We start from the raw sequence: 57,671 nt of genomic DNA on the forward strand, positions 1-57,671 counted from the left end.
TTTCCATCGGGTACAGGCGCTCCGTGCAGGCGCCGGCGATGGTCGAGGTGACGGTGTTCGGGCTCTGCTCCGCGGTCGTCTTCGGTCTCGTGCACTGTGCCCTGGCCGCGATGGGCCGTACCGTGGCCGTTCCGACCCAGGTACGACTCAGGCTGGCGGCCGTGGCCCCCGGGGTCGAGCACAGACCGGTTCGTGAGATCCTCACGCGCTTCGGGGTCGGGCTGCTGGGCGGCTCTGTGCTGGGGGTCGCGCATGCCTGGTCGAAGGCACTGTTTCGCGCGCTGGCCGGAACATCCCCGCACGCGGATCTGATCGGAGCGGCGATACAGGACACGCTGGCCGCGGGACTGATCTTCGGTCTGACGGCCGGCTTGGCCTTCGGACTCATCGCAGCCTTCGAGGCGCCCGTGGACATCGCGGCCGCGGCCACGCCGATGCGACTGCTGTCCGTCAACCGGTCGACCGCCACCCGGCAGTTCCTCGTGCTGGCTGCCGCTGTCACAGTCGGAGTCGCCATCTGCGGATATGTCGTCGTCGGCCTGCTCCAGCAGGTGCTGCCCTGGACGCTGCTGTGGCCGCTGGACGCGGCTCTGCTGCTGGGGGCGGTCGGCGGGCTGGGCGGATCGGCGGCGTACGTGCTCGCACTCACGGCGTGGGGGCAGTGGCTGACTGTGGCCCGGTTCTGGCTTCCGTTGACGCGCAGACTGCCGTGGGACACCGCAGCCTTCCTGGACGACGCCTATCGCCGAGGGGTGCTCCGGCAGGCCGGGGCCGTCTACCAGTTCCGGCACATCCGGCTCCAGCAACACCTCGCTCGCGTCCACGTCAGCTCCGGCCGCGTCACCCGTTACGTGAAACCGGGCCGGATGCGCCGCGCATCCGGGGGGAGGGCATCGCCGGAAGGCCGTTGAGGGTCTGTTCGGTGGCCAGGGCGGCTTTCGCTGCAGCCGTGTTCCCGTCGGGTGCTGCCGATCCCAGCCTTGGGAGGGTGATGCCGTGCGCGTAGAGGCCGTCGGGCGCGCCGAGCGCTCACCATTTGGCAATCGTTCAGGAGGTCGTCAGAACTCTGACTCTTCCTGCCACTCCACACACGTAGGTCGCCGCCCTCCGGAGAGCAGAAATTGTCTTACCGCCTCACGTAAAAGGGGGGAGTGGAATTTCCGCAGTATCGCGAAACTCTTGCGGGTTGTTCGCTATGTAGTAAATCACCTCCCCGCCCTGCACTTTCGAAGGGCCGGCCGAGATGCAGTTCGTTTCCTCGATGGAGCTTACGACTCCTGCCTGCCGTTCCCTGTTGGCACCAACCAGGAACTCATGATCCGGAAACCCTGAAGGGAGGAGTTCGCGCTGCAGACTAAGTGGACGATAAGAGGCGCCCCCTCGTCTTCAGCATCGCCCTGGACCGGCGCACCGAACGCGCCCACTACGACGCGAGCTGGGCCCACAACACCGGCCTCCCCAACGAGCTGAACATGCGGCGCGACGGAGACCTCGGGTCTCCCGCCTACACACCGGATGACCGCTCCTGTTCTGCGCGGTACGGTCCCTTCGGACATCAGACATGAACAGAAACTTCCCACAGCTCAAGATCTGCCAGACAGCGCTTAGGTGTCATCTCATACGCCGACATCGGTAGACTGTCGTTTGTGGTTAGGAAGCCTGCCCCTAGCCAAAAAACCGCGTCACGCCACCGAATCGATCCGCCGGGCACACACATCAAGAATTGTCTGCAAGTCAGCGATTACCTGATCACGCGCTTCCTGATGGCCGGGGAGTCCCTTCCACGCAGTCTCCAACGCTTCGCCAAGTGCTGCGGTGACCTTCTCCGGGACGAACCGCGCACCGAAGTCATACCCTGAGTCAGCTCGGGTGCGCAGGTCCAGTTCCACCGCGTCCCAGGCGTCCTGGATCGCTGACTGGTTCTCGATCTCTCCGGTAGGCTTTTCCAGGACTCGAATGAGGATCTGGATGTTCTTGTGGGCCTGCGTGCACAGCTTCCGATAGCGAGTCCACATCTTATGCGTGGCTACCACAGTGGCGATCCCGATCGTGACCGCTAGGGCTGGCAGCACCTTGACGTTGTTGGGCGACGTCATGGAGCGACTTGCCGTACCCGAGTTCCTTCTGCAACGGCGAGTCGAAGCCGTACAGGAACCGCAGCTTGAACTGGTACGGACATTCGAACAGGTACTTCAGCTCGCTGAAGCTGAAGACGATATCGGGCGTGTCGGACAGGGGGGTGAAGGCACCCGATTCAGCGTGGACTCGTCGGGCCTGGCAGCCTCCCGGGTCAGGACGTAGGTGTTGCGGGTCGCCTCGGCGAAGAACTGGGACTCCCGCTGGTAAAGCTTGCCCGGCCCGGGGGAGTAAGAGAGAGCGAGGTACTTCTGGGCGCGGGTCGCCGCCACGTAGAAGAGCCGGCGCTCGTCGTCCTCGCTGCCGCGGTAGCGGTCGGCGTCGTTGACGGCCGCCTCCGGGACGATGTGGAACACACCGAGTCCGCCCTGCCGCTTGCTGGGGAAGCGGTTGCGACGCATACAGGGCACGAACACCGCCGGCCACTGCATGCCCTTGGCTTGGTGGACGGTGGCGATCGTGACGGCGTCGGGCCGCGCATATCCGGCGTCGGCGTCACTCTCCTCGTAGTAGTCGCCGGCCTGGTGCTCCAGCCACTTGGCGAAGGTGGCGAACCGGTCGGGCGGACTGCTGAGGAAGCGGATGCGCTCGTAGTCGCCGATGGCGGTGCTGAACCGTCCCAGGTTGTAGAAGGCGAGCTCGCTGCGCTCGCGGCCGACCTCAGCCGTGAGGTGTTCCTCGCGGATGCCGACCTCGCCTAGGAAACGCTGGTAGGTGCCCTGGATCGTGTAGGCGTCCCAGGGCATGCCCTCCGCCCAGCCGCGGGCCTCGTCGAGGATCTTCACCCCGCGCTTCAGGGCCTCCTCGCGGAGCCCGAGTCGGGCGTCCGTCCAGGCCGTCACGACGGCGTCACCGTCGACGGCTCCGGCGATGTAGTCGAAGCAGGTCTTGGCAGCCTGGACCTCGGGCGTCTGGAACAGGCGGCTCAGGCCCTTGATGATGTAGCGGATGCCCCGGGCGTGCATCGCCGTGACCAGCGGGTCGGCGTCCCCCGACACGCTGCGGAAGAGGACAGCGAAGTCCGAGTACGCCAGGCCCCGTGGCGGCGTGCCGGCACGGTCGGTGAAGGGCAGGCCGATCATCCACTCGATGCGGTCGCAGATCCACGTGGCCTCCTCCTGCGGCGTACCGAAGGAGAGGGCCAGCAGGTCGCCACGGTCATAGCTCTGGTGTCCACTGGCGATCATCGACTTGCTCAGCCGACGCAAGGGATCGATGCCCTCCGCCACCCGGCGTGCAAGGTCCACCACCGCCTTGGACGAGCGGAAGTTCTCGTTGAGCGTCACGGTCTTGGCGCTGCTGTGGCGGGTGGGGAACGTCAGGATGTTGTTCACCGCGCTTCCGCGCCACTGGTAGATCGTCTGGTCGTCGTCCCCCACGACGCATAGGTTTGCGCCGAACTGGATGAGGCCGGCGCCCGGGGTAGCGCCGCCATCGACGCGATCTTCGCGTAGCCGCGACCGGTCCGCTGGGCCCGTGGAGTGTGGCTCGTAGCCCGCCGCAGGCCCAAAGTCCCAGAGAAGTCCCGGACATGCCGCCGCACCCCTCCCTGACCCGCTAAATGGCAGGTCAGATGGGGTGCGGCGGCATCGTCGTGTCAAATGTCCCGGAAGATCTCGATCTGCGCGCCCACCGAGTTGAGGCGCTCGGCCAGCTCCTCGTAACCGCGGTTGATCACATAGACGTTGCGGAGTACGGAGGTGCCTTCCGCCGCCATCATCGCCAGCAGCACCACCACGGCGGGCCGCAGCGCGGGCGGGCACATCATCTCCGCGGCGCGCCAGCGGGTCGGGCCCTCGACCAGGACCCGGTGGGGGTCGAGGAGTTGGAGGCGGCCGCCGAGGCGGTTGAGGTCGGTGAGGTAGATCGCGCGGTTGTCGTAGACCCAGTCGTGGATCAGGGTCTGGCCGTGTGCGGCGGCGGCGATCGCCGCGAAGAACGGGACGTTGTCGATGTTGAGGCCGGGGAACGGCATCGGGTGGATCTTGTCGATCGGCGCCTCCAGCTTGGAGGGCCGCACCGTCAGGTCCACCAGGCGGGTGCGCGCGTTGTCGGCGGCGTACTCCGGGGTGCGGTCGCAGTCGACGCCCATCTCCTCCAGGACCGCGAGCTCGATCTCCAGGAACTCGATCGGCACCCGGCGGATGGTGAGTTCGGACTCGGTCACCACGGCGGCGGCCAGCAGGCTCATCGCCTCGACCGGGTCCTCCGAGGGGGAGTAGTCCACGTCCACGTCGATCTGCGGGACCCCGTGCACGGTGAGTGTCGTCGTGCCGATCCCGTCGACCCGTACGCCCAGAGCCTCCAGGAAGAAGCACAGGTCCTGGACCATGTAGTTGGACGAGGCGTTGCGGATGACGGTCGTACCGTCGTGGCGGGCGGCGGCCAGCAGGGCGTTCTCGGTCACCGTGTCGCCGCGCTCGGTCAGCACGATGGGCCGGCCGGGGGAGACGGAACGGTCCACCTGTGCGTGGTACAGGCCCTCCGTGGCGGCGATCTCCAGCCCGAACCGGCGCAGCGCGATCATGTGCGGCTCGATGGTGCGGGTGCCGAGGTCGCAGCCGCCCGCGTACGGCAGGGTGAACTGCTCCGTCCGGTGCAGCAGCGGACCCAGGAACATGATGATCGAGCGGGTGCGGCGCGCCGCGTCGGCGTCGATCGCCTCCAGGTCCAGCTGCGCGGGCGGCACGATCTCCAGGTCCACGCCGTCGTTGACCCAGCGGGTGCGCACCCCGATGGAGTTCAGCACCTCCAGGAGCCGGAACACCTCCTCGATCCTGGCCACCCGGCGCAGGACCGTGCGCCCCTTGTTGAGGAGCGAGGCGCACAGCAGCGCGACACAGGCGTTCTTGCTGGTCTTGACGTCGATGGCCCCGGAGAGCCGACGGCCGCCGACGACCCGCAGATGCATGGGCCCGGCGTAACCGAGCGACACGATCTCGCTGTCAAGGGCTTCGCCGATGCGGGCGATCATCTCAAGGCTGATGTTCTGGTTGCCGCGCTCGATGCGGTTGACGGCGCTCTGGCTCGTGGCGAGCGCCTCGGCCAACTGCGTCTGTGTCCAGCCCCGGTGCTGACGGGCGTCACGGATGAGTTTGCCGATGCGTGCGAGGTAGTCGTCTGACATGTCGGCAGGTTATCTCAGATATGAGATGAGAATGATGTGGGGGTGTGCCGTTCGAGTGACGGGTGTGCACCGGCTCCTCGTATGCCGCCTCTTTCCATCGTCGCCCGCGCGGCAGTGAAGGGCGCGGTCCGCGCGTCCGTACGGGTCGGGGGGCCGCGCCCGCCGCCCCCTCCCACCGGCCTCGGCGGGAGGGGGCGGAGGCGCAGACCGCCCTTACGCCGACGGGGGGCCTGCCGGGCCGTCCGGTGCCGGAGCGTCAAGGACGGCGGCCACGGCCTCGATCTCGACGAGCTGGTCCGTGTAGCCGAGCACGGTGACGCCCATCAGGGTGCTGGGCACGTCGTGGTCGCCGAAGGAGTCCCGGACCACTTCCCAGGCGGCCACGAGATCCTCCTGCCGGGCCGACGCCACGAGGACCCGGGTGCTGATGACGTCCTCGACCGAAGCGCCCGCGTCGGCGAGCGCCGTCCGCAGGTTCTCCACGGACTTCGCCGCCTGGCCCGCGTAATCCCCCACGGCCACGGTGTCGCCGTGCTCGTCGAGCGGACAGGATCCGGCGAGGAAGATCAGCCGGGACTCGGCGGGCGCCGTGGCCGCATAGGCGTACTCGGCCACGTCGGAGAGGGAGCGGGAACGGATCAGCGAAACGGCGCTGGTGCGCGTCATGGTGGTGCGTCTCCTGGTGCTGGGCGCGTGCTGGGTATTGGTCGTGCCGGTGGTGCGGGCCGGGGGCGTGCGGGCCGGGCCGGGCCGGGTGTTCCGCGCTCTGTCGTCCGCCCCCTGAGCAGGCATCCTTTCAGCGCGCGTCGCGTCCCGCTTCTCGTTTTCCGGCGGGCCGCCGTCGACCGTCCCGTCCCCTGTGCGGGGCGCCCCTGACGAGAAAGTCGGATGATCGGCGAACGGCGCGCCACTAGGGTGCCCTCATGGCTCCGATCAGGCAGGTGCAGATCACCTTCGACTGCGCGTCGCCCTCGCGCGTCGCGTATTTCTGGTGCGAGGTGCTGGGGTACGTCGTTCCTCCGCCGCCGAAGGGGTTCGCCACGTGGGGTGACCACGACCTCTCCCTGCCGCCCGGGAAGCGGGACGCGGGCTTCGTCTGCCAGGACCCCACGGGGGTCGGCCCGCGGATGTACTTCCAGCGCGTTCCCGAAGGCAAGGTCGTCAAGAACCGGGTGCATCTCTGCGTCCGGGTCGGCACCGGACTCGTGGGGGAGGAGCGCCTCGCCGCGCTGGAGGCCGAGTGCGCGCGACTCCTGCCGCTCGGCGCGAAGCGCGTACGCCTGCTCCTCGCCGACGAGGAGAACGAGTCCTGCCTCGTCATGCAGGACATCGAGGGCAACGAGTTCTGCCTCGACTGACACACCGCGCCCGGTCCGCGTGGGCAGGGCCCGGGTGTCGTATGGCCACGCGCACCCGACCCCCCCCGCACTCACTACCGTGACTTCGCATGACCGGCATCGAGATCGAGATCACGGCAGACCTGGTCCGCGGCCTGCTCCAGGAGCAGCATCCGGACCTCGCGGGGCTGGCCGTCCGTGAGGTCACCGGCGGATGGGACAACCAGCAGTGGCGCCTCGGGGGCGAGTTGGCCGTCCGTATGCCGCGTACGGAACGCGCCCCGGAACTGCAGCGCAAGGAGCGCCGATGGCTTCCGGTCCTGGCCCCCCGCCTGCCCCTGCCCGTCCCGAACCCCGTGCGGACCGGTGAACCGTCCGTGCGCTTCCCGAAGCCCTGGACGATCATGACGTGGGTCCCCGGCGAGCCGCTGGACCGCACCTCGATCAGCCGCGGCGACCACGCGGCCGGCGCTCTCGCGGACTTCCTCCGGGCACTCCACGTGGCGGCGCCCGCCGACGCGCCGGCCGGTTCGGACCGCGGCGGTCACCCGGGCCTGCACACGGAGGGCTTCGACCACTTCTTCCACGCCGTCGTCCCCGAGGGCGTCGCCGACGAGGTCCGGGCCGTCTGGGAGGACGCCGTCGCGGCGCCGGGGTGGGAGGGGCCGCCGGTGTGGGTCCACGGTGACCTCCACCCCGCGAACGTCGTCGTGTCGGACGGGACGCTCTCGGGCGTGATCGACTTCGGTGACCTGTTCGCCGGTGATCCGGCGTGGGACCTCGCGGCCGCGTGGGTCGTCCTCCCCGGGGGCGCCGCCTCACGGTTCTTCGACGCGTACGAGCGTGCGGACGGGGCGACGATCCGGCGCGCCCGCGGGCTGGCCGCTCTGAAGAGCCTCTTCCTCATGCTCATGGGCCGGAACGGGGACCGGGGGCTTCCCGGCGGCAAGCCGGCCTGGGGGCCCGCGGGCCGGACGGCGCTCGACCGCGTTCTGCGTACGGGTGTGGTCTGAGCGCCCGGTCCCGCGTACGGCGCCGGTGAAGGCCGCTGGTGGTCGGGGCGGACCGGCGCGCCAGGGGTGTGGTGGGACACCTGGGCATGACCGGGCGGCGGCTATGTACTAGAGTTATCTCGACATCGAGATATCTGCCGAGGCGCACCGCGGCCGCTGCCCGGTAAGGGTTACCTAACTAATCCTTACCTTAGCGGATGGGCGGGGCAGTAGGCGGCAAAACGCGGCGCCGACTGCCAATGAGGCGCGGCGCGGAGATACGCGCACATTGAAGAAGGAGACTGTCGTGTCGGCGAACAGCTTCGACGCCCGCAGCACGCTGCGCGTGGGCGACGAGTCGTACGAGATCTTCAAGCTGGACAAGGTAGAGGGCTCCGCGCGCCTCCCGTACAGCCTGAAGGTCCTGCTGGAGAACCTGCTCCGCACCGAGGACGGCGCGAACATCACCGCCGACCACATCCGGGCCATCGGTGGCTGGGACTCCCAGGCGCAGCCCAGCCAGGAGATCCAGTTCACGCCGGCCCGCGTGATCATGCAGGACTTCACCGGCGTGCCGTGCGTCGTGGACCTCGCCACCATGCGCGAGGCCGTCAAGGAGCTCGGCGGCGACCCGGCGAAGATCAACCCGCTGGCCCCGGCCGAGCTGGTCATCGACCACTCCGTCATCGCCGACAAGTTCGGCACCAAGGAAGCCTTCGGCCAGAACGTCGAGCTGGAGTACGGCCGCAACAAGGAGCGCTACCAGTTCCTGCGCTGGGGCCAGACCGCCTTCGACGAGTTCAAGGTCGTCCCCCCGGGCACCGGCATCGTCCACCAGGTGAACATCGAGCACCTGGCCCGTACGGTCATGGTCCGCAACGGCCAGGCGTACCCCGACACCCTCGTCGGCACCGACTCGCACACCACCATGGTCAACGGCCTCGGCGTGCTGGGCTGGGGCGTCGGCGGCATCGAGGCCGAGGCCGCGATGCTCGGCCAGCCGGTCTCCATGCTCATCCCGCGCGTCGTCGGCTTCAAGCTGACCGGCGAGCTCCCGGCCGGCACCACCGCCACCGACCTCGTGCTGACCATCACCGAGATGCTCCGCAAGCACGGCGTCGTCGGCAAGTTCGTCGAGTTCTACGGTGAGGGCGTCGCCGCCACCTCGCTCGCCAACCGCGCCACCATCGGCAACATGTCGCCGGAGTTCGGCTCCACCGCCGCGATCTTCCCCGTGGACGACGAGACGCTGAAGTACCTGCGCCTGACCGGCCGCGACGAGCAGCAGGTCGCGCTCGTCGAGGCCTACGCCAAGGAGCAGGGCCTCTGGCTGGACCCGGCCGCCGAGCCGGACTTCTCCGAGAAGCTGGAGCTCGACCTCTCCACGGTCGTCCCCTCCATCGCCGGCCCGAAGCGCCCGCAGGACCGCATCGTCCTGGCCAACGCCTCTCAGCAGTTCGTCCAGGACGTGCGCAACTACGTCTCGGACGACATGGAGGCGAGCAAGGAGTCCTTCCCGGCCTCCGACGCCCCGGCCAACACGCCGAACGGCGCCCCGTCCAGGCCGGTCACCGTCACGGCCCCCGACGGCTCGACGTACGAGATCGACCACGGCGCCGTCACCGTCGCCGCGATCACCTCCTGCACCAACACCTCGAACCCCTACGTCATGGTCGCCGCCGCGCTCGTGGCGAAGAAGGCCGTCGAGAAGGGCCTGACCCGCAAGCCGTGGGTCAAGACCACCCTGGCCCCGGGCTCGAAGGTCGTCACCGACTACTTCGACAAGGCGGGCCTGACCCCGTACCTCGACAAGGTCGGCTTCAACCTCGTCGGCTACGGCTGCACCACCTGCATCGGCAACTCCGGCCCGCTGCCGGAGGAGGTCTCCAAGGCGGTCAACGACAACGACCTCGCCGTCACCTCGGTGCTCTCCGGCAACCGTAACTTCGAGGGCCGGATCAACCCCGACGTCAAGATGAACTACCTGGCGTCCCCGCCGCTGGTCGTCGCGTACGCCATCGCCGGTTCGATGAAGGTCGACATCACCAAGGACGCCCTCGGCGTCGACCAGGAGGGCAAGCCGGTCTACCTGACCGACATCTGGCCCTCCGAGGCAGAGGTCAACGACGTCGTGGCGAACGCCATCGGCGAGGACATGTTCAACAAGTCCTACCAGGACGTCTTCGCGGGCGACGCCCAGTGGCAGGCGCTGCCGGTCCCGACCGGCGACACCTTCGAGTGGGACTCCGAGTCCACCTACGTGCGCAAGCCCCCGTACTTCGAGGGCATGACGATGGAGACGACCCCGGTCGAGGACATCACCGGCGCCCGGGTGCTCGCCAAGCTCGGTGACTCGGTCACCACCGACCACATCTCCCCGGCCGGCGCCATCAAGGCCGACACCCCGGCCGGCAAGTACCTCAGCGAGCACGGCATCGAGCGCCGTGACTTCAACTCCTACGGCTCGCGCCGTGGTAACCACGAGGTCATGATCCGCGGCACGTTCGCCAACATCCGCCTGCGCAACCAGATCGCGCCGGGCACCGAGGGCGGCTACACCCGCGACTTCACCCAGGACGGCGGTCCGGTGTCGTTCATCTACGACGCCTCGCAGAACTACCAGGCCGCCGGCGTCCCCCTCGCGATCCTCGCGGGCAAGGAGTACGGCTCCGGTTCGTCCCGCGACTGGGCCGCCAAGGGCACCGCGCTCCTCGGCGTCAGGGCCGTCATCGCCGAGTCCTACGAGCGCATCCACCGCTCGAACCTCATCGGCATGGGCGTCCTCCCGCTCCAGTTCCCCGAGGGCCAGACCGCCGAGACCCTCGGCCTCACCGGCGAGGAGGCCTTCTCCTTCACCGGCGTCACCGAGCTGAACAACGGCACGATCCCGCGCACGGTCAAGGTCACCACCGACACCGGTGTGGAGTTCGACGGCGTCGTCCGTATCGACACCCCCGGCGAGGCGGACTACTACCGCAACGGCGGCATCCTGCAGTACGTGCTCCGCAGCCTGATCCGCAAGTAGGCGGCGGACAGCGGAACAGAAGGGCCGCGTCCCGGGTCTCCCCGGGGCGCGGCCCTTCCGCGTTCCCGGAGCCCGGCGTGCGATCGTGGGCCTGCGGCGCACCCGCACCACCCGTACGGAAAGTGAACGACCTCATGGGCGAGCTGATCCTGATCCGGCACGGCGAGACCGAGTGGTCCCGTTCCGGACAGCACACGAGCTACACCGACCTCCCTCTCACCGACGTCGGGGAGCGCCAGGCCCGCGCGCTCGTCCCGCTGCTGGCCGACCGGAACATCGGGCTCACCCTCGTCAGCCCGATGATCCGGGCCCGCCGCACCGCCGAACTGGCCGGGCTCCCCGACCTCCGGGTCACCCCCGAGCTGCGGGAGTGGGACTACGGCGGCTACGAGGGCATCACCACCCTGGCGATCCGCCGTACCCGGCCCTTCTGGAACCTGTGGACCGACGGCGTCGACCCCGGCTCCGAGGAGCACCCCGGCGAGAGCCCCGCCCAGATCGGGGAGCGGGCCGACCAGGTCCTCGCGGGCGTCCGGTCCGCCGCCGAGGGAATCGGGAGCGCGGACATCGCCCTCGTCGCGCACTCGCACTTCCTGCGCGTCCTCACCGCCCGCTATCTCGGCCTGACGCCGGCCGAGGGGCGCCTCTTCCAGCTCGCCACCGGAGCCGTCTCCCGGCTCGGCACCGAACACGGCCGGCCGGTCGTCGTGGCACTCAACGTGGCCCTGCCGGAGAGCCTCCAGCCGCGCTGAACCCGGCTCCGGCGGAGAGCCTCCAGCCGCGCTGGACCTCTCGCCCTGCCGGAGAACCTCCTGCCCGCGCTGGACCTCGCCCTGCCCGAGCGCCTCCAGCAGGCGTGAACGCCGACGGCCGGCACCCCGCCAGGGGATGCCGGCCGCCCGCACTCGTCGCGCAGGGGTCAGGAGAGCAGCTCCACCTCCGCGAGCGTCGCCGAACCCGTCAGCACCAGCCGGTACGCGGTGTACGAGCCGGGCCTGTCCACCGAGAACACCCGGGTCTGCTTGTCCCAGGCGAACGACTGGCCGGAGCGGCGGTCGAGGTCCGTCCACTTCTCGCCGTCCGTCGAACCCTGGAGCGTCCAGCCCTTCGGGGCCTTGTCCGCCGCCGCCGAGGTCAGCGTGTACTGCACGCCCTTCGTCGCCGAGGACACCGGCAGCTCCACCGACTCGACCGTCGCCGAGGTGGCCGAGGTGTCGTCGAAGAGCGCGCCGTCGCCCTTGAGCGCGTCGCCCTTGGGCGTCGGGACCTTGTCGTCCTTCTGCACGGAGACCGGGGCCGCGTCCTTGCCCGTGCCCCAGGCCGACGGCTTCGGACCCATGGCGAACTCCAGCGTGCCTCCCCTGGCCAGCACGTCGTGGGGGAGCGCCGTGGAGGTCCACTTCTTGCCGTTGACCTTCACGCCCTGCACGTAGATGTTCTTGTCGCTGTTCTTCGGGGCCTTCACGACCAGCTTGCGGCCGTTGTCCATGCGGACGGTCGCCTTCTTGAAGAGCGGCGAGCCGATCGCGTACTCTCCGCTGCCCATGACCAGCGGGTAGAAGCCGAGCGCCGAGAAGAGGAACCAGGCCGACTGCTCGCCGTTGTCCTCGTCGCCGTGGATGCCCTGCCCGATCTCGCTGCCGACGTACAGCCGGCCCAGGACCTCGCGGACCTTCTCCTGCGTCCTGTACGGCTGCGAGGCCGCGTTGTACATGTACGTGGCGTGGTGGGCGACCTGGTTGCTGTGCCCGTACTGGCCCATCCGCACGTCACGCGCCTCGGTCATCTCGTGGATGACGCCGCCGTAGCTGCCGACGAACTCCGGGCCCGCCGTCTCCGGCGTCGAGAAGTACGTGTCCAGCTTCTTGCCCAGGCCCGCGCGGCCGCCGTACAGGTTGGCCAGGCCCCGGCTGTCCTGCGGGGCGGTGAAGGCGTAGCCCCAGCCGTTGGTCTCGGTGTAGTCGTAGCCCCAGACGCGGGGGTCGTACTCACCCGAGGGCAGACGCCAGTCGCCGTTCGGCTTCTTGCCCTGGAAGAACCCGGCCTTGTCGTCGAAGAGCTTGACGTACTTCTGCGCCCGGTTCATGAAGTACGCGGACTCTTCCTTGTACCGCGCCTTCTTCGTCTTCCTGTACAGCTCCTCGCCCATCCGGGCGATGCCGTAGTCGTTGACGTAGCCCTCCAGCGACCAGGACAGGCCCTCGTGGGTGGCGGTGTCCGCGTAACCGGTGAAGACCGAGGTCTGAAGGCCCTTGCGGCCGACGCCCGAGGACGGCGGCGCCACGGTGGCGTTCTTGAGCGCCGCCTCGTACGCCGCCTCGGCGTCGAACTCCACGCCCTTGACGTACGCGTCGGCGAACGCCACGTCCGAGCTGGTGCCGGTCATCAGGTCCGCGTAGCCGGGGGAGGACCAGCGCGAGGTCCAGCCGCCGTCCTTGTAGTGCTGGACGAAACCGTCCACCAGCTCGCCGGCCTTCTTCGGGGAGAAGAAGGAGTAGGCGGGCCACGTCGTGCGGTAGGTGTCCCAGAAGCCGTTGTTGACGTACACCTCGCCGTCGACGATCTTCGCGCCCGTTCGCGTCGGGGTGTTCTCACCGGTCGCCTTGGAGAAGGGGCTGGCGTACCTGTTCTTGCCCTTCACCTTCTCGTGGCCGGAGTTCGGGTAGAGGTAGAGCCGGTAGAGGCTGGAGTAGAGGGTGGTCAGCTGGTCGGCGCTGGCGCCCTCGACCTCGACCGTCCGCAGGATGTCGTCCCAGGCGCCCTGCGCCGTGCGCTGCACGCGCTCGAAGGAGGTGGACTCCGGGATCTCCATCGCCAGGTTCCGCTTCGCCTGGTCGACGCCGATCAGCGAGGTGGCCAGCCGCAGGTTGACCGTGCGGTCCTTGCCCGCGTCGAAGCGGAAGAACCCGGTGACGTCGTCGCCCCCGCCGCCCTTCAGCCTGCCGCTGTCGGTGACCGGCGCGTCGAAGACGCCGTACACGAACATCCGGGTCGCCCCGGTGGACAGGCCGCTCCTGACGTCCGAGTAGCCGGAGAAGGAGCCGGTCTTCGGGTCGAGGGTGATGCCGCCGTCGTTCGTGACGTTGTCGAAGACCAGGCTCGCGTCCTTGCCCGGGTAGGTGAACCGCATCCGGGCCGCGTGGTCGGTCGGCGTCATCTCGGCCTTGAGGCCGTTCTCGAACGTGACGCCGTAGTAGTGCGGCTTCGCCGTCTCGTTCTCGTGCCGGAACGGCAGCGCGCGGGCGCTCCGGGACGCGTCCGGGGTGCCGCTCGCGGCCGACGGCATCAGCTGGAAGGTCTGCCGGTCACCCATCCAGGGGCTCGGCTCGTGGCTGGCGGCGAAGGCCTGGAGCGTCGGGAGGTTGTCCGCGTTGTTGCCCCGGTGGTAGTCGTACAGCCAGCTGGTGGTGCCCGCGTTGGTGACCGGCGTCCAGAAGTTGAAGCCGTGCGGCACAGCCGTGGCCGGAATGTTGTTGCCGCGCGAGAAGCCGCCGCTGGAGTTGGTGCCGCGGGTCGTCAGCGCGTAGTCCGACAGATGCGCCTTGCGCTTCTCGGGCTTCTTCGGGGCGATCGTGATGTCGTCGATCCAGCCCTGGAACTTCGCCGGGCCCTTGGGGGAGTCGTACGCCACCAGGATCCGGTCGACCGTCTTGCCCGCGGCGACCGTGCCGAGGCGGGCGGCGACCTTGTTCCACTGGTTGACGTAGAGGCGCTTGGCGTCCGCCTGGCCCTGCGGGGTGAGCAGCCCGCCGTGGCTGTCGGTGGCCTTCAGCTCGCTCAGGTACGTGCCGTCGGTGAAGGCCAGGTCCACCGCGACGTGCGTGGCGGGGTAGTTCAGGTCAGTCTCGCCCATCTGCGGGTAGACCAGGTACGACAGTTCGGTGTCCTTGGTGACGGCCGTGTTCACGTCGAAGATCTTGTTGTACGAGTAGGCGCGTCCGTCGGCCGTGTGCGTGCCCGCGTAGCGCAGTGCCTTCTTTCCGGTGAATCCCGCGCCGGACTTCGCGGTGGGGGATCCGGAGGGACCGCGGTCGGGCTGGCTGCGCATCTCGTCGGGCACCGGTGCGGAGGTGTCACCGTTCGAGAACTGAACGTCGGCGAGCTGGAGCGCGTCCGCGCCGTTGTTCGCGGTGATCTCCAGGCGGAGGTGCCGGTAGGCGGTGTCGCTCGCGAAGTCGTACGTCTTCGTCTCGTGCCGCTTGGCGAAGGTCTCGCCGGTGCGGGTGTCGAGGTCGGTCCACTCCTTGCCGTCCGCCGAGCCCTTGAGCGTCCAGGCCTTCGGGTCGCGTTCGGCGTGGTCGTTGGCCGAGGTGAGGGCGTACGTCACGACCTTGACGGGTTCGTCCAGATCGAACTCGACCCAGCCGGCCTTCGCGAACGTCAGCCACTTGGAGCCCGGTTCGACGTCGACGAGGTTCTCCTTGACCTCGCCGCCCGCGGTGTTCTCGGCGCTCGCGCGCAGCTCCGTCACCCGGTCGGTGACGTTGCCCGGTATGCCGGAGGAGAAGCCCCCGTCGACGCCGGAGGAGCGCTTCTCGCCGTCGGGGCCCTCCTCGACGGTGCCGCGCCAGTCAGGCTGCTTCTCGTCCGCCTCGAACGAGGTGCTGAACGTCCGGTCGCCGGACGGTTTCCGGTCCGGTGAGGAGGGCTGAGCGGTGGCGACCGCGGGGGCGATCACCACCAGGGCGAGGGACGCCGCCAGGGCGGCTGCTGTGGGGGTCCGTCTCCGGCGGGAAGCCGGGCGGGGGACCGCGTGAGGGGCCTTGTCGTATCCGTGATCGAGGCCGCGTGGTGGCTGCATGCCGAGCCGTTCCTCCCCGGGAAAATGCGTGGACAACGTTGTCAAAGCGGAATGCAAGGTCCAGTAGGGATCCAAGTGGCTGGACGTGTCAAGGGTGTTGCCGCGGGGCTCGTCGGCGAATCGGCCGGAATGGGGAAATAGCCGCCGCGGGGGGAGGGCGCGAGGTGCCGAGGTGTCCGTGAGGTCTCAACTCGGGAAAGACTGCCGCCCAAACCTGCTTTCGATCTTGCTCAGTTGGCAACAAGTGGACTATACCTGTCGGCACCCGCACAGCCGCTTCGCGCGGACGTGCGCACGGGGGAAACGGGGACGGTCGCGAGGACGCCAGGGGTGTCCTCGCTGTACGGTCTTCCGGCATCCCCACTGCACCGGCCCGTCCGGTACATCTGTTTTTCCGCATGACCCAAGCGCAACTGACCGCGGTGGCGGGGCCCTTCGCCTGAGGCGAATTCACGACGGGCGACCGGTACACCGCCTGAGTCCTGGAGAAGGCGAGGACTTGAGCATGGGATCCACCTCCGCCCACAACAATGAGGGCCTTGGCCGTCGCGATCTGATCAAGCGTTCTGCCGCACTCGGCCTGATCGCTGTTCCGACGATGAGCTTCCTGTCCGCCTGCGCGAGCGGCGACAGCGGCAGCGACGACAAGGTCGAAAAGGGCGAAAAGACCGAGAAGAACCCGCTGGCCGTCAATGGCAGCGCACCACTGGAGATCGTCATCTTCGACGGTGGCTTCGGCACCAAGTACGCCAAGGACGCCCAGGCCGTCTACGAGAAGACCTACCCCGACGCGAAGGTCAAGTTCTCCGCGACGCAGAAGATCCAGTCGGTTCTCCAGCCGCGGTTCAACGGTGGAACCCCGCCGGACCTGATCGACAACTCCGGTGCCCAGCAGATGGACATGGGCGTCCTGGTCGGCAAGAAGCAGCTCACCGACCTGACCCCGCTGCTCGACGCCCCCTCCATCGACGACCCGGCCAAGAAGGTCCGCGACACCCTGCGGCCGGGCATCATCGAGATGGGCCAGTTCGACGGCGACCCGGTCTGGATCATGTACTACGCGTACACGGTCTACGGCGTCTGGTACTCGCAGACCGCGCTGGAGAAGCTCGACGCCACGTACCCGGAGACCTGGGACGACATGCTCGCGCTCTGCGCGAAGGCGAAGAAGGAGGGCATCGCCGGCTGGACCTACCCCGGCAAGCACCCGTACTACATCCCGTTCTCGCTGTACCCCTTCATCGGCAAGATCGGCGGTGTCGAGGTCCTCGACGCGATCGACAACCTGGAGCCGAAGGCCTGGGAGCACCCGGCGGTCAAGGCGGCCTTCGAGGCGTACTACGAGCTCGTCGCCAAGGGCTACATCCTCGACGGCACCGCCGGCATGGACCACCGCGGTTCGCAGGGCGCGTGGGCCCGCGGCAAGGCGCTGTTCATCCCGAACGGCTCCTGGGTCGAGAACGAGGAAGCGGCGATCATCCCCAAGGACTTCAAGCTGTCCGTGGGCGCTCCCTCCAGCCTCGACTCCTCGGACAAGCTGCCCTTCGGCACCATCTGGGCGTCCGGTGGCGAGCCGTTCATCGTCCCGAGCAAGGCGAAGAACCCCGCGGGCGGCATGGAGCAGCTGCGCATCATGCTCAGCGAGGCCTCCTCCAAGTCCTTCACCACCAGCACCAAGTCGCTCTCCGCCTTCAACGGCGGCACGGACGGCATCGAGCTGTCCGACGGCCTGAAGTCGGGTGTCGCCGCGCTGGAGAAGGCCGGCACCAACGTGGTCAACCCGCGCCTGCAGGACTGGTACGTGAAGCTCCAGAAGGAGCAGATCGGCGTCGCCGCGCTCGGCGAGATGATGGCCGGCCGCGCCAAGCCCGCCGAGACCATCAAGAAGATCCAGGCATTCGCCGACGCGACCGCCAAGGACCAGTCCATCAAGCACTTCAAGCACCAGTGACCACGCGTCACCAGCGGCGGGCAGCAGGGGAAGGTCGGAGTCGGTAACGATGCAACACGGTAAATACCGGTTCATAGTCGGGTTCTTGGTGGTCCCGATGACGTTGTACGTCATCTTCGTCATCTGGCCCTTCATCCAGTCCATCTACTACTCGTTCACGGACTGGACGGGGCTGAGTCCCGACTTCAAGATGGTCGGGTTCGACAACTACACCAAGATGCTCGATGACGACATCTTCTGGAAATCCTTGCAGCACAGCGTGCTGCTGGCCGTGCTGCTGCCGCTGGTGACGCTGGGGCTCGCACTCTTCTTCGCCTTCATGCTCAACGTGGGCGGGCGGCGCCGCAAGGGCGCCGCCGTCACCGGCGTGCGGGGCTCCGGCTTCTACAAGATCGCGTACTTCTTCCCGCAGGTGCTCTCGATCGCGATCGTGGCCATCCTGTTCCAGTTCGCCTTCGACCCGGGCCAGGGCATGATCAACGGCGCGCTGAAGGCCGTCGGCGTCAAGGACCTGCCGGTCTGGCTGGGCGATCCGCAGCTGGCCCTGTGGGTCATCATGGCGGTCCTCGTCTGGTGCACCACCGGCTTCTTCGTGGTGCTGTTCTCCGCGGGCATGGCCTCCATCCCCAAGGACTTCTACGAAGCCGCCCTGCTGGACGGGGCGAGCCGGTTCACGACCTTCTTCCGGATCACGCTGCCCCTCCTGTGGGACACGGTCCAGTCCGGGTGGGTCTACATGGGCATCCTGGCGCTCGGCGCCGAGGGCTTCGCGATCGTCCACATCATGAGCGTCGGTCCCGGCGGGCCCGACTACTCGACCACCGTCCTGCCGCTGTACGTCTACCAGTCGGCGTTCCGTGACGGACAGGCGGGCTACGCGACCACGATCGGTGTCGCCCTGCTCCTCGTGACGCTGGCGTTCGCCGCCATCGTCATGCGGGTGGGCCGGCGCGAGCGGCTGGAGTTCTGATGAAGACCACTGACACCCCTCCCACCGGGCCCTCCGGGTCCCCCGCCGACGCCGAAGCGGCGAAGGTCCCGGCCCAGCGCACCGGGCCGGCGGGCAAGGGCGCGCCCGCCCCCGCGAAGAAGAGCGAGGGCCAGGTCCTCAACGTCTTCTCGCACGGGGTGCTGATCCTGTGGGCGATCATGGTCGTCCTGCCGTTGCTCTGGGCGGTGATGTCCTCGTTCAAGACCGACGCGGACATCTTCAACACCCCGTGGTCGCTGCCCGATTCGCTGAACTTCGACAGCTGGGGCCGGGCCTGGAGCCAGGCCCACATGAGCGAGTACTTCCTGAACACCATCCTGGTGGTGGGCGGGTCGCTCACGGGCACCCTGGTCCTCGGGTCCATGGCCGCCTATGTGCTCGCCCGCTTCGAGTTCCCGGGCAACCGGTTCATTTACTTCTTGTTCGTCGGCGGCATGAGCTTCCCGATCATGCTGGCGCTGGTCCCCCTGTTCTACGTCATGGACAACATGGGGATGCTGAACACGATCCACGGCCTGATCCTCGTGTACATCGCGTACTCGCTGCCGTTCACCGTGTTCTTCCTGACCTCGTTCTTCCGGACGCTGCCGACCTCGGTGGCGGAGGCGTCGATCATCGACGGGGCCTCGCACACCCGCACGTTCTTCCAGGTCATGCTGCCGATGGCCAAGCCCGGCCTGATCAGCGTGGGCATCTTCAACTTCCTGGGGCAGTGGAACCAGTACATGCTGCCGACGGTGCTGAACACCGACCCGGAGAAGCGGGTGCTGGCCCAGGGCCTGGTGGAGCTGGCCTCCAGCCAGGGCTACAAGGGCGACTACTCCGGCCTCTTCGCCGGCCTGGTCATCGCGATGCTGCCCGTGCTGGCGGCGTACATCATCTTCCAGCGCCAGGTCGTCTCCGGCCTGACGGCGGGCGCCCTGAAGTAGCCCACGACGCGCGTACGGCCCGGTGCCCCGGCGGAAACCCTCCGCCGGGGCACCGGGCCGTCGCGGTGCGCGCGGGTGCTCAGGTCTTGACGGGAGGCACCCCCGAACGGTCAGCTTAGAGTTCACATGTTGGAGGAAGCCGGGGTCTCATCGCTGCGGCCCCGGCCGGGGCGGTCTCCAGGACCGCCCGCCAAGGGCAGGAGTGGATGAGTCGATGGAGACTCCCGGGTCGCAGACATCGCTGCACAGGGCCAATCTGGAGCGGGTCGTACGCGCCGTACGGATGGCGGGATCGCTCACCCAGGCGGAGATCGCCCGGAGCACCGGGCTCTCCGCGGCCACCGTCTCCAATATCGTCCGGGAGCTGAAGGACGGCGGAACGGTCGAGGTCACTCCCACCTCGGCGGGTGGCCGGCGGGCCCGCAGCGTCTCGCTCAGCGGCGACGCCGGCATCGTCATCGGCGTCGACTTCGGCCATACGCATCTGCGCGTCGCCGTCGGCAACCTCGCCCACCAGGTGCTCGCCGAGGAGTCCGAGCCGCTGGACGTCGACGCCTCGTCCGCCGAGGGCTTCGACCGGGCGGAGGTGCTGGTCAAGCGGCTGATCGCGGCCACCGGGATCGGCCCGGACAAGGTGATCGGCATCGGCCTCGGCGTGCCGGGCCCCATCGACGTCGAGTCCGGAACCCTGGGCTCCACCTCGATCCTGCCGGGCTGGACGGGCATCAACCCCAGCGAGGAGCTCTCCGGCCGCCTCGGCGTGCCCGTGTACGTCGACAACGACGCCAATCTCGGAGCGCTGGGCGAGCTGGTCTGGGGAAGCGGCCGGGGCGTCAAGGACCTCGCGTACATCAAGGTGGCCAGCGGAGTCGGCGCCGGGCTGGTGATCGACGGGACCATCTACCGGGGCCCCGGCGGCACGGCCGGCGAGATCGGGCACATCACGCTCGACGAGTCGGGCCCGGTGTGCCGCTGCGGCAACCGCGGCTGCCTGGAGACCTTCACCGCCGCCCGCTACGTCCTGCCGCTGCTCCAGCCCAGCCACGGCCCCGGGCTCACCATGGAGCGGGTGGTCCAGCTGGCCCGGGAGGGCGATCCGGGCTGCCGCCGGGTGATCGGTGACGTGGGCCGGCACATAGGCAGCGGCGTGGCCAACCTGTGCAATCTGCTCAACCCCAGCCGCGTCGTGCTCGGCGGTTCGCTGGCGGAGGCCGGGGAGCTGGTCCTGGGGCCCATACGGGACTCCGTGTCGCGTTACGCGATCCCCAGCGCCGCCCGGCAGCTCTCCGTGCTTCCCGGGGCCCTGGGCGGGCGCGCCGAAGTCCTGGGCGCACTCGCCCTGGTGCTGAGCGAGATGGGGGATTCAACCCTTTTGGAGAGCACCCTCCCCGCGGCGACTCCTGCCTTCACTTAGATAACGAATGGCACCGTTGTCATCTCGTTAAGGATTTACTCCTTGACGCTGACGCTGGGGCCGAGTTGACTTCCAGCCACCTCGGCCGCAACGTCGCGGCCTCGTCAGGGAGGTTCGAGAATGAACACGCGTATGCGTCGTGCCGCCGTTGCCGTTGCCGCCACCACGATGGCGATCTCGCTGGCCGCGTGCGGGAGCGCCAAGGAGTCCGGCGACAAGGCCGAACAGAGCTCGGAGAAGAAGGGCGACGACCTGAAGATAGGTCTGCTCCTTCCCGAGAACCAGACGGCCCGTTACGAGAAGTTCGACCGGCCGATCATCGAGAAGAAGATCAGCGAGTTGACCGGCGGCAAGGCCGAGGTCACCTACAACAACGCCAAGCAGGACGCGACCACCCAGTCGCAGCAGATCGACACGATGATCACCAACAAGGTCGACGCGCTCATCATCGGCGCGGTGGACGCCAAGGCGATCGAGAACAGCGTCAAGAAGGCCAAGGACGCGGGCATCCCGGTCGTCGCCTTCGACCGCCTCGCCGAGGGCCCCATCGACGCCTACACCTCCTTCGACAACGAGGAGGTCGGCCGCGCGCAGGGCACCGCCCTGCTGGAGGCCCTGGGCGACAAGGCCGACGGCGGCACGATCGTGATGATGAACGGCGCGATCACCGACCCGAACGCCGCCCTCTTCAAGAGCGGCGCCAAGTCGGTCCTCGACGGCAAGGTGAAGTACGGCAAGGAGTACGACACCAAGGAATGGAAGCCGGAGAACGCCAACGCCAACATGGAAGCGGCGATCACCGCACTCGGCAAGGACAAGATCGACGGCGTCTACTCCGCCAACGACGGCATGGCGGGCGGCATCATCACCGCCCTCAAGGCCGCCGGCATCTCGCCGCTCCCGCCGGTCACCGGCCAGGACGCCGAGCTGGCGGGCGTGCAGCGCATCGTCTCCGGCGAGCAGTTCATGAGCGTCTACAAGTCCTACCCCGCCGAGGGCATCGTCGCCGCGGAGATGGCCGTCGCCCTCGCCAAGGGCGAGAAGCTCGACTCCATCGCCACCTCCAAGGTCGACAACGCCAGCCAGAAGGGCATCCCGACGGTCCTCGTCCCGGTCGTCTCACTGACCAAGGACAACATCAAGGACACCGTCATCAAGGACGGCATCTGGACGCTGGACGAGATCTGCTCGGCCAAGTACAAGGCCGCCTGCGACAAGATCGGTCTGAAGTAGGCGCCCGGGCCCGGCCCGCCCCCCGGCCGCCGGGCCCCGCCCACCGCCCCGCCCGCGCCGCGCTTCCCGCGAGGGCGCCGGGGCGGCCCCACCGCCCGCGCACCCGCCCGCCGCACCCCGGCCGGCACGCGCGGCCTCGAAGCCTGTCCGGCGCCCCGCACACCAACCGTCCCGCTACCGGGCGGGGCGTCGGACGGAACGCTTCACCGCTCTTCCCGTATCTCTTCTGCTCGACACCGCCGCGCCTTCCCCCGGGCGCGGCATCCCCGCCGGTCAGGCGGCGAAGGAGATGGTTCATGTGTCCGCTACGCCCGTGTTGGCGTTGCGAGGGGTCTCCAAGCGCTTCGGTGCCGTCCAGGTACTCACCGATGTAGAGCTTGAGGTCCACGCCGGCGAGGTGGTCGCCCTGGTCGGCGACAACGGCGCCGGTAAATCAACGCTGGTCAAGACGATCGCCGGAGTGCACCCCATCGATGACGGCGTCATCGAGTGGGAGGGCAGGGCGGTGCAGATCACCAAGCCGCACGACGCCCAGAACCTCGGCGTCGCGACCGTCTACCAAGACCTCGCGCTGTGCGACAACATCGATGTCGTCGGCAACCTCTACCTCGGCCGGGAGCTGCGCAGGTTCGGCATCCTGGACGAGGTCGAGATGGAGCGCCGCTCCCGCGAGCTGCTGTCCACGCTCTCCATCCGCATCCCGAGCGTCCGCATCCCGATCGCGTCGCTCTCCGGCGGCCAGCGCCAGACCGTGGCCATCGCCCGGTCGATGCTCGGCGAGCCCCGGCTCGTCATCCTCGACGAGCCGACCGCGGCCCTCGGCGTCGAGCAGACAGCCCAGGTCCTCGACCTCGTCGAGCGGCTGCGCGAGCGCGGCCACGCGGTCATCCTCATCAGCCACAACATGGCCGATGTGAAGGCCGTCGCCGACAAGGTCGCCGTGCTCCGGCTGGGCCGGAACAACGGTGTCTTCGATGTGAAGACCACCTCCCAGGAAGAGATCATCTCCGCCATCACCGGTGCCACGGAAAACGCCGTGACCCGACGTGCGGCGCGCAACGCGGAGGTTTCCCAGTGACCACCGACAACTCCGCCACCTCGCTGGACAAGGCGGGCACCCCGGCCGACACGCCGCCCGGCAACCCGGACGCCGCCGAGGGCGCCGCGACGGTGATCGACCCCCGCCTGCTCGTCCGCGAGCAGGGCCTCGGCGGCTACCTCACCGAGTTCAAGCGCAAGATCAGCGGCGGTGACCTGGGCTCGATCCCGGTGGTCATCGGCCTCGCGATCATCGCGATCGTCTTCCAGAGCCTGAACTCCGAATTCCTCTCCGCGAAGAACATCAGCGACATCGCGGTCACCATGGTCGCCACCGGCATGATGGCCGTGGGCATCATCTTCGTCCTGCTGCTCGGCGAGATCGACCTCTCGGTCGGCTCCGTCTCCGGTGTCTCCGGCGCCCTCGTCGCGGTGCTCAGCGTCACCCAGGGCATGAACGAATGGCTGGCGATCCTGGTCGCCATCGTCAGCGGCGCGGTGATGGGCGCGATCCACGGCTTCTTCTTCGCCCGGGTCGGGGCGCCCGCCTTCGCCGTCACCCTGGCCGGCCTGCTGTTCTGGCTCGGCTTCATGCTCCAGCTGCTCGGCGACTCCGGCACCATCAACCTGGACGGCGAAGGCGTGGTCGGCCAGCTGACCACGTACTACTTCACCGATGTCGCCGCCGCCTACGGGCTCGCCGCCATCGCGGTCGTCGGCTACTTCGCCGCCGCCTTCCTGGACACCCGCCGCCGCGAGGCCGCGGGCATCCCGTCCCGGCCGGTCGCCGACATCGCCGTGCGCACCGCGGTCCTCGCGGTGTTCGCCTTCGCCGCCGCGTACATGTTCAACCAGTACCGAGGCCTGCCGCTCGCGCTGGTCCTCTTCCTGATCGTCCTGGTCGGCACGGACTTCCTGCTGCGCCGCACGGCCTACGGGCGGAAGATCTTCGCGCTCGGCGGCAGCGTCGAGGCCTCCCGGCGGGCCGGTATCAACGTCACCGCGATCCGGATCTCCGTCTTCTCCATCGCGGGGACCTTCGCGGCGATCGGCGGCCTGTTCTGGGCCTCCAAGATCGCGGCGGCCAACCAGGGCTCCGGCACCGGCGACCTCCTGATGAACGTCATCGCGGCGGCCGTCATCGGCGGCACCAGCCTCTTCGGTGGCCGCGGCCGCACCTGGAACGCGCTGCTCGGCGTCATGGTGATCGTCTCCATCCAGTACGGACTGTCGCTGGAGGGCATCGCCACGCCGATCCAGTACATGGTCACCGGCGCCGTGCTTCTCGCCACGGTCGTCATCGACTCCGTCACCCGTAAGACCCAGAAGACCGCGGGCCGCGCCTGACCGCACAGCCGCGCAGGTGCCCGGTGCCCCCAGGGGCGCCGGGCACCTGCGCGTATCCGGCATTCCGTACGCGAACAGGGCCGCCCGATGCCCGCCGCCGCGAACGGAACATTAGACTCATCGGATCGGCACGCTCGATCAGCTCAAACGCAAGGAGGCACGGGTGGATCTGCTGACCCGCATCAAGGGACCGCGCGACCTGGACCGGCTCAGCCTCGGCGAGCTGGACCAGCTCGCCGACGAGATCCGCACCTTCCTCGTGGACGCGGTGTCCAAGACCGGCGGACACCTCGGACCCAACCTCGGCGTCGTCGAGCTCACCATCGCCCTGCACCGGGTCTTCGAGTCGCCCCGGGACAAGGTGCTCTGGGACACCGGACACCAGAGCTACGTGCACAAGCTGCTCACCGGCCGCCAGGACTTCTCCCGGCTCAAGAGCAAGGGCGGCCTCTCCGGCTACCCCTCCCGCGCCGAGTCCGACCACGACGTCATCGAGAACAGCCACGCCTCCGGGGTCCTCGGCTGGGCCGACGGGCTGGCCAAGGCCAACGAGGTCCTGAAGAAGGACGACCACGTCGTCGCGGTCATCGGCGACGGCGCGCTCACCGGCGGCATGGCCTGGGAGGCGCTCAACAACATCGCCGCCGCCAAGGACCGCCCCCTCGTCATCGTCGTCAACGACAACGAGCGCTCCTACGCCCCGACCATCGGCGGCCTGGCCAACCACCTCGCCACCCTCCGTACGACCGACGGTTACGAACGGTTCCTGGCCCGCGGCAAGGACATCCTGGAGCGCACGCCCGTCGTCGGCCGTCCACTGTACGAGACCCTGCACGGCGCCAAGAAGGGCCTCAAGGACTTCATCGCCCCGCAGGGCATGTTCGAGGACCTCGGCCTGAAGTACGTCGGCCCGATCGACGGCCACGACATCGAGGCCCTGGAATCCGCGCTCCAGCGCGCCAAGCGCTTCGGCGGCCCGGTCATCGTGCACTGCCTCACCGAGAAGGGCCGCGGCTACACCCCCGCCCTCCAGGACGAGGCCGACCGCTTCCACGCGGTGGGCAAGATCCACCCGGACACCGGCCTGCCGATCTCCACCTCCGGTCTCGACTGGACCTCCGTCTTCGGCGAGGAGATGGTCAAGCTCGGCCACGAGCGAGAGGACATCGTCGCGATCACCGCGGCCATGCTGCAGCCCGTCGGCCTCGGCAAGTTCGAGGCCGCCTTCCCGGACCGGATCTACGACGTCGGCATCGCCGAGCAGCACGGCGCCGCCTCCGCGGCCGGCCTCGCCACCGGCGGACTCCACCCGGTCTTCGCGGTCTACGCCACCTTCCTCAACCGCGCCTTCGACCAGGTCCTCATGGACGTGGCCCTCCACAAGTGCGGCGTGACCTTCGTCCTGGACCGGGCCGGCATCACCGGCACGGACGGCGCCTCGCACAACGGCATGTGGGACATGTCGATCCTCCAGTGCGTGCCCACGCTCCGGATCGCCGCCCCGCGCGACGCCGACCAGGTCCGCGCCCAGCTGCGCGAGGCCGTCGCCGTCGACGACGCGCCCACCGTGGTCCGCTTCTCCAAGGGCGCGGTCGGCCCCGCCGTCAAGGCGGTCGGCAGGGCCGGCGGCATGGACATCCTGCGGGAGCCGAAGGCCGCCCGCCCGGACGTCCTGATCGTCTCCGTCGGCGCGCTCGCCCCGATGTGCCTGGAGATCGCCGACCTGCTGGACGCCCAGGGCATCTCCAGCACCGTCGTCGACCCCCGCTGGGTCAAGCCCGTCGACGAGGCGCTCGCCCCGCTCGCCGAGCGCCACCGTGTCGTCGTCACGGTCGAGGACAACAGCCGCGCCGGTGGCGTCGGCTCCGCCGTCGCCCAGGCCCTGCGCGACGCCGGCGTCGACGTACCGCTGCGCGACTTCGGCATCCCGCCGGTCTTCCTCGACCACGCCTCGCGCGGCGAGGTCATGGCCGAGATCGGACTGACCGCTCCGGACATCGCCCGGCAGGTCACCGGCCTGGTCGCCAAGCTCGACGGCCGCTTCGAGAGCCGCGCGGTCGAGCCCGCCCGCGACTGACCCGCGATCACCTCTCCGTACGGCCGACGGGCCGGGAGAACCGCCCCTGTACGGGTGGTTCTCCCGGCCCGTTCTCGTGAAACGGACCGGATGGCGCGGTCATGCGCGGCCTGGTCCCCATCATGGCGCTCACATCGAACGCGTGGAGGCAACGCAGGTGAGCGCGCAGGTCACACCACCCCGCGGGAAGGGCATCTTCCGCACCAAGTCCGTCGAGCAGTCGATCCGTGACACCGAGGAGCCCGAGCACGCGCTGAAGAAGTCCCTCTCCGCCCTGGACCTCACGGTCTTCGGTGTGGGCGTCATCATCGGCACCGGCATCTTCGTCCTCACCGGCAAGGTCGCCAAGGAGACGGCGGGACCCGCGACCGCCCTCGCGTTCGTCGCGGCGGGCGTCGTGTGCGCGCTGGCCGCGCTCTGCTACGCCGAGTTCGCCTCCACCGTCCCGGTGGCGGGCTCCGCGTACACCTTCGCGTACACGGCCCTGGGTGAACCGGTGGCCTGGATCATCGGCTGGGACCTGGTGCTGGAGTTCGCGCTGGGCACCGCGGTGGTCGCCGTGGGGTGGTCCGGCTATGTCCGCTCCCTGATGGACAACGTCGGCTGGACGATGCCCGAAGCGCTCTCGGGGCCGGACGCGGCGGAAGGGGTCGGCTTCGACGTTCTGGCCTTCGCCCTGGTGCTGGTGCTGACCGTCATCCTGGTCGTCGGGATGAAGCTGTCCGCCCGGGTCACCTCGGTCGTCGTGGCGATCAAGGTCGCGGTCGTCCTCATGGTGATCATCGCCGGCCTGTTCTTCGTCAAGGCCGAGAACTACAGGCCCTTCATCCCGCCGGCCGAACAGCAGCCCGCGGGCTCGGGCTGGGACGCCCCGCTCGTACAGCTGATGTTCGGTTACGAACCCACAAACTTCGGCGTGATGGGCATCTTCACCGCCGCGTCCATCGTCTTCTTCGCGTTCCTCGGCTTCGATGTGGTCGCCACCGCCGCCGAGGAGACCAAGGTGCCCCAGCGCGACATGCCGCGCGGCATCCTCGGCTCGCTCCTGATCTGCACGGTGCTCTACGTGGCGGTCTCCCTCGTGGTCACCGGCATGCAGCACTACAGCGAACTGTCCGTCAGCGCCCCGCTCGCCGACGCCTTCAAGGCGACCGGGCACCCGTTCTACGCCGGTCTGATCAGCTTCGGCGCGGCGGTAGGACTCACCACGGTCTGCATGATCCTGCTGCTCGGCCAGACCCGTGTCTTCTTCGCGATGAGCCGGGACGGTCTGCTCCCGCGCTTCTTCTCCAAGACCCACCCGCGCTTCCGCACCCCGTACCGGCCGACGATCCTGCTCGGCGTGGTGATCGCGGTCATCGCCGGATTCACCAGCATCGAGGAGCTCGCCACCCTGGTGAACATCGGCACGCTGTTCGCGTTCGTCGTCGTGGCCCTCGGCGTCCTGGTCCTGCGCCGCACCCAGCCGGACCTGCCCCGCGCGTTCCGTACGCCGTGGGTCCCGCTGCTCCCGATCCTCTCGGTGGCCGCCTCGGTCTGGCTGATGCTCAACCTGCCGGTGGAGACCTGGGTGCGCTTCGGCGCCTGGATGGCGCTCGGCGTCATCGTCTACTTCGTGTACGGACGTTCCCACAGCCGGATGGCGAGAGAAGGACGCTAGGTCCTGACGCGAACAGCGAAGCATCAGGGGCGGCACCCGTGCCGAGTACGCGACAGCCGACGTCGGCGGGTCGTCGACCTCGTCATCGACGAGAACGGGAAGAGGGTCCGCTTCCTGATCCTGGAACACGGCGGCTTCCTGGGCACCGGGGAGAAGGAGACCTGCATCCGCCACGTTCACCCACGGCGGTGGCGCAGCAGAAGCATGGCCGCATCGTCCTGCGGCCCTCTGGCGTACCGGACGATATCCGTGCGCAGTGCTTCCAGCGCCGCGTCGGCGTCGGCGATGTCGAGAAGTCCGGCTCGCTCCCCCAGGGGGTAGAAGGCACCTTCCGCGTCCCGTGCTTCGGTCACTCCGTCGGTGTAGAGGAGAAGTTGCTCGCCCGGGCCGAAGTCGGCGCGGTAGGGGCGGGGCGGGTCGCCTCCGAGTGTTCCCATCCCGATGGGCAGTGCGTAGGCGGGCGGCAGGGGGAAATCGACGGAGCGGTCGGCGCGGATGATCATCGGGGCCGGGTGGCCGCAGTTCAGGAACGCGACGCGATTCTCCTCGGTGTGTATCTCGGCGAGGACCGCGGTCACGAACTTTTCTCCACCGGCGTCGCGGGCGACCGTGCGCTCCAGCCGAGCGGCGATCGCGGTCAGGCCGGGCTCATCGTGCGCGGCTTCCCGGAAGACACCCAGCACCAGGGCCGCTGTCTCCACGGCGGCGAGCCCCTTGCCCTGGACGTCCCCGACGATGACGCGAACTCCGTACGGCGACACCACGACCTCGTACAGGTCACCGCCGATACGTGACTCGGCAACCGCCGACGCGTAGGAAGCCGCCACCTGGAGACGCCCGACCCGGCGCGGCACGGGACGCTGCAACACGCGCTGGGCCACCTCGGCGATGGAGCGCGCACTGGCCAGCTCCGCCTCCCGCCGCATACGTGTGCTCGCGGCCAGAGCCCCGGCCAGCGTCACTCCGGCTACGGAAGCCATGGCCGTATAGCCACGTCGGGTGTCGAAAAGTCCGTCGTACACCCCCAGGCCGGCGCACAGCAGCAGCGCCGCGCAGCCGATGAGCACGGTGCGCCGCCACGTGCCGATCAACCCGGCGAAGGCAGGACCGAGCGAGACGAGGGGGAGGAACCCCGCCTGCGGGCCGGCCGTGAGGTCCACGGCGGCAACCACCGCCATCACCACGATGGGGAGCCAGGAAAGCACTGCCGGATCGCCTCGGCGCTTCGCAGTGATCATGACGCTCCCAGCAGTGTGACGGCCTCGGCCCGACTCGGCCGGGAACCTCTGAATTTTAGATTATGCAAAGATTCCCTGGGCTAAGGATGGGGCCACACCTGTTTATGTGATCGGTTCCCTTCCGGGCTCTCCGGACGCACGGCGGCCTGGTTCGGCCCCAAGGGCTTCGCGTCCGTGGTCCACGGGTTGCTGGTGCTCCAGGGCGGCATCCCCTCGGGGGAGGAGGCGTTCACGCTGATCGCCGTCACCATCGTCTTCTCCCTCATCGCCCACAGCAGCACGGACGTCCCGATCGCCCGCGTGTTCGACGCCGAGGAGCTCGTCGGTATCCCCGACGACGGCAAAGTGACACCGCGAAGGACGACTTCCCGCGGTACCGACTGACCGGATGAGGGTGCCGGCGAGAGCGGCTGCGGCGGGACAGCGGCCGGACGCCCGTCGCGGTGGGCGGCGACCGCCCGGCTCCGTACCGGCCGGAGTCCACCCGGCCCCCAGTTCCCTCGCCGTCCGGCGGAGGGCCGCGCCGCGATCTCTGCCGGGCGCCCTTCAGCGCTCCCGGTCCGAGGGAGGCCGTACCGTACGGGGGCCCACGCACCGGGCCCCGTACGCCTCGACCCGCCGGCGCAGCCCGCGGTCGGCGGTGACGACGACGCACTCCCGGTCCGGGCCGGTGGCTGCCGCCAGTTCGGCGATCAGATCGTCACCGCTGCCGGGGGCCGATGCGACCCGGACCCCGGCCACGGAGTCGACGCCCCGGGCGGCCCCCTCGACCACGAGCACGATCTCGGCCGGGCCGGGCAGCCCCGGCAGCCCGTTCGTCGCGTACGGGACCAACGAGTCCCGCAGCCGTACCGCGGCCCCGTGGCGGTCGCGCCACCACCCGTCGGGTACGGAACCGACCACGTTGGCGGCGTCCACGATCACCAGCACCGCTTCGTCCTCGCTCATCCCGGCAGGGTGTCACGAGCGGCGCGGCGGGACGGTGCGTCAGCCCCCGGTCGCGGGGGACTTCTTCGCGTCCTCGGGGATCGTGGTGTCCTCGCGGATCGCCTTCCACAGCTGACCCGCCTGCGGCTCGGCCGCGATCACCCGGTTCTTGTCGATCTTGTCGTACGCCACCGGCAGCATGATCGTCTCCATCGAGGCCGGGTCGACACCGTTCATCGAGCGGGCGAACTCCGCCAGCGAGGTGAGCGAGGCGAGCCCCGAGTCGGTGGTGAGCGACTTGGTGGCCGACTTGGCGATCTTGTACGAGCTCGCCGGACTGCCCAGCAGGTCCTGCGACTTGACCTCGCTCAGCAGGGCCATCAGGAACTGCTGCTGGAGCCCGATGCGGCCGAGGTCGCTGCCGTCGCCGATGCCGTGCCGGGTCCGGACGTACGCCAGGGACTCGGTGCCGTTCAGCTTCTGCGGGCCCGCGGTGAGACTCAGCCCGGAGGCCTTGTCGTCGATGTCCTGCGGTACGTCGACGGTGACGCCGCCGATGGCGTCGACCAGGTCCTTGAACCCGGCGAAGTTGATCTCCAGGTAGTGGTCGATGCGGACGCCGGACATCTTCTCCACCGTCTTCACCACACAGGCCGGACCGACCTGCGCGTAGACGGAGTTGAACATGACGCGTTCCTTGGCGGAGACCGTGGATCCGTTCTCCCCTACGCACTCGGGCCGGGTCACCAGGGTGTCGCGCGGGATGGAGACGGCGACGGCCTTCGACCGGCCCTCGGGTATGTGCACCACCATCGCGGTGTCGGAGCGGGCGCCGCTGACGGCCCCGCCGCCGCCCAGCTCCTCGTTCTCCGCCCCGGCGCGCGAGTCCGAGCCGAGGACCAGGAGGTTCTGCCCGCTGGTGGGCAGCTTCTCCGGGCGGTCCTCGCCGAGCGCCTTGTCGATGTCGACGGCCTTGATGTTCCCGTCGAGCTGGCTGTAGAGCCAGTAGACGGTGCCGCCCCCGGCGAGCAGCAGGACGAGCAGGACACCGAGCGTGATCTTGAGTCCGCGGCGGCGCTTGCGCTGGCTCCTGCGGCCGCGTGCGGGCCGGCTCCGGTGTGCGGCGCCGGAGCCGTCGTGGGTGTCCGGTGCCGTGGCGTCGTGGCTCATCCTGCGCGAGTCCTCAAATCTCATGGCCCCGGGCGGGGCGGAGTGCGGGGGACTCGGGTGGGGGGTGTGACCGGTCCGTGAATGCATGACTGACCGAGCACTATAGAACACCTGATCCCCCAACCGGAGGGGAGGGAGCGCCCGGCTCCCTCTCCCGTCTCGCCGGGGGACGCCCGGTGTCGGTTCCGCTGCGAAGTGGCGTCGGCCCTGCCGGAAAGTGAAGCCCCTGTGAAGCGTGTGACAAAATTCTGATCCGAAGGTCTGTTCGGCGTGACCTGCGGGCCGAGAAACGGGGAGAAGGGCACGGGTATGGGAGTGAGGTCCGGGCGCACCGAGCGGAGGGGTCGCCCCGTGGGCGACGGGGGTACCCGGGTGGCGGACGCGCCCGCCACCGGTCTTCGTGCGCCGGTCGTGGAGGGTCCCTGGATCGTCCTGGGCAAGGACCGGCGGCTCACCGTGTTCGCGCGCTCCGAGAAGGGGCTGCTGCGCTGGACGCAGAGGGTCGCCGCGGGGGACGAGTGGGCCGGTCCCGAGGTCATCGGCACCCCGCGGCTGTCGCACCTCTCGGTGGTGCAGGGAGCCGACGGCTTCGTGCGCTTCATCGGCCGGCGGGTCTCGGCGGAGGGCCGGGCCACGGGAGTGGTGCACGCCGTCCAGTACCAGACGGGCCGCCCGGTGACCGAGTGGAAGCCGGTGGGCAACCCGCACAAGGACGCGGGCGCCGCGGGGCGCATCGGCGTTCCGGCGGCGGCCGTGAGCGGCTCCGGGCGCGTCCACGTCTTCGTCGCCAACGCCGGGGGCGGGGTGTCGATGCGGCGCGAGGACGCGAAGGGCGCGTGGGAGCCCTGGCGCGACCTCCAGGGGAGCGACGCGTACGACGGTGCGGTCGCCGTCGCCACCGCGTCCGGCCGGGTCGAATACCTCGCGCCGGGCGACGGCGCGGCCATGCGCTGGCAGCAGGGGCAGCCGGACGGCGGCCTCGACCGCTGCCTGGACCTGCAGATCTCGGTGACCCCCGGCAGCGCGTCGGCGGTGGAGACCGCGCCCGACCGGTTCACGTACTACTGGGCCGATGCCGCGACGGGCGCCCTGTTCGCCCACCGTCCGGGTACCTGGGTCATCCCGTTGGGCGGCGGGCCGGCCGAGGGCCGGATAGCCGCGCTGCGCGTCTGGCTCGACGGCTACGACTGCACGGTGCTGGCCCACCGGACCCCGCAGGGCGAGGTCCTGCTCGCCGCCTGCGGCACGGAGAACGAGGGAGGCGGCGTCTGGTGGTCGGCCACGGCCGAGCGGAGCGCCCGGCCGCCCGCCCTGGCCTGTGACGCCGAAGGGCGCGTGGTGCTCGCGCTGTTCGGCGAGGACGGGGCGTTGCGCATCGCGCGCCAGGCCGCGGAGCCGGGGCTGGCGATGGCGCCGTCCTCTCCCGTCTGAGCCCGCTGCCTCCTCTCGATCCAGCTCTTGTCAGCTTCATCACAAACGTGAAGAACAAGTGATCGCGAGTGGACAAAGAATGGCGCTGATGTGAACATCGGACGGCGGCCTGTCTTCTGTCACCGACAGCGTCCCGCGTGACGGAACTTTCGGTGGGGCGAAAGAGTGAGACGGGGCTTCGGCTCCTGTTCAACGGGGCGGGCTAATTTTGTGAGCGTCAACAATCCTGAGACCAGTGCGCTGGTATCGACATATAGATCTTTGGTGCCGGTGCGGGCGCGTCGGCGACTCGTTCGCCGTGTCCCCGCCCCCTGGCGCAACATGGTCATGCATCTGCTCGCGAGCTTCGACTCGGCCCGCTCCGCCGTGGTGGTCCGGGCGCTGGGCGGGCGGAGCAATCCCGCGCGGCACAGCCCCGACGCCTCACTGCGCGTCGTGCGGATCCAGGGCAAGCACGCGCGGGCCGTGGTGGTCCGCGGCGCCACCGAATGGGCCGCGCGCGCCAGGAACCTCCACATGCTCGTCGCCGTGCTGGAGGAGGCGGAGATCGATCACTTCGCCGTCCGCGGGACCTCCCAGAACCTTCCGTGCGTCGCGGTGCCGGCCCGGCTGCGTGCCGACGTCGAAGAGGTGCTGCAGCTCGCCTTCGGCCGCAACCCCGGCTACGTCGCCCAGGAGAACGGCGGCCAGGCCCGGTCGGGCGCGTCCGCCAAGACCTGGCGGCGGCTGCGCTCGCACCCCGTGCTCCGGCTGTCCTGGAACGTCTGCGACCCCACCGGCCATCTCGTCTTCGGCCCCGCGTCCGGCTGCGACCTGGAGTTCTGGGACGAGAACGAGGGCGACCTCTGCGCGCCGCGGCCCAACACCGTCGTCACCCAGATCCCGGTCGACACGGAGTTCCGCACGGCCGAGCAGAAACTGTTCAGCCCGGTGCCCGGCCCGTACCACACGGGGCACACCCGGACCGTCGCGGACTTCACGGCCCGGCTGCCGACCGACCACGCCTTCCCGATCGACGTCGTCTACACCTGGGTCGACGACTCCGACACCGTATGGCGCGCCGAGAAGGACGCCGTACGGCGGTCCCTGACCGCGGACAGCGACCAGCTGCACGAGCAGGCCGACAACGGCGCCCGCTACACGAGCCGCGACGAACTCCGCTACTCCCTGCGCTCCATCCACCAGTACGCGCCCTGGGTGCGCAACATCTTCCTGGTCACCGCCGGGCAGACCCCGGGCTGGCTCGACACGGACGTCCCCGGCCTCACCGTGGTCGACCACCGGGAGATCTTCTCCGACCCGGCGGCCCTGCCGACCTACAACTCGCACGCCATCGAGAGCCAGCTCCACCACATACCCGGCCTCTCCGACCACTTCCTCTACCTCAACGACGACGTGTTCTTCGGGCGGCCCGTGCAGCCCGGACACTTCTTCCATCCCAATGGCCTGACCAAGTTCTTCCTGTCCAAGGCGCTGATCCCGTCCGGGAACGTGGCCCCCGAGGACCTCCCGGTCAACGCGGCGGGCAAGAACAGCCGCGGTCTGATCGCCCAGCAGTTCGGCACGGTCATCTCCCAGAAGATGAAGCACACGCCGCACGCGCTCCGGCGCACCGTCCTCACGGAGATCGAGCACATCTACGCGCGGGCACACTGGGTCACCCAGCACTCGCGCTTCCGATCGCCGCACGACATCCCCATCGCCTCCTCGCTGCACCACTACTACGCCTACCACCTGGCCCGGGCCACGCTCGCGGACCTCCGGTACGTCTACATCGACATCGGCGAGGAGAAGGCCCAGGGGCGGCTCAACCGCCTCGTCGTCCAGCGGAACTTCGACACGTTCTGCATCAACGACACCGTGGTTCCCGAGGATCCAGACGCCCAGGAGCGCATGGTGCGGCGGTTCCTCGACACCTACTTCCCCGTGCCGAGCCCCTTCGAGCTGCACGGGTCGCACGGCGCGCCCACGCGCCGCACCCACGAACTCGGACGGAGCTCCGGATGACGCGGCGACGCGCACAACTGGGCGCCGCCCGGCGCCGGCTGGAGGTCCGCGCCGCGGCGCTGCGCTCCCGTCTGATTCTGCGGGTCTTCCTGCCGCTGCGCTCCGGCCGTACGGCGCGCCTGCGGTACGCCGCCGTGCTCGACGGCCACACCGTCAACCTGCACGCCGAACTGCCGGGCTCGGCCCGGCTCCCCGACAGTGCGCACCTCGTGCTGGGCAACGGGCGGCAGCGTCACGAGAGCCCCGCCCGGGTCTACGAGGGCCCCGACGGCGGGCTGTTGATGGACGCGGTCGTGCTCCTGGGGGCCGAGGTGGGCGGCGCCCCGGTCGGCGCCGGGCGCAGACCGCTGCGCCTGCGGCTGTCCCACGGCCGACGGACCCGGCAACTGCCGTTGCTGCTGGTGGAGTTGCCCGTCCCTTACGAGGGCCCCACGAAGCCGATGACGGCGTCCGGTGTGACCGGGCAGCGCCACCGGATCGGCCGTTCGGTCACCGGCAACGCGCGCGTCGTCACCTCGGACGCCCGGCCCGGCGCGGAAGTGGTCAAGGTGCACATCACCCACGCGGGCGTCGCCGTCGACTTCCGGGTCCTCGGCGCCCGGATCGGCGAACCCCGGGCGGAGTTCCTCGCCTCGGGCCGCCGGCTCCAGCAGCCGGTGACGGTGGGGGAGGACGGGATCACCCGGGTCGAGGTCCCGCTGGAGAGCATGGCGCCCCGACGCAACAGGCCCGAGCACTGGGACGTGGTGGTGAGCGACGCGTCCGGCTCCGGGCTCCGGCTCGGCCGCCGCCTGCACGACGTACGCAACCCCCTGCGGGTCTTCGCCATGCGCACCACCGTGATCGCTCCTCCCGGCCACCCGCCGCTCCTCGTCCAGCCCCGCTACACCCCCGCGGGCAACCTCCGCATCACCTGCACACCGATGCCAGAAATCGGCTGAAAGACCCTATGAAGATCACCTTCCTGCTCACCACCGCCGACGCCGTGGGAGGGACCGAACGGGCTGTTTTCAACCAGGCCTCGGAACTCGCCGTCCGGCACGACGTCCGGGTCCTGAGCGTCTTCAAGTCCAAACCGGCGCAGTTCTTCTCGCCGGACGAGCGGGTCCGCGTCGACTACCTCGTCGACCTCACCGGTCCGGTGCAGCGCCCCCTGCGCCCCACCGGTGTGGACGACGCCGTGTGGGCGCAGCTGTCCGCACAGCCCAGCCGGGTGGTGGACCGCGCCTGGGAGGCCGCGTTCAACCGGCTCTCCGACCTGGAGCTCGGGCTGGCGCTCCAGGACAGCGACACCGACGTGCTGATCACCACCACCCCGGCCCTCATGGCGCTCGCCGTGCACCTCGCGCCGTCCCGCGTGGTCACCGTGCACCAGGAGCACCGGGTCTCCGAACTGCGCGGTACGAGCGGTGAACCGCTCCTGCGGCACTCGGCGAGACTCGACGCGCTCGGCGTCCTGAGCGAGCGGACCCGTGAGTGGTTCGCCGAGACGCTGGGGGCCGGTGCGCCCCGGCTGGAGGTCGTGCCGAACGCCCTTCCCAGCGGCTATCGTCCGAAGTCCACCCTGGAGACGCGGACCGTCGTCATCGCCGGACGCCTCGTCGGCGAGAAGCAGATCGACCACGCCGTAACGGCCTGGGCGACGATCGCCCCGCGCCACCCCTCGTGGACCCTGCGGATCTTCGGGGACGGGCCGCTCAGTGGCGCCCTGCGCCGCCAGATCGACTCCCTCGGCCTGCACGACAGCGTCCAGCTCAACGGCAACTCGCCGCACCTCGCCGAGGAGTGGGCCAAGGCCAGCATCGCCCTGCTGACCTCGCGCAACGAGGCCTTCGGCCTCGTGCTGGCCGAGGCGCAGGCAGCGGGCGTCCCCGTCGTCTCCTACGACTCGCCCAACGGGCCCCGCGAAGTGGTCATGGACGGCCACTCCGGGCTGCTCGTGCCGACCGGTGACATCGACGCGCTCACCGCCTGCCTGCTGCGGCTCATCGAGGACGCGTCGCTGCGCCACCGGATGGGCGCCGCCGCCCTGGGCTCCGTCGAACGCTTCGCCCCGGCCGTCGTGACCGCCCGGTGGGAACACATCTTCTCGGAACTCCTCGCCGAGCGGGACAGTGGCCGCCGTGACATCGCCAAGGCCGAACGGCAGGCCATGCACGAGCTGGTCAGCGGCGCGGACGGCGGGGTGCCCGCCGCCTCCCCGGCCCCGGCCGGCACCGTGCGCAGCGGCGCGGCACAGGCGCTGGAGCGCCGACTCCTCAAGAGCGTGCGCGGACTGGTCCGCGACGGCGGGCAGCTGTGCAGACCCCTGGAGTGGGAGTCCCCCTGGGACATCGTCCAGGCCAACCTCGCCCTCGCGGCCAACGCCCTGGAGAGCGCCGGCGTCCCCTACTTCGTGGTGCGCGACTCCCTGGTCCGCCACACCGTCGCCGTGCACGCCACCTACCGCCAGGCCGTACTGAAGGCCCTGGCCGGCGCCTACGGCGACCAGGCGGTCTACGTGTCGGTGCTCAACGAGAACCAGAACTCGGTCGCCACCGTCCTCGCCGGGATGGTGGACCAGTACCTCGACACGCCCGGTTCCGGCGTCCGCGTCTACCAGAGCGCGGTGTCCCGTTCCCGTACCCTGCGTCTCGGCGCGGTGTACGGCTGCACGATCTCGTTCTGGGACGAGGATCCGGAGGATCCGGCGTTCTTCGTCTCCCCGGCCCGTACCTCCGTCGGGACGCGCCTGCCCAAGCAGTCGATGGTCCGCAGCCCGCTGCCCCTGGCCGGCCGTGACTACCCGTCGATCACCCCCTTCACCCAGCCCCTCCACGGCGACGTCAACTTCCCCGTGGACGCCGTGTACACCTGGGTCGACGGATCCGACGTGCACTGGCTGGACCGGAAGAACGCCGTCCTCGCCGGGATGGGCATGCAGACCGAGGACGCGGCCACCAGCGCGGCCCGGTTCCGCGACCGCGACGAACTGCGCTACTCGCTGCGCTCCATCGACATGTACGCGCCCTGGATCCGGAACATCTACCTGGTGACGGACCAGCAGGTGCCCTCCTGGCTGGACACCTCCCACCCCCGGGTGCGAGTGGTCGACCACCGCGAGATCTTCGAACGGCGCGGCGCGCTGCCGACGTACAACTCCCATGCCATCGAAAGCCAGCTGCACCACATCGAGGGACTGGCCGAGCACTTCCTCTACTTCAACGACGACGTGTTCGTCGGCCGGACGCTCCAGCCGAGCATGTTCTTCCACAGCAACGGCCAGGCGAAGCACTTCATGTCGCCCACCGCCGTGCCGATGGCCCCGGCCAGCTACGCCGACGAGTTCAACATCGCCGCCGCCAAGAACAACCGGGCGCTCATCGAGGCGACCTTCGGCCAGGTGCTGGCCCACTCCTTCCTGCACGCCCCGCATCCGCTGCGCCGCAGCGTGCTGGAGGAGATGGAGGGCTACTACCAGGAGGCCATGGCGACCACGGCCGCCAACCAGCTGCGCAGCCACAGCGACCTCTCGGTGGCGTCGTCGCTGCACCACTACTACGGGTTCCACACCCTGCGCAGCGTCCCCGGCAGCATCTCCTGCGGATTCGTCAACGTCGGCCTGAGCGACCACAAGCCGCGCCTCAACCGCATCCTGACCGCCCGGCCGCACGACGTGTTCTGCCTCAACGACTTCCACGACGGGGACGTCCCGGAGGAGGAGCAGGACGCGATCCTCACGGCCTTCCTCCCGAGCTACTTCCCCATCGCCAGCCAGTTCGAGACCGGTTCGGAGCGCAACCAGCGACACCGCGCCGGCTACCTGCCCGGGTGGCCGCTGTGACCGGCCAGGCCCCACCGCGAGGGAGACGCAGCATGGACAGCACCTCATCCATCCTCCAGATCGTCGCGCACCCCGACGACGACCTGTACTTCATGAACCCCACCGCCTTCCAGGCGATGAAGGCGGGTGTCCGGACCACCACGGTCTACCTGACCAGCGGGGACGCCCAGGGCGAGAACCCCCGCCCCTGGTCGACCGAACCCGTCGTCGCGGACCGGGAGGCCTACGGCAAGGCCCGGCAGAACGGACTCAGGGCCGCGTACGCCGCGATGGTGCTGGGCGACCGCACCGCCGCCTGGACGAGTGGCACCTGGCAGACCGCGGACGGCGGACTCGCGGAGGTCTACTCCCTGGCCGCCGCCCCGTGGGTCACGCTGTTCTTCCTCAACATCCGCCAGCACGGCACGCCCGAGGGCCCCTCCCGGAGCCTGCACGTGCTGTGGCGCGGGGAGGCCGAGCGGGTGCCGACGCTGGTGCCCCGGGGCGGGCTGGTGGGCGACGTCTTCTGGTACACGCGCCCGGGTGTCGTGGCGACCCTCGTCAACCTGATGGAGATCGTCCGGCCGACGGTGATCCGCACCATGGACCCCGACCCCGACCGGCTCGTCCACGACGAGAACTTCCCCCAGCGCCACGACTACGGGGATCTCAGCGACCACTGTGACCACACGGCCGCCGCGCTGTTCAGCTGGACCGCCATCAGCCAGTACCGCGGTCCCGCCGAGGGCAGACACTTCGCCGTCGAGGCCTTCCGCGGCTACTACAACGAGCGGTGGCCGCACAACCTCAGCCCCCAGGCCGTCTCGCTGAAGGAGTTCTTCCTCAACATCTACGGCGCCGCCGACGGGTACGACTGCGGCGACCCGGCCGGCAGCGGCGACTACGCCGTCGGCCTCAACTCACGGGGCCCCGGCTGGGTCCAGAGCACCACCCCGCGCTACCCCGGGACCGGCGACTGGCTGCGCCCCGACGCGCGGGGACGGCTGACGGCCTTCGCCGTGATCGACCAGCAGGCGGCGGTCTGGGTACAGGCCCAGCCCGGCGGGGACCAGTGGCGCGGCCCCTTCCTGCTGGGCGGTGCTCCGCTCGCGCCCGGACTCGCCGTGTCGCTGACCCCGGACGGCCGGTGGCAGATCTTCGCCGAACGGCTCTCCTACCTGGCCCACGACGACGCGCACGGACGGGAGATCGTCACGCTCGAACAGGCCGTCCCCGACGGCCCGTTCGGCGAATGGGGGACCCTCGGCAACCCCTCGGCGGCCGATCCCCGCCGGGACCGTCACCTGGGAGCGCCGGTCGTGACCCGGGACGGCAAGGGACGCCTGCACCTGTTCGTGCGCAATGCCGGGCAGGGCGTCCACTCACGCGTCCGGGCGGCCGACGGGAGCTGGGGCGAGTGGACCGACCTGCGGGGGTTCGACGTTCAGGAGGGGCTGTCCGCGCTCACGGCGCGCGACGGATCCGTCGAGCTGTTCGCCTCCAGCCGCGAGGGGGTCTTCCACTGGAGCCAGGACACCATCGACTCGCTCCCCTCGCGCGCCCCGAGGTTCAAGCTGAGCGTGCCCGCCGGCCCGCCGACCGCCCTCGTGCAGCCCGGAGGCCGGGTGATGGTCGTCTTCCGGAAGCCGGGCGACGGCCGGCTGATGCTGGCGGAGGAGGACACGCCCGGCGGCCGCTGGGCGAAGCCCGCCGCACCGATCGGCGGCCGGGGCGGCTTCGGCCCGGTGGCGGCCGCCGCGAGCACCTCGCCGGAGACCGGCACACTCCTGGTGACCCGGAGTGACCTGGGCGGGCTGGCCTACCGCTTCCACCCGGACGACTCGCCGTGGCAGGAGCTGTCGACCGCCGAGCTGGGCGGCACGGTGGTGGGCACCCCGGCGACCTCCTTCGACTCGGCCGGCCGGGCCGTGGTGGCCGCCCTCGGCAACGACGGGCGACTCCACGTGACGACGCAACTCGCGCCCGGCCGGGGCGGCTTCGGCCCCTGGACGGCGATCGGCTGAACTGCCCGTACGGGCAGCTCAGGCGCCCGTACGGAGGTCGGCGTAGACCGGGGCGTGATCGGAGTAACCGTCCGGCTCCGGACCACCGGGTTCGTTGGGCGTGGTGTCCATGAGGCTTTCGCCGACCTCGCAGTCGACGAGCGGATCCGCCACGCCCGGCGGGCTGTCGAAGAAGATGTGGTCGAGCTCGTGGAAGGCGTGGGCCCGCTTCTCGCGGTCCCACGCGTGATAGGTCGCCACGCCCTCGCCGCTCCCGTCCGCCCCCGGGCACACCGCGTACGACGAGACGAGCGGGCCCAACTGGGGGGCGGCGGCGTTCCGGTTGAAATCGCCGGTGAGGACGGCGGGCCGGTCCTCCCGGCCCACGAAGGCCCGTACCGCCGCGATCTGTTCCCGGACGCGCGGTTCCTCACCGGGCAGGATGTGGGTGGTGCAGGGGGTGTACGCCCAGCCACTCACCCGTACGCACAGCACCGGCAGGGTCTGCCCGCTGACGCCCTCCGGGTCCGGGGGCAGCGCGTTCTTCGACCGTGCCCGCTCGATCTCGCCGCGGACGGCCACCGCCACGCCCAGGTCGCCCGACAGACCGTCACGGCACCGCGTCTCGCCGTCCGGCCGGGCGCCCTCGGCATGCCGGAAGGACCAGCCCGGCCCCAACGCCGACCGGAGCAGGGCCATATGACTGCCCGGCGCACCCCCGCAGACCTCCTGCAGGGTGATCACGTTCGCGTCGCGCTCCCGCGCCAGGGCGGCGATCTTCTCGGCCTTCTTCTCCGGACGGTCCCGCAGCGGGCAGTAGCCGGACTGGCCGCGCTCCCCGCCCGCCTCTCCGCAGATGTTCCAGGTGATGACCCGCAAGGTCTTCGGCACGCTCGCCGACGGCCTGTCCGAGCCTCCCGCGGACATCACCCACACCCCCGCCGCGACCAGCGCGGCCAGCAGGGCGGCGCCCGTCAGGGCAGCGCCGTGAACGGTGACACGCATGGGACTCCTCGGACGGCGGAAACGGAGCTCTCATGGTGTCACAGCAGGTCAGGAGCGCCTCACCGGCCGGTCATGAGCAAGGGGCCGTACGGCGAACAGCTCGCCGTACGGCCCCTGGTGCGTCCTCGTGCCTCCCTAGGCCGGCACGCTCGCCACGCCCCGCTCCAGGAACGGCTTGCCGTTCACCCGCTGGGAGACGCCCTCACGGTCCAGGTACGGCGTGATGCCGCCCAGGTGGAAGGGCCAGCCCGCGCCGGTGATCAGGCACAGGTCGATGTCCTGGGCCTCGGCGACGACGCCCTCGTCCAGCATCAGGCCGATCTCCTGCGCCACCGCGTCGAGCACGCGGTCGCGGGTCTGCTCCTCGGTGAGGACGGTGTCGCCCTGCTTGAGGAGCGCCGCGACCTCGGGGTCCAGGACCGGGGCGCCGGAGTCGTGGACGTAGAAGCCGCGCTTGCCGGCCTTCACGACCGCCGCGAGGTTCTCGGAGACGGTGAAGCGCTCGGGGAAGGCGCGGTTCAGGGTCTCCGAGACGTGCAGGCCGATGGCCGGGCCGACCAGCTCCAGGAGCACCAGCGGGGACATCGGCAGGCCGAGCGGCTCGACGGCCTTCTCCGCGACCTCGACCGGGGTGCCCTCGTCGATGACGTTCTGGATCTCGCCCATGAAGCGGGTGAGGATGCGGTTGACGACGAACGCCGGGGCGTCCTTCACCAGGACCGCGGTCTTCTTCAGCTTGCGGGCCACGCCGAACGCCGTCGCCAGGGAGGCGTCGTCGGTCTGCTCGCCGCGGACGATCTCCAGCAGCGGGAGGATCGCGACCGGGTTGAAGAAGTGGAAGCCGACGACCCGCTCGGGGTTCTTCAGCTTCGACGCCATCTCGGTCACCGACAGCGAGGAGGTGTTGGTGGCGAGGATCGCGTGCGCCGGGGCGACCGCCTCGACCTCCGCGAACACCTGCTGCTTGACGCCGATCTCCTCGAAGACGGCCTCGATGATGAAGTCCGCGTCCGCGAAGCCCTCGGCCTTGTCGAGGACACCGGAGACCAGGCCCTTGAGGCGGTTGGCCTTGTCCTGGTTGATGCGGCCCTTGCCGAGCAGCTTCTCGATCTCGGCGTGGACGTAGCCCACACCCTTGTCGACGCGCTCCTGGTCGATGTCCGTGAGGACGACCGGGACCTCCAGGCGGCGCAGGAAGAGCAGCGCCAGCTGCGAGGCCATCAGCCCCGCGCCCACGACGCCGACCTTGGTGACCGGGCGGGCCAGGTTCTTGTCCGGGGCGCCGGCCGGGCGCTTGGCGCGCTTCTGGACCAGGTTGAAGGCGTAGATGCCGCTGCGCAGCTCGCCGCCCATGATCAGGTCCGCCAGCGCCTGGTCCTCGGCGTCGAAGCCGGCGCTCAGGTCGCCGTCCTTCGCCGCCGCGATGATGTCCAGCGCGCGGTACGCGGCGGGGGCCGCGCCGTGCACCTTGGAGTCGGCGATGGCCCGGCCACGCGCGACGGCCTGGTCCCAGGCCTCACCGCGGTCGACCTCGGCGCGCTGAGGCGTGACCGTGCCCTTGAGCACGTTCGCGGTCCAGACCAGCGACTGCTCCAGGAAGTCCGCACCCTCGAACAGCGCGTCCGCGATGCCGAGTTCGAAGACCTGCTTGCCCTTGAGCTGACGGTTCTGGTTCAGCGAGTTCTCGATGATCACCGAGACCGCGCGGTCCGCGCCGATCAGGTTCGGGAGCAGCGCGCAGCCGCCCCAGCCGGGAACCAGGCCGAGGAAGACCTCGGGCAGCGAGAACGCCGGCAGCGCCTTGGAGACGGTGCGGTAGGTGCAGTGCAGACCGACCTCGACACCGCCGCCCATGGCCGCGCCGTTGTAGTACGCGAACGTCGGGACCGCGAGACCGGAGAGGCGGCGGAAGACGTCGTGGCCGCCCTTGCCGATGGCCAGCGCGTCCTCGTGACGGCTCAGCAGCTCGACACCCTTGAGGTCGGCGCCGACCGCGAAGATGAACGGCTTGCCGGTGATGCCGACACCGGTGATGGTGCCCTCGGCGGCCTCCTTCTCGACCTGGTCGATCGCGGCGTTCAGGTTCGCCAGCGACTGCGGTCCGAAGGTGGTCGGCTTGGTGTGGTCCAGGCCGTTGTCCAGCGTGATGAGCGCGAACCGCCCCGCGCCGAACGGCAGGTCCAGGTGGCGTACGTGCGCCTGGGTGACGACCTCGCCGGGGAACAGCTCGGCCGCACCCTTCAGAAGCTCAGTGGTGGAGCTCACTTGTCGCCTCCGTCAGCGTTGAAGTGCGGGTTTTCCCAGACGACCGTGGCGCCCATGCCGAAGCCGACGCACATGGTGGTCAGGCCGTAGCGGACCTCGGGCTGCTCCTCGAACTGCCGGGCCAGCTGCGTCATGAGCCGGACACCGGAGGAGGCCAGCGGGTGACCGTAGGCGATCGCGCCGCCGTACTGGTTGACGCGGGCGTCGTCGTCGGCGATGCCGTAGTGCTCCAGGAAGGCGAGCACCTGCACGGCGAAGGCCTCGTTGATCTCGAAGAGACCGATGTCCTCGATGGACAGACCGGCCTGGGCCAGCGCCTTCTCGGTCGCCGGGATCGGGCCGTAACCCATGACCTCCGGCTCGACGCCCGCGAAGGCGTACGAGACCAGGCGCATCTTGACCGGGAGGCCCAGCTCGCGGGCGACGTCCTCGGCGGCGAGCAGCGAGGCGGTGGCGCCGTCGTTGAGACCCGCGGCGTTACCGGCCGTCACGCGGCCGTGGGCGCGGAAGGGGGTCTTGAGGCCCGCGAGGGACTCCATGGTGGTGCCCGGGCGCATCGGCTCGTCGGCGGTGACCAGGCCCCAGCCCGTCTCACCGGCTTCGGCGTTGGTGCGGCGCACCGAGACCGGCACCAGGTCCTGCTGGATCTTGCCGTTGGCGTACGCCTTGGCGGCCTTCTCCTGCGAACGCACCGCGTAGGCGTCGGCGCGCTCCTTGGTGATCGTGGGGTAGCGGTCGTGCAGGTTCTCCGCCGTCATGCCCATGAACAGGGCGGACTCGTCGACCAGTTTCTCCGACACGAAGCGCGGGTTCGGGTCGACGCCCTCGCCCATCGGGTGGCGGCCCATGTGCTCCACGCCACCGGCCACGACGACGTCGTACGCGCCGAACGCGATGGACCCGGCCGTCGAGGTGACGGCGGTCAGCGCGCCCGCGCACATGCGGTCGATCGAGTAGCCCGGGACGGACTGCGGCAGACCGGCCAGGATTCCGGCGGTACGGCCCAGCGTGAGGCCCTGGTCCCCGATCTGCGTGGTCGCGGCGATGGCGACCTCGTCGATCTTCTTGGGGTCCAGGTCCGGGTTGCGGCGCAGCAGCTCCCGGATGGCCTTCACGACGAGGTCGTCGGCGCGGGTCTCGTGGTAGATGCCCTTCGGGCCCGCTTTGCCGAACGGGGTGCGGACGCCGTCGACGAAGACGACGTCCCGGATGGTACGAGGCACGGTGGCTCTCCTCCAGGGTGCGGGATGGCACTGCTGCGGGGCACGCCACGGGGGCGCACCGCCTGCCCTCATGCTACTTGCGGGTAACCGTACTGCCCACCCCTCGCGGCCGGAGCGTCGAAGGTCACAGCGTCCCGGCTCCCCGTGGTGGGCCGTCGACGCCGCCGGACGCCGGAGGGAAGGGCCCTGAACCTGGCGTGATTTCGACCATCGGTTCGGTCCGTGTACAGGGCCCGAAACGCGGAAAACCCCCGGCCGGTGACCGAGGGTGTCCGCTGGGTAACGGAATCAGGAGGCGTCCAGGGCCCGCACCAGGAGCGGGGCGACCTGCTGGATCTGCCAGTTCCGCGCCCCGTACCCGGCGAGGGCGTCCTCGACGGCGCCCGGGGTCGGGGTCTTCGGCGGCTCCCAGCAGATCCGGCGCACGGTGTCCGGGGTGATCAGGTTCTCCTGGGGCATGTGGAGGCGCTCGGCCAGCTCGGAGACGCCGGTACGGGCGGCCGAGAGCCGGGCGGCGGCGGCCGGGTCCTTGTCGGCCCAGGAGCGCGGGGGAGGCGGTCCGGCCGGCTGCTGACCGGGCTGCGGCAGCTCCGACTCGGGCAGCGCCCTGGCCCGCTCCACGGCCGCCTGCCACTGCTCCAGCTGACGGCGTCCCATGCGGTGGCCGAATCCCGGCAGCGCGGTCAGGGCCTGCACATCGACCGGCAGCGCGAGCGCGGCCTCGACGATCGCGGCGTCGCCGAGCACCTTGCCCGGGGAGACGTCGCGGCGCTGGGCGACCTGGTCACGGGTGGTCCACAGCTCCCGGACCACAGCCATCTGACGGCGGCGGCGCACCTTGTGCATGCCCGACGTACGCCGCCAGGGGTCCTTGCGGGGCGGGGCCGGCGGCGCGGCGGCGATGGCGTCGAACTCCTCCCGGGCCCACTCCAGCTTCCCCTGCCGCTCCAGCTCCTCCTCCAGCGCGTCGCGCAGGTCGATCAGGAGCTCCACGTCGAGCGCGGCGTAGCGCAGCCAGGGCTCGGGCAGCGGGCGGGTGGACCAGTCGACGGCGGAGTGGCCCTTCTCCAGGGCGTATCCGAGCACGTTCTCCACCATCGCGCCGAGGCCGACGCGCGGGAATCCCGCGAGCCGTCCGGCCAGCTCGGTGTCGAACAGGGAGGTGGGGGTCATGCCTATGTCCCGCAGGCACGGCAGGTCCTGGGTCGCCGCGTGCAGGATCCACTCCGTGTCGGACAGCGCGGAGCCGAGGCCGGAGAGGTCGGGACAGCCGACCGGGTCGACCAGAGCGCTGCCCGCGCCCTCGCGGCGCAGCTGTACGAGGTAGGCGCGCTGGCCGTAGCGGTACCCCGAGGCGCGCTCGGCGTCGACGGCCACCGGGCCGGTGCCCGCGGCGAAGGCCGCGATCACTCCGGCGAGGGCGTCGTCGGACGTCACCACCGGGGGAACGCCCTCGCGCGGTTCGAGCAAGGGGATCGGCGCCGGGGCGACGTCGTCCGGGGGGGCGCCCCCGGTGGTTCGCAGTGAAGTGGCTGCTGCGGTCTCTTGGGCGTCGGTCACGTGTCAAGGGTATCTGTGTATGCGCGGAGCCCGTCGACGGAACGTTCCGTCGACGGGCTGCCATGCGCGTATTCCAGCCGGAGACGCATCGGTGCACGTCCCGGCGGGGTGCGGTCAGTGGATGATGCCCGTCCGCAGGGCGACCGCGACCATTCCGGCGCGGTCTCCGGTGCCGAGCTTGCGGGCGATGCGGGCGAGGTGGGACTTGACGGTCAGGGCGGAGAGGCCCATCGAGACGCCGATGGCCTTGTTGGACTGGCCCTCGGCGACCAGGCGGAGCACCTCCACCTCCCGTCCGGACAGTTCGCGGTAGCCGCCCGGGTGGCTCGGGGAACCGGGGGGCCTGCGGTGCATACGGGCGGCGTTGGCGCCGATGGGGGCGACGCCGGGGCGGGTGGGGTGGCCGATGTTGGTTCGGGTGCCGGTGACGACGTAGCCCTTCACGCCGCCCGCGAGGGCGTTGCGAACGGCGCCGATGTCGTCGGCGGCGGAGAGGGCGAGACCGTTGGGCCAGCCTGCGGCGCGGGTCTCGGACAGCAGGGTCAGCCCGGAACCGTCGGGCAGGTGGACGTCGGCAATGCAGATGTCGCGCGGGTTGCCGACGCGGGGGCGTGCCTCCGCGATGGACGACGCTTCGATGACGTCACGTACTCCGAGGGCCCACAGATGGCGGGTGACGGTGGAACGGACGCGCGGGTCGGCCACGACGACCATGGCCGTCGGCTTGTTCGGGCGGTAGGCGACCAGGCTTGCGGGCTGCTCGAGGAGAACGGACACCAGGCCTCCTGGGGGAGTGGCGGGACGGGCCGGCTCGGGGTGCGGCCGGGGGGCGAACCGTGCTTGAAGGGTCATTGACCTCTTCGGCAGCGGACCCGTCCTCCTTTAGGGGAAGATCGCGATTTGATGAGTAACAATTCGGGCAAATAGGACGCGCGATCGATTGTACGAAAAGAGAGCCGGTGCGTGTGCGAAACGGGTGACGGAGTGTTACTAAACCTGCGGGCCGCGCCGCTGCGGCAACGTCACCACCGCCGCGTCCGCCGGATCCGACGGCGGCAGCCCCGCGATCTGGCACAGCAGATCGCCCCAGGCCATCAGGTGCGACGCCGTGTCCGGCACCCCGCCGCGCGACTCCCTCGGCGTCCAGGAGGCCCGGATCTCGATCTGTGTCGCCGGACGGCGCGTGGACAGCGCGCCGAAGTAGTGCGATCCGGCGCGCGTCACCGTGCCCCCGGCCTCTCCGTACGAGAGTCCCCGCGCGTCCAGCGCACCCGTCAGCCAGGACCAGCACACCTCCGGGAGCAGCGGGTCCGCCGCCATCTCCGGCTCCAGCTCCGCCCGGACCAGCGTCACCAGCCGGAACGCGCCCTGCCAGGCGTCGTGTCCCGCCGGATCGTGCAGCAGGACCAACCTGCCGTCCGCGAGATCGTCCTCGCCGTCCACCACCGCCGCCTCCAGCGCGTACGCGTGCGGAGCGAGGCGCTGCGGCGGCCTGGTCACCTCCACCTCCAGCTCCGGGCGCAGGCGCGCGGACCGCAGCGCGTCGACCGCCGCCAGGAACGCGGGCGGCACCGGAGGACCCTCCGCGCGGTCCTTGCTTTCAACGCCATCGGAATGATCGGAAAATTGTCCCTGAGCCGGAGCCATGCGGGGAAGAGTAGGCGGAAGCCGGGCCGCGCGCAGGGAGAGACACCCGTGCGGGGCCGGGCTCCTTCGGCGCGCGTGCGAAGATTCTGTGCGTGAGTGCCAACGACAGCCCTTCGGGCCAGCAGACGACGACCTCCGCCAGCCTCGACGCGGTCCGCCACGCCACCCACGACTCGGCGTTCCTGCGGGCCTGCCGCCGCGAACCCGTCCCGCACACGCCGGTCTGGTTCATGCGCCAGGCGGGGCGCTCGCTGCCCGAGTACCTGAAGGTCCGCGAGGGCATCGCGATGCTCGACTCCTGCATGATGCCGGAGCTGGTCGCCGAGATCACCCTGCAGCCCGTACGCCGCCACAAGGTCGACGCCGCGATCTACTTCAGTGACATCGTCGTGCCCCTGAAGGCCATCGGCATCGACCTCGACATCAAGCCCGGCGTCGGCCCCGTCATCGCCGAGCCGATCCGCACCCGCGCCGACCTGGCCCGGCTGCGCGACCTGACCCCCGAGGACGTCCCGTACGTCACCGAGGCCATCGGGATGCTCACCGCCGAGCTGGGCGCCACGCCGCTCATCGGCTTCGCCGGGGCTCCTTTCACCCTGGCCAGCTACCTCGTCGAGGGCGGCCCCTCGCGCAACCACGAGCGCACCAAGGCCATGATGTACGGCGACCCGCGGCTCTGGGCCGACCTCGTCGACCGGCTCGCGGAGATCACCGGAGCCTTCCTCAAGGTGCAGATCGAGGCCGGCGCGTCCGCCGTCCAGCTCTTCGACTCCTGGGTCGGCGCGCTGGCCCCCGCCGACTACCGCCGCGCGGTGCTGCCCGCCTCCGCGAAGGTCTTCGACGCCGTCGCCCCCTACGGCGTCCCCCGCATCCACTTCGGCGTCGGCACCGGCGAACTCCTCGGCCTGATGGGCGAGGCCGGCGCGGACGTCGTCGGCGTCGACTGGCGGGTCCCGCTGGACGAGGCCGCCCGCCGCGTCGGCCCCGGCAAGGCCCTCCAGGGCAACCTCGACCCGGCGGTGCTGTTCGCGCCGGCCCCGGCCGTCGAGGAGAAGACCCGCGAGGTGCTGGACGCCGCCGCCGGACTGGAGGGCCACATCTTCAACCTGGGCCACGGCGTCATGCCGAACATGGACCCGGACGCGCTGACCCGGCTCGTCCAGTACGTGCACGAGCAGACCGCGCGCTGACGGCAGGCGTGTCCCGGGGGTTTTCAACCCCCGGGACCCCCCGTCAGCCGCCCGCGCCCCGCACCGCCGTCACCGTCTTGCGGGCGGCCACCAGCACCGGGTCCCAGACCGGTGAGAACGGCGGGGCGTAGCCCAGGTCGAGCGCCGTCATCTGCTCCACCGTCATCCCGGCCGTCAGCGCCACCGCCGCCACGTCCACCCGCTTCGCCGACCCCTCACGGCCGACGATCTGCACCCCGAGCAGCCGGCCCGTACGGTGTTCCGCGATCATCTTCACCGTCATCGGCCTCGCCCCCGGGTAGTAGCCCGCCCGCTGCGTCGACTCGATGGTCGCCGTGACGTAGCGCAGCCCGACCGCGCGGGCGTCCTTCTCCCGCAGCCCGGTCCGGGCGATCTCCAGGTCGCAGACCTTGCTCACCGCCGTACCGACCACGCCCGGGAACGTGCCGTAGCCGCCCCCGACGTTGGAACCGATCACCTGGCCGTGCTTGTTGGCGTGCGTGCCCAGCGCGATGTGCCGGGTGCGGCCCGCCACCAGGTCCAGGACCTCCACGCAGTCGCCGCCCGCCCAGATGTTCTCGTGGCCCACCACCCGCATCGCCAGATCGGTCAGCAGCCCGCCGTGCGGGCCCACCGGCAGCCCCGCCCCGCGCGCCAGCGCCGTCTCCGGCTCCACGCCGATGCCGAGGACCACCACGTCCGCCGGATACCTCCCCGCGTCCGTCGCCACCCCGTTCACCCGGCCGTCCGGACCGGTGAGGATCTCGGTCACGGCGGCCCCGTTGACCGTGGTGATGCCCAGCCCGTCCATCGCCTCGTGGACGAGCCGCCCCATGTCCGGGTCGAGCGTCGCCATCGGCTGCTCGCCCCGGTTGAGGACGGTCACCTCGAAGCCCCTCTTGAGCATCGCCTCGGCCATCTCGACGCCGATGTAGCCCGCGCCCACCACGACCGCCCGCCGCCCCTCGTCGGAGCCCAGGGCGTCCAGCGAGTCCAGCAGCGCCTGCCCGTCGCCCAGGGTCTGCACCCCGTGCACCCCCGGCGCGTCCATACCGGGCAGCGCCGGGCGTACCGGGCGGGCCCCGGTGGCGATCACGAGTTTGTCGTAGCCCGTCCAGTACGTCTTCCCGCTCTCCCGGTCCAGCGCCTTCACCCGCCGCCCGGGCACGTCGAGTTCCGTCACCTCGGTCCGCATCCGCAGATCGATGTCCCGCTCCCGGTGCTCATCGGCGGTGCGGGCGATCAGGTCGTCGCGCGCCCCGACGTCACCGCTCACCCAGTACGGGATCCCGCACGCGGAGTACGAGGTGAAGCGGGAGCGCTCGAAGGCCACGATCTCCAGCGCGTCCGCCCCCTTCAGCCTGCGGGCCTGTGACGCGGCGGACATGCCCGCCGCGTCACCGCCGATGACCACCAGTCGCTCCGCTGCCATGCCGGGCCCCTTTCGCCGAATCAGGGACCCCACGCTACGGCGGTCAGGGGGCCGGGGTGCCCTCCGCCTCCGCCCGGCCCACCGCCGGGACCTCGCGGGCGGCCCGCCGGGCACGCAGCACCCGCCGCACCAGCAGCGCCAGGGCCCCGGTGACCAGGAACGGGAACGCGGCCCCGAACGCCACCGCGATCCACCGCAGCATCGTCACGAACGCGTCCCAGCCGCCGCCCAACGCGTCCAGGAACCCGGTCTCCTCCTCCCGCCCGTCCTCCTCCGGGGCGTCCGGCGGCGTCAGGTCCAGGGTGATCGTCGCCAGCGAGGTGCGGTCCTTCAGGCTCGATCGCTGGGCGAGCAGCGACTCCAGATCGGACTGACGGCTGCTCAGCTCGCCTTCCAGGGCCACCACATCGCTGATCCTCTCCGCCCGGTCCATCAGCTCCCGCACCCGCGCCACGCTCGCGCGCTGCGTGGCGATCCGGCTGTCCACGTCGACCACCTGGTCGGTGACGTCCTTCGCGTTCGAGGTGCGCGACAGCAGCTTCCCGGAGCCGGCCAGCTCCCGCAGCACCTCCTGGAACCGGTCCTGCGGCACCCGCACCACCAGGTGCGAGGTCTCGTGCGTGTCGTCCAGCCGCTCGGTCCTCTCCGTCGCCACCAGCCCGCCCGCGCCCTCCGCCGCGGCGCGCGCGGCGGCGACGGCCTTCGGGACGCTCCTCACCTCGACGGACAGAGCGGCCGTGCGGATGACATGCGTCGCCGCCGCCTTCGCCCCGGACGGCTTCCCGTCCGCCCGCTTTCCGTCCGCCTGCTTCCCGTCCGACGACGCGGCCCCGCCCTCGTCCGCGGCTCCCGCCCCGGCCTGTCCGTCGGCGCGCCCCTCGGAGGCGTTCTTGCCGTCCGCCGCCTTCGCGCCGCTGTCCGACGCGTCGCCCGTCGCCCCGCAGCCGCCGACGGCGAGCAGGAGGCCGAGCACCCCGGCCACGAGCGCCGCCCGCCCGCGCGCGAGCGATCGATCGGTTCTGCTGTTCCATTCCATAACTGGTCCCCCCAGGACGGTGGTTGATGGTGCCGGTTCGACGCGTCCGCCCCGGGCCCGGTTGCCGGACAGCGGTTTCGAAGTGGTCACGGTCAGGACGCGGCACGGGTTTGAGAGAGTGGACCCATGCAGCGTTCTCAACAGCGTGCGGAAACGCCCCCGGGCCACGTCGTCGTCATCGGCGGTGGCATCGCCGGTCTGGCGGCCGCCCATCACCTGGTCGCCAACGGACTGCGGGTCACCCTCCTGGAGGCGACGGACCGGCTCGGCGGGAAGCTCATGACCGGCGAGGTCGCGGGCGTCCAGGTCGACCTGGGGGCCGAGTCGATGCTCGCCCGGCGCCCCGAAGCGGTCGCCCTGGCCCGCGAGGTGGGCCTCGCCGACCGGCTCCAGCCACCCGCCACCGCCACCGCCTCGCTGTGGACGCGCGACGCGCTGCGCCCCATGCCCAAGGGGCACGTGATGGGCGTCCCCGGTGATCCGGCGGTGCTCGGTGCGGTGCTGTCCCCCGAGGGGCTGGCCCGGATCGCCGAGGAGCGCGACCTCACCCCGACCGCCGTCGGCGACGACGTGGCGGTCGGCGCGTACGTCGCCGACCGGCTGGGCCGCGAGGTCGTGGACCGGCTGGTCGAGCCCCTCCTCGGCGGCGTCTACGCCGGTGACGCCTACCGGATCTCGATGCGCGCCGCCGTCCCCCGGCTCTTCGAGGCGGTGCGGGAGGGCGGGCCGCTGCTGGAGGGCGTACGCCGCGTCCAGGAGCGGGCCGCCGCCCGGCAGCGGACCGGGCCCGTCTTCCAGGGCATCGAGGGCGGCATCGGCACCCTCCCGACCGCCGTCGCCGACGCCGTCCGGGCCGGCGGGGGCGAGATCCTCGACCGGACCCCCGTCCTCGGCCTGACCCGTACGGAATCGGGCTGGGCCGTCCGCACCGACGCCCGGACGATCGCCGCCGACGGCATCGTCCTGGCCACCCCCGCCTGGTCCGCCGGCACACTGCTGGCCGCCGAGTCACCCGCCGCGTCCGCCGAGCTGTCCGGCGTCGAGTACGCCTCGATGGCCCTGGTCACCCTGGCCTTCCGGCGGGCCGACATCGAACGCCACGAGGCCCTGCGCGGCCGTTCCGGCTTCCTCGTACCGCCGGTCGACGGCCACACGATCAAGGCGTCCACGTTCTCCAGCAACAAGTGGCAGTGGGTCGCGGACAGCGCCCCCGACCTGTTCGTGCTCCGTACCTCCGTCGGCCGGTACGGCGAGGAGGACCATCTGCACCGCGAGGACACGGAACTCGTCGCCGCCTCCCTGCGCGACCTCGCCGCGGCCACCGGGCTCACCGCCCGGCCCGTGGACTCCGAGGTCACCCGCTGGATCGGCGGCCTGCCGCAGTACCCGGTCGGCCACCTCGCCCGGGTCGCCCGGATCCGCGACGCGGTCGCGGCGCTCCCCGCCCTGCGGGTCTGCGGCGCGGTCTACGACGGGGTCGGCATCCCCGCCTGCATCGCCAGCGCGCGCCGGGCGGCCGACGAGATCGCGGGGGAGCTGAAGGGGGAAATCGCGGGAGAGATCATCGCCACGTCGACCCTGGTTCGGGGCACGGGGAGCGAGGCGGGACAATAGCCGTATGAGTGCTCCTGAGACTGTGACATCAAGCAAGAGTCCGAACGCCGGCAAGAAGGCCAAGGACCTCAACGAGGTCATCCGCTACACCCTGTGGTCGGTCTTCAAACTGCGCGACGTGCTCCCGCTGGACCGCGCGGGATACGCCGACGAGGTCCAGGAGCTGTTCGACCAGCTCGCGGCCAAGGACATCACCGTCCGCGGCACCTACGACGTGTCCGGGCTGCGGGCCGACGCCGACCTCATGATCTGGTGGCACGCCGAGACCTCGGACGAGCTCCAGGAGGCGTACAACCTCTTCAGGCGCACCAAGCTCGGCCGCGCCCTCGACCCGGTCTGGTCGAACATGGCGCTGCACCGTCCGGCCGAGTTCAACAAGTCCCACGTCCCGGCGTTCCTCGCCGACGAGACGCCGCGCGACTACATCAGCGTCTACCCCTTCGTCCGGTCCTACGACTGGTACCTGCTGCCCGACGAGGACCGCCGCCGCATGCTCGCGGACCACGGCAAGATGGCCCGGGGCTACCCGGACGTCCGCGCCAACACCGTCGCCTCGTTCTCGCTGGGCGACTACGAGTGGGTCCTGGCCTTCGAGGCGGACGAGCTGTACCGCATCGTCGACCTGATGCGTCACCTGCGCGCCTCCGAGGCACGTCTCCACGTGCGCGAGGAGGTCCCGTTCTACACGGGCCGCAGGAAGAGCGTCGCAGACCTGGTGGCCGGGCTCGCATAACCAGCGAGTCCCGCACCACCCCAACCCGGAAGATCAGAACGACGGGCACCGGGCACCGATCGTGCCGCCCGCCGTTCCAGCGACACCGGGTTCGGCTTCGGGGGCCGTCGCACCGTGATGGTGCGGCGGCCCCCGCTCCGTACCTCCCGCCGGAGGGTCAGTCCAGCGACACCGGGTTCGGCTCCGGACGCGCGGCGCAGTCCGCACCCCGCCCCGGCACCTCACCGGTCAGCAGATACCGGCGCAGATGGTCGTCGACGCAGGTGTTCCCGGCCCCGCCGACGCCGTGCGTCCCGGCGCCCCGCTCGGTCACCAGCGACGACCCGGGCAGCCGCTTCCGCAGCTCCAGCGCCCCCTTGTACGGGGTCGCCGCGTCCCGCTCCGCCGCCAGGATCAGCACCGGCGGCAACTCGCCCCACCGCGTCCCGACCTCCATCGGCCGCTGCCGGGGCGCGGGCCAGAAGGCGCACGGCAGGTTCGTGAAGGCGTTGTCCCAGGTCTCGAAGGGCGCGACGCGCGCCAGTTCCGTGTGGTCCCGGTCCCACACCTCGAAGTCCTCGGGCCAGGGCGCGTCGTTGCACTCGACGGCCGTGTACACCGCCTGCGCGTTCTCGTTGTCCCTGGCCGCCACCGCACGGGGGGAGGCCTGCGCGACCAGCGGCTCCGGGTTGCCCCGGACGTACTCGGAGAGCGCCGTCGCCCGCATCGCCCAGTAGTCGTCGTAGTAACCGGCCCCCAGGAACGCCGAGTGCAGCTGCCCCGGCCCCACCGTGCCGCCCGCGGGCTCCACCGCCAGCCCGGCGCGCACCTCGTCGTAGTGGCGCTGCACCGACTCGGGTGTGTCCCCCAGGTGATAGACGTCGTCGTGCTTGGCCACCCAGCGGCGGAAGTCCTCCCACCGCGCCTCGAAGGCCAGCGACTGACCCATGTTCGAGCGGTACCAGATCTGCTCCGGGTCCGGGTCGACCACCGAGTCGAAGACCATGCGCCGTACGTGGGAGGGGAACAGCGTCGCGTACAGCGCGCCGAAGTACGTCCCGTAGGACGCCCCCATGAAGGTCAGCCGCTTCTCGCCGAGCGCGGCCCGCAGGACGTCCAGGTCACGGGCGTTGTTCAGCGACGTGTAGTGCCGCAGCGTGTCGCCCGCGTGCTGAGCGCAGCCCTCCGCGTACGCCTTCGCGCGGGCGACCCGCCGCTCCTTGTGCTCCCGCGTCGGGTGGGTCGGCGCGTCGGTCGGGCCCTTCGTGTACGCGGCGGGGTCCTGGCAGGTCAGCGGGGCGGAGGAGCCGTTCACCCCGCGCGGGGCGTAGCCGACCAGGTCGTACGCCTCGGCGATCTCCTTCCACTCCGGCAGCTCGCCGGCCATCGGGAAGGTGATGCTGGACGCTCCGGGGCCGCCCGGGTTGTAGACGAACGCGCCCTGCCGGCCGTCGGCCGGGCCGGTGGCCCCGGTGCGACTCACGGTCAGTTCGAGCTGTTTCCCGTCCGGTTCGGCGTAGTCGAGGGGCACTTTCACCGTGCCGCACTTCAGGGAGTCCGGGAGCATCTCCTTCTCCGGGCAGGAGACGAAATCGATCCCGGCGGCCGTGGCCCGGGCGGCGGCGATCGCCGTGCCCCGGGCCTCGTCGGAGCCCCGGCCCTCCCGGGCGTCCGCGGGGGCGGCGGCCAGGGCGGACAGGACCAGGGAGCCGATCGATGTGTACAGCGCAGCAGTTCTCACGCGCGGTGCCTCTCTGCGGATGCGGAGAGGGATGGTCGGGCACGCGGGACGTGATGTCCAGCACCGGCCGGGCATGTCCGGGGCCATGACCCCGATGGGCGGTCGGATGCCGGGACGCCGGGCCCCGTTCAGGAGCCGCCGCCCCCACGGGAGCCTCCCGGGCTGGAGCCCCCGCTGCTCGATCCGCCGCCGCACCGGGTGGGCCCGGGGTCGCCGGCGGAGCGGGCACGTTCAGGGCGTTCACTTCCCCACGAGGGCGGCACGGGCCGCCCGGACCAGCCGGGTGGCACGGCGAGGGGGCCGGGCTCCCGACCGGTCCCGCCGCCAGTACGTCAGCCGGCGCCGCGCCACCGGATCGGCGGGACCGCCCGCGATGAGCACATGCTCCGCGAAGTCCAGGGCGTCGCGCCGGTACCCGCCGGACATCGGGCGGCTGCCCGCGTACGCGAGGAACGCGGCGCGATAGCCCTCGCCGAGGATCTCCGGCAGCTCCGGCGCGACCTTGGCCACGACGTCGGCGCGCTTGGCGGCCAGCGCCCGGCTCTGCACCCGCAGCCGCCGGCGGTCGAACCCCTCGGGCGCCGGCGTTCCCGCCACCAGCGCGGAGAGCAGCGCGGTCTGCGCGACGGCGGTACGGTCGCGGGTTCCGGCCGGCACGGGGACCGCGGGCGCACGGCCCCCCTTGCCGTCCCCGATGCCACCGCCGCACCCGTCGCGTGCCGCGTCCCCGGCCGTGGCACGCGGGTCGGCCGGGGGAGCCGCCTGCCACAGCGTCGCCCGGATCGCGTCCAGTTCGCCCGCCAGCTCCGCGGCCGGCGGGAAGGCGTCGTCGCGCTCCAGCAGCACGCCCGGCGGGTCGACCCGGGAGCGGAGTTCGGCCAGCACCTGAAGGACCGGAGCGGTCACCGGGTGGGCGTGCGTGTCGTGCCAGACGCCGTTCCTCTCGACCCCGCCCGCCACATGGACGTACGCGATGGCCTCCACCGGCAGCTCGTCCAGCGCCTTCGCCGGGTCCTGGCCCAGGTTGACGTGGTTGGTGTGCAGGTTGGCCACGTCGATCAGCAGCCGCACCCCGGTCCGCTCGACCAGCTCCGCCAGGAACCGCCCCTCGGTCAGCTCCTCGTCCGGCCAGGTGATCAGCGCCGCGATGTTCTCCAGGGCGAGCGGCACCGGCAGCGAGTCCTGCGCGATCCGCACGTTCTCGCACAGCACGTCCAGCGCGTCCCAGGTGCGCGGCACCGGCAGCAGATGCCCCGCCTCCAGCCTCGGCGACGCGGTCAGCGGCCCCCCGGCCCGTACGAACGCGATGTGCTCGGTCACCAGCGGCGACCCCAGCAGCTCGGCGCGCGCCGCGAGGGAGGCGAGGCGCCCGGGGTCCGGGCGGTCGGCGCCGCCCAGCCCGAGCGCCACCCCGTGCGGCACGACCCGCACGCCACGCTCCCGGAGCCGTACCAGGGAGTCCGGGAGATGGCCGGCGCAGAGGTTCTCCGCGACGGCCTCGACCCAGTCGATCCCCGCCAGCGCCTCCACCTCGTCCGCGATCTCCGGCCGCCAGCCGATGCCGATGCCCAGTTCCATGGTGTTTCCCCCGTCCCCCTGCTCACCTCGTT

At 70.6% G+C, this 57,671-nt stretch carries 42 protein-coding genes and 2 pseudogenes (1 of these 44 only partly in view); 25 read left to right on the top strand and 19 right to left on the bottom strand.

All coding sequences use genetic code 11. The features are described 5' to 3' along the window. Window positions 1-911 carry the end of a helix-turn-helix domain-containing protein gene (locus PSQ21_RS29340; RefSeq protein ID WP_274034317.1) on the top strand. 1,669 nt of this gene lie to the left of the window's left edge, so only the last 911 of its 2,580 coding nucleotides appear in the window; the start codon falls outside the window, past its left edge; it ends in the stop codon at window positions 909-911. 147 nt (window positions 912-1,058) lie between these two features. On the opposite strand, the gene PSQ21_RS37905 is transcribed toward PSQ21_RS29340, so the two are convergent. Next, window positions 1,059-1,169 carry an Imm1 family immunity protein gene (locus PSQ21_RS37905; RefSeq protein ID WP_443334434.1) on the bottom strand — a complete coding sequence of 37 codons (111 nt, stop codon included), beginning with the start codon at window positions 1,167-1,169 and terminating at the stop codon, window positions 1,059-1,061. A gap of 189 nt (window positions 1,170-1,358) precedes the next feature. Between PSQ21_RS37905 and PSQ21_RS29345 the strand changes: the two genes are divergently transcribed. Next, complete coding sequence (locus PSQ21_RS29345; protein WP_274034318.1) at window positions 1,359-1,565, top strand: hypothetical protein; 207 nt, start codon at window positions 1,359-1,361, stop codon at window positions 1,563-1,565. 117 nt (window positions 1,566-1,682) lie between these two features. Here the strand turns inward: PSQ21_RS29345 and PSQ21_RS29350 are convergent, their stop codons facing one another. The 4 genes from PSQ21_RS29350 to PSQ21_RS29365 all read right to left on the bottom strand — a co-directional run bounded on the left by PSQ21_RS29350 (window position 1,683) and on the right by PSQ21_RS29365 (window position 5,929). Then, window positions 1,683-2,096 (bottom strand): hypothetical protein, encoded by a 414-nt coding sequence (locus PSQ21_RS29350; protein ID WP_274034319.1) that lies wholly within the window; start codon window positions 2,094-2,096, stop codon window positions 1,683-1,685. A 96-nt stretch (window positions 2,097-2,192) separates the two neighbouring features. Further along, window positions 2,193-3,515: a 3'-5' exonuclease gene (locus PSQ21_RS29355; protein WP_274034320.1), complete on the bottom strand. Its 1,323-nt coding sequence runs from the start codon at window positions 3,513-3,515 to the stop codon at window positions 2,193-2,195. Window positions 3,516-3,733: 218 nt separating this feature from the next. Further along, entirely contained in the window at window positions 3,734-5,263 is a 1,530-nt protein-coding gene (locus PSQ21_RS29360) for a helix-turn-helix domain-containing protein (protein WP_274034321.1), read from the bottom strand. A gap of 213 nt (window positions 5,264-5,476) precedes the next feature. Then, the gene (locus PSQ21_RS29365; RefSeq protein ID WP_274034322.1) at window positions 5,477-5,929 is read right to left on the bottom strand and encodes a RidA family protein; all 453 of its coding nucleotides are present in this window, start codon (window positions 5,927-5,929) and stop codon (window positions 5,477-5,479) included. A 257-nt stretch (window positions 5,930-6,186) separates the two neighbouring features. On the opposite strand from PSQ21_RS29365, the gene PSQ21_RS29370 reads away from it, so the two are divergent. The 4 genes from PSQ21_RS29370 (at window position 6,187) to PSQ21_RS29385 (ending at window position 11,369) form a co-directional block, all read left to right on the top strand. Continuing rightward, window positions 6,187-6,621, top strand: coding sequence for a VOC family protein (locus tag PSQ21_RS29370; protein ID WP_274034323.1), 435 nt, complete (start codon window positions 6,187-6,189; stop codon window positions 6,619-6,621). 89 nt (window positions 6,622-6,710) lie between these two features. Next, window positions 6,711-7,613 (top strand): aminoglycoside phosphotransferase family protein, encoded by a 903-nt coding sequence (locus PSQ21_RS29375; RefSeq protein WP_274034324.1) that lies wholly within the window; start codon window positions 6,711-6,713, stop codon window positions 7,611-7,613. Between the two features lie 286 nt (window positions 7,614-7,899). Continuing rightward, window positions 7,900-10,617, top strand: coding sequence for an aconitate hydratase AcnA (gene acnA, locus PSQ21_RS29380; RefSeq protein ID WP_274034325.1), 2,718 nt, complete (start codon window positions 7,900-7,902; stop codon window positions 10,615-10,617). A 134-nt stretch (window positions 10,618-10,751) separates the two neighbouring features. Then, window positions 10,752-11,369, top strand: a complete 618-nt coding sequence (locus tag PSQ21_RS29385; RefSeq protein ID WP_274034326.1) for a histidine phosphatase family protein — start codon at window positions 10,752-10,754, stop codon at window positions 11,367-11,369. Window positions 11,370-11,536: 167 nt separating this feature from the next. On the opposite strand, the gene PSQ21_RS29390 is transcribed toward PSQ21_RS29385, so the two are convergent. Beyond that, window positions 11,537-15,418, bottom strand: a complete 3,882-nt coding sequence (locus PSQ21_RS29390) for a GH92 family glycosyl hydrolase (RefSeq protein WP_274034327.1) — start codon at window positions 15,416-15,418, stop codon at window positions 11,537-11,539. A gap of 505 nt (window positions 15,419-15,923) precedes the next feature. On the opposite strand from PSQ21_RS29390, the gene ngcE reads away from it, so the two are divergent. From ngcE to PSQ21_RS29440, 10 genes and pseudogenes are all read left to right on the top strand, one after another. Further along, on the top strand, window positions 15,924-17,369 hold the full coding sequence (gene ngcE, locus PSQ21_RS29395) for an N-acetylglucosamine/diacetylchitobiose ABC transporter substrate-binding protein (RefSeq protein ID WP_274034328.1): 1,446 nt from the start codon (window positions 15,924-15,926) through the stop codon (window positions 17,367-17,369). Window positions 17,370-17,418: 49 nt separating this feature from the next. After that, entirely contained in the window at window positions 17,419-18,339 is a 921-nt protein-coding gene (locus PSQ21_RS29400) for a carbohydrate ABC transporter permease (protein ID WP_274034329.1), read from the top strand. Continuing rightward, window positions 18,339-19,289 carry a carbohydrate ABC transporter permease gene (locus PSQ21_RS29405; protein WP_274034330.1) on the top strand — a complete coding sequence of 317 codons (951 nt, stop codon included), beginning with the start codon at window positions 18,339-18,341 and terminating at the stop codon, window positions 19,287-19,289. Before PSQ21_RS29400 ends, PSQ21_RS29405 begins: the two co-directional genes overlap by 1 nt. Before the next feature lie 214 nt (window positions 19,290-19,503). Then, on the top strand, window positions 19,504-20,703 hold the full coding sequence (locus PSQ21_RS29410) for an ROK family transcriptional regulator (protein WP_274034331.1): 1,200 nt from the start codon (window positions 19,504-19,506) through the stop codon (window positions 20,701-20,703). Between the two features lie 120 nt (window positions 20,704-20,823). Continuing rightward, a complete protein-coding gene (locus PSQ21_RS29415; RefSeq protein ID WP_274034332.1) occupies window positions 20,824-21,936 on the top strand; it encodes a sugar ABC transporter substrate-binding protein in 1,113 nt (370 codons plus the stop codon). A gap of 289 nt (window positions 21,937-22,225) precedes the next feature. Continuing rightward, complete coding sequence (locus tag PSQ21_RS29420) at window positions 22,226-23,014, top strand: ATP-binding cassette domain-containing protein (protein WP_274034333.1); 789 nt, start codon at window positions 22,226-22,228, stop codon at window positions 23,012-23,014. Further along, on the top strand, window positions 23,011-24,321 hold the full coding sequence (locus tag PSQ21_RS29425) for a sugar ABC transporter permease (RefSeq protein ID WP_274034334.1): 1,311 nt from the start codon (window positions 23,011-23,013) through the stop codon (window positions 24,319-24,321). The genes PSQ21_RS29420 and PSQ21_RS29425 overlap by 4 nt, the downstream gene beginning before the upstream one ends. Window positions 24,322-24,484: 163 nt before the next feature. After that, window positions 24,485-26,398, top strand: coding sequence for a 1-deoxy-D-xylulose-5-phosphate synthase (gene dxs, locus PSQ21_RS29430; protein WP_274034335.1), 1,914 nt, complete (start codon window positions 24,485-24,487; stop codon window positions 26,396-26,398). Window positions 26,399-26,591: 193 nt separating this feature from the next. Beyond that, a complete protein-coding gene (locus PSQ21_RS29435) occupies window positions 26,592-28,058 on the top strand; it encodes an amino acid permease (RefSeq protein ID WP_274036001.1) in 1,467 nt (488 codons plus the stop codon). A gap of 3 nt (window positions 28,059-28,061) precedes the next feature. Then, a pseudogene (locus PSQ21_RS29440) lies at window positions 28,062-28,214 on the top strand (PRC-barrel domain-containing protein); the annotation flags it as partial. Window positions 28,215-28,234: 20 nt separating this feature from the next. Here PSQ21_RS29440 and PSQ21_RS29445 read toward each other — a convergent pair. After that, window positions 28,235-29,296, bottom strand: a complete 1,062-nt coding sequence (locus tag PSQ21_RS29445; protein ID WP_274034336.1) for a PP2C family protein-serine/threonine phosphatase — start codon at window positions 29,294-29,296, stop codon at window positions 28,235-28,237. Window positions 29,297-29,437: 141 nt separating this feature from the next. Between PSQ21_RS29445 and PSQ21_RS29450 the strand changes: the two are divergent. Beyond that, window positions 29,438-29,680, top strand: a pseudogene (locus PSQ21_RS29450) (cation:proton antiporter); the annotation flags it as partial. A gap of 162 nt (window positions 29,681-29,842) precedes the next feature. Here PSQ21_RS29450 and PSQ21_RS29455 read toward each other — a convergent pair. Both PSQ21_RS29455 and PSQ21_RS29460 read right to left on the bottom strand, forming a co-directional pair. Next, entirely contained in the window at window positions 29,843-30,244 is a 402-nt protein-coding gene (locus PSQ21_RS29455; RefSeq protein ID WP_274034337.1) for an NTP pyrophosphohydrolase, read from the bottom strand. 39 nt (window positions 30,245-30,283) lie between these two features. Beyond that, complete coding sequence (locus PSQ21_RS29460) at window positions 30,284-31,393, bottom strand: LCP family protein (RefSeq protein WP_274034338.1); 1,110 nt, start codon at window positions 31,391-31,393, stop codon at window positions 30,284-30,286. A gap of 309 nt (window positions 31,394-31,702) precedes the next feature. Between PSQ21_RS29460 and PSQ21_RS29465 the strand changes: the two genes are divergently transcribed. The 5 genes from PSQ21_RS29465 to PSQ21_RS29485 all read left to right on the top strand — a co-directional run bounded on the left by PSQ21_RS29465 (window position 31,703) and on the right by PSQ21_RS29485 (window position 40,657). Next, window positions 31,703-32,824, top strand: a complete 1,122-nt coding sequence (locus PSQ21_RS29465) for a hypothetical protein (protein WP_274034339.1) — start codon at window positions 31,703-31,705, stop codon at window positions 32,822-32,824. Between the two features lie 327 nt (window positions 32,825-33,151). After that, window positions 33,152-34,831 carry a stealth family protein gene (locus PSQ21_RS29470; protein WP_274034340.1) on the top strand — a complete coding sequence of 560 codons (1,680 nt, stop codon included), beginning with the start codon at window positions 33,152-33,154 and terminating at the stop codon, window positions 34,829-34,831. Beyond that, on the top strand, window positions 34,828-35,772 hold the full coding sequence (locus PSQ21_RS29475; RefSeq protein WP_274034341.1) for a hypothetical protein: 945 nt from the start codon (window positions 34,828-34,830) through the stop codon (window positions 35,770-35,772). Before PSQ21_RS29470 ends, PSQ21_RS29475 begins: the two co-directional genes overlap by 4 nt. A gap of 8 nt (window positions 35,773-35,780) precedes the next feature. Beyond that, window positions 35,781-38,654 carry a stealth conserved region 3 domain-containing protein gene (locus PSQ21_RS29480; RefSeq protein WP_274034342.1) on the top strand — a complete coding sequence of 958 codons (2,874 nt, stop codon included), beginning with the start codon at window positions 35,781-35,783 and terminating at the stop codon, window positions 38,652-38,654. 32 nt (window positions 38,655-38,686) lie between these two features. Further along, complete coding sequence (locus PSQ21_RS29485; RefSeq protein WP_274034343.1) at window positions 38,687-40,657, top strand: PIG-L family deacetylase; 1,971 nt, start codon at window positions 38,687-38,689, stop codon at window positions 40,655-40,657. A gap of 18 nt (window positions 40,658-40,675) precedes the next feature. Here the strand turns inward: PSQ21_RS29485 and PSQ21_RS29490 are convergent, their stop codons facing one another. From PSQ21_RS29490 to PSQ21_RS29515, 6 genes are all read right to left on the bottom strand, one after another. Further along, window positions 40,676-41,641 (bottom strand): endonuclease/exonuclease/phosphatase family protein, encoded by a 966-nt coding sequence (locus PSQ21_RS29490; RefSeq protein ID WP_274034344.1) that lies wholly within the window; start codon window positions 41,639-41,641, stop codon window positions 40,676-40,678. A 135-nt stretch (window positions 41,642-41,776) separates the two neighbouring features. Further along, entirely contained in the window at window positions 41,777-43,906 is a 2,130-nt protein-coding gene (locus PSQ21_RS29495; protein ID WP_274034345.1) for a 3-hydroxyacyl-CoA dehydrogenase NAD-binding domain-containing protein, read from the bottom strand. Then, complete coding sequence (locus tag PSQ21_RS29500; protein WP_274034346.1) at window positions 43,903-45,129, bottom strand: thiolase family protein; 1,227 nt, start codon at window positions 45,127-45,129, stop codon at window positions 43,903-43,905. The genes PSQ21_RS29495 and PSQ21_RS29500 overlap by 4 nt, the downstream gene beginning before the upstream one ends. Before the next feature lie 288 nt (window positions 45,130-45,417). Beyond that, window positions 45,418-46,689 (bottom strand): ribonuclease D, encoded by a 1,272-nt coding sequence (locus PSQ21_RS29505; RefSeq protein WP_274034347.1) that lies wholly within the window; start codon window positions 46,687-46,689, stop codon window positions 45,418-45,420. 114 nt (window positions 46,690-46,803) lie between these two features. Further along, window positions 46,804-47,466 carry a response regulator transcription factor gene (locus PSQ21_RS29510; RefSeq protein ID WP_003965521.1) on the bottom strand — a complete coding sequence of 221 codons (663 nt, stop codon included), beginning with the start codon at window positions 47,464-47,466 and terminating at the stop codon, window positions 46,804-46,806. Between the two features lie 213 nt (window positions 47,467-47,679). Then, on the bottom strand, window positions 47,680-48,336 hold the full coding sequence (locus PSQ21_RS29515; protein ID WP_274034348.1) for a DUF3000 domain-containing protein: 657 nt from the start codon (window positions 48,334-48,336) through the stop codon (window positions 47,680-47,682). Between the two features lie 92 nt (window positions 48,337-48,428). On the opposite strand from PSQ21_RS29515, the gene hemE reads away from it, so the two are divergent. Beyond that, the gene (gene hemE / locus PSQ21_RS29520; protein ID WP_274034349.1) at window positions 48,429-49,526 is read left to right on the top strand and encodes a uroporphyrinogen decarboxylase; all 1,098 of its coding nucleotides are present in this window, start codon (window positions 48,429-48,431) and stop codon (window positions 49,524-49,526) included. A 43-nt stretch (window positions 49,527-49,569) separates the two neighbouring features. Here hemE and PSQ21_RS29525 read toward each other — a convergent pair whose 3' ends face one another. Continuing rightward, the gene (locus PSQ21_RS29525) at window positions 49,570-50,958 is read right to left on the bottom strand and encodes an FAD-dependent oxidoreductase (RefSeq protein ID WP_274034350.1); all 1,389 of its coding nucleotides are present in this window, start codon (window positions 50,956-50,958) and stop codon (window positions 49,570-49,572) included. A gap of 43 nt (window positions 50,959-51,001) precedes the next feature. Then, window positions 51,002-51,994, bottom strand: a complete 993-nt coding sequence (locus tag PSQ21_RS29530) for a DUF4349 domain-containing protein (RefSeq protein ID WP_274034351.1) — start codon at window positions 51,992-51,994, stop codon at window positions 51,002-51,004. Between the two features lie 126 nt (window positions 51,995-52,120). Between PSQ21_RS29530 and hemG the strand changes: the two genes are divergently transcribed. Both hemG and hemQ read left to right on the top strand, forming a co-directional pair. Continuing rightward, window positions 52,121-53,608: a protoporphyrinogen oxidase gene (gene hemG / locus PSQ21_RS29535; protein WP_274034352.1), complete on the top strand. Its 1,488-nt coding sequence runs from the start codon at window positions 52,121-52,123 to the stop codon at window positions 53,606-53,608. A 4-nt stretch (window positions 53,609-53,612) separates the two neighbouring features. Continuing rightward, the gene (gene hemQ / locus PSQ21_RS29540; RefSeq protein ID WP_026290345.1) at window positions 53,613-54,341 is read left to right on the top strand and encodes a hydrogen peroxide-dependent heme synthase; all 729 of its coding nucleotides are present in this window, start codon (window positions 53,613-53,615) and stop codon (window positions 54,339-54,341) included. A gap of 157 nt (window positions 54,342-54,498) precedes the next feature. Here hemQ and PSQ21_RS29545 read toward each other — a convergent pair whose 3' ends face one another. Beyond that, entirely contained in the window at window positions 54,499-56,061 is a 1,563-nt protein-coding gene (locus PSQ21_RS29545) for an alpha/beta hydrolase (RefSeq protein ID WP_274034353.1), read from the bottom strand. Between the two features lie 240 nt (window positions 56,062-56,301). Beyond that, window positions 56,302-57,639 (bottom strand): DUF692 domain-containing protein, encoded by a 1,338-nt coding sequence (locus PSQ21_RS29550; protein ID WP_274034354.1) that lies wholly within the window; start codon window positions 57,637-57,639, stop codon window positions 56,302-56,304. Window positions 57,640-57,671 lie beyond the last annotated feature (32 nt).

The sequence above is a fragment of the Streptomyces sp. MMBL 11-1 genome (genome assembly GCF_028622875.1).
Taxonomy (GTDB): Bacteria; Actinomycetota; Actinomycetes; order Streptomycetales; family Streptomycetaceae; genus Streptomyces.

What these genes read in the sequence shown, in the direction of transcription:
- hemQ (WP_026290345.1), top strand. Translation starts at nt 53,613, where the DNA reads ATGAGTGCTCCTGAGACTGTGACATCAAGCAAGAGTCCGAACGCCGGC.
- PSQ21_RS29410 (WP_274034331.1), top strand. Translation starts at nt 19,504, where the DNA reads ATGGAGACTCCCGGGTCGCAGACATCGCTGCACAGGGCCAATCTGGAG.
- PSQ21_RS29465 (WP_274034339.1), top strand. Translation starts at nt 31,703, where the DNA reads ATGGGAGTGAGGTCCGGGCGCACCGAGCGGAGGGGTCGCCCCGTGGGC.
- PSQ21_RS29550 (WP_274034354.1), bottom strand. Translation starts at nt 57,639, where the DNA reads ATGGAACTGGGCATCGGCATCGGCTGGCGGCCGGAGATCGCGGACGAG.
- PSQ21_RS29350 (WP_274034319.1), bottom strand. Translation starts at nt 2,096, where the DNA reads ATGACGTCGCCCAACAACGTCAAGGTGCTGCCAGCCCTAGCGGTCACG.
- PSQ21_RS29530 (WP_274034351.1), bottom strand. Translation starts at nt 51,994, where the DNA reads ATGGAATGGAACAGCAGAACCGATCGATCGCTCGCGCGCGGGCGGGCG.
- PSQ21_RS29420 (WP_274034333.1), top strand. Translation starts at nt 22,226, where the DNA reads ATGGTTCATGTGTCCGCTACGCCCGTGTTGGCGTTGCGAGGGGTCTCC.
- PSQ21_RS29485 (WP_274034343.1), top strand. Translation starts at nt 38,687, where the DNA reads ATGGACAGCACCTCATCCATCCTCCAGATCGTCGCGCACCCCGACGAC.
- PSQ21_RS29525 (WP_274034350.1), bottom strand. Translation starts at nt 50,958, where the DNA reads ATGGCAGCGGAGCGACTGGTGGTCATCGGCGGTGACGCGGCGGGCATG.
- PSQ21_RS29480 (WP_274034342.1), top strand. Translation starts at nt 35,781, where the DNA reads ATGAAGATCACCTTCCTGCTCACCACCGCCGACGCCGTGGGAGGGACC.
- PSQ21_RS29475 (WP_274034341.1), top strand. Translation starts at nt 34,828, where the DNA reads ATGACGCGGCGACGCGCACAACTGGGCGCCGCCCGGCGCCGGCTGGAG.
- PSQ21_RS29415 (WP_274034332.1), top strand. Translation starts at nt 20,824, where the DNA reads ATGAACACGCGTATGCGTCGTGCCGCCGTTGCCGTTGCCGCCACCACG.
- ngcE (WP_274034328.1), top strand. Translation starts at nt 15,924, where the DNA reads ATGGGATCCACCTCCGCCCACAACAATGAGGGCCTTGGCCGTCGCGAT.
- PSQ21_RS29385 (WP_274034326.1), top strand. Translation starts at nt 10,752, where the DNA reads ATGGGCGAGCTGATCCTGATCCGGCACGGCGAGACCGAGTGGTCCCGT.
- PSQ21_RS29405 (WP_274034330.1), top strand. Translation starts at nt 18,339, where the DNA reads ATGAAGACCACTGACACCCCTCCCACCGGGCCCTCCGGGTCCCCCGCC.
- PSQ21_RS29390 (WP_274034327.1), bottom strand. Translation starts at nt 15,418, where the DNA reads ATGCAGCCACCACGCGGCCTCGATCACGGATACGACAAGGCCCCTCAC.
- PSQ21_RS29470 (WP_274034340.1), top strand. Translation starts at nt 33,152, where the DNA reads ATGCATCTGCTCGCGAGCTTCGACTCGGCCCGCTCCGCCGTGGTGGTC.
- PSQ21_RS29400 (WP_274034329.1), top strand. Translation starts at nt 17,419, where the DNA reads ATGCAACACGGTAAATACCGGTTCATAGTCGGGTTCTTGGTGGTCCCG.
- PSQ21_RS29515 (WP_274034348.1), bottom strand. Translation starts at nt 48,336, where the DNA reads ATGGCTCCGGCTCAGGGACAATTTTCCGATCATTCCGATGGCGTTGAA.
- PSQ21_RS29490 (WP_274034344.1), bottom strand. Translation starts at nt 41,641, where the DNA reads ATGCGTGTCACCGTTCACGGCGCTGCCCTGACGGGCGCCGCCCTGCTG.
- PSQ21_RS29445 (WP_274034336.1), bottom strand. Translation starts at nt 29,296, where the DNA reads ATGATCACTGCGAAGCGCCGAGGCGATCCGGCAGTGCTTTCCTGGCTC.
- PSQ21_RS29455 (WP_274034337.1), bottom strand. Translation starts at nt 30,244, where the DNA reads ATGAGCGAGGACGAAGCGGTGCTGGTGATCGTGGACGCCGCCAACGTG.
- PSQ21_RS29370 (WP_274034323.1), top strand. Translation starts at nt 6,187, where the DNA reads ATGGCTCCGATCAGGCAGGTGCAGATCACCTTCGACTGCGCGTCGCCC.
- hemG (WP_274034352.1), top strand. Translation starts at nt 52,121, where the DNA reads ATGCAGCGTTCTCAACAGCGTGCGGAAACGCCCCCGGGCCACGTCGTC.
- PSQ21_RS29365 (WP_274034322.1), bottom strand. Translation starts at nt 5,929, where the DNA reads ATGACGCGCACCAGCGCCGTTTCGCTGATCCGTTCCCGCTCCCTCTCC.
- PSQ21_RS29375 (WP_274034324.1), top strand. Translation starts at nt 6,711, where the DNA reads ATGACCGGCATCGAGATCGAGATCACGGCAGACCTGGTCCGCGGCCTG.
- PSQ21_RS29360 (WP_274034321.1), bottom strand. Translation starts at nt 5,263, where the DNA reads ATGTCAGACGACTACCTCGCACGCATCGGCAAACTCATCCGTGACGCC.
- PSQ21_RS29460 (WP_274034338.1), bottom strand. Translation starts at nt 31,393, where the DNA reads ATGAGCCACGACGCCACGGCACCGGACACCCACGACGGCTCCGGCGCC.